The following is a 57,671-nucleotide window of genomic DNA, read 5'->3' on the forward strand; positions in this document are numbered from 1 at the left end:
CCCCAGCAAGGTACTGGAAAGTCCCTCGTTCATCTGTCCGAAATGCGTCAGGTTCTGCTCTTCGGGGCGGTTCATCAGCAAACCGTTGAACGGGCGCAGGTATTGCAGCGTTTTCAGCAGCAGATCGGGATGCGTCAGCGGATGTTCGCCATCCGAAAACGCCACCGCCCCGGCGTGGTGCAGGTCGATCATGTCCGTAAAGTCCTGACCTTCCGCCCGTTTCGTAACGGCGGCAATCGGATGCACACTGACGGCGTGCCCCTGGGTGGCCTGCCGGACATACCCGAGCGTGTCTTTTGAATCGAGAACCGGTTTGGTATTAGGCAACACGGCAATGTCCGTAAAACCGCCCAGCATGGCGGCCCGGCAAACCGTGGTCAGGTCTTCTTTGTGTTCATAGCCCGGATCTTTGGCCGAAACCCGGAGGTCGACCCAACCCGGAGACAGGCACAAACCGGCCGGTTCGATGCATTGAATCGAGGAGTCGTCCTCATCGACCGGGAGGGCTTCGCCGATCTGGCGGATGAGACCATTTTCAAGGAGCACGTCACGAACCAGTCCATTGAAGGGTGACTGCGGGTCTATGATTCGGACGGCACGAATGAGTAGTTTCATGGAAATGCAAAAAAAAAGCCCCGGCTGGAGCTTCCTGATTCAATTGGGGACTTAGGCCCCCACCAACTCTTTATAGGCTTCGGCCGACATCAAATCGTCGGTTTCGGCACCGTCGGTCAATTTCACTTTCACAATCCAACCCCGGCCATATGGATCGTCGTTGACCAGCTCGGGTGATTTTTCAACTTCCGGATTAATTTCAAGTACTTCACCGGCAACGGGCAGAAACAGGTCCGAAACCGTCTTAACGGCTTCAATGGAACCAAATATGTCACCCTTCGCCAAACTCTGTCCGACACCCGTGATGTCCACAAAGACAATATCACCTAATTCACTCTGGGCAAAATCCGTGATACCGACGATGGCCGTATCACCTTCGATGCGAATCCACTCGTGATCTTGCGTATACTTTAGTTCTCCGGGAAAATTCATACGTGACGTTTCGTTTAGCGCTGCAATTTACACAGGTAAAACGGTTTTACAAACCTTCGCCCCGGCGTTGTTGCTGCTCATTTGAGCGCAAAGGCCACGTAACGATCCCCGGAGCGGGTTTTCAGTTTGCCGCCACCACAGGCAATCACCACATATTGTTTCCCCTGCACCGAATAGGTGGCGGGGGTGGCGTACCCAGCCGCCGGGAGTTGTGTTTCCCACAGCAGTTTCCCCGTCTGGCGATCGAACACCCGGAGTTTTTCGTCGAGCGTGGCGGCAATGAAAATCAGTCCGCCTGCCGTGACGACCGGCCCACCGTAATTGTCGGTTCCCGTTGGCGGAATGCCTTGTTTGGTCAGGGCCGGAAATTCACCCAACGGAATCTGCCAGCGGTGGTCGCCGGTGTTGAGGTCGATAGCCGTCAGCGTTCCCCAGGGCGGGCGGCTCACCGGGTAGCCCTTGCTGTCGTACCAGCGGTTGTAGCCCGTGTGTATATAGGGCACCCAGGTCCGGGCCTGGGAAGTAGCCACCGGATTTTGAGCGGTTTTCTTCCCGGAAATAAAATCGACAATGGCGTTTCGTTCTGCTGATGACAAATGAGAAAACGCCGGCATCATACCCCGGCCTTTTTGCAGAAGCTCCTGAATCGCAGCCGGTTTCATCCGGTCGGCAATGGCCAGCAGCGATGGATACGCCCCGCTGTGATCGCCCCGCCGGTCGGCACCGTGGCAGGCTCCGCAGTGGGTGGCATACAGCTTTTCGGCACTGCTCACCGCCATCGGTTTTGGCGCATCGGTCAACGAAGAATATACTGGAATTTCTTTGGCCGGAATGTAGATCACGCCGTTGGGATCGACCGCAGCCCCACCCCATTGTGCCCCGCCGTCGGTTCCGGGAAAAAAGAGGGTACGCTCCCGGCCCAGCGGGTTGTAGGGCGTTCCGGTGCGGCTGGCCCGTAGTTGGCTCAACACCTCTTCGCGATTGGCAACGGTTTCGTTCACGTCTTTTTCCGTAAAAATCTGCCGGGTAAACGGTGCCGGTTTGAGCGGGATTGGTTGCGTCGGGTAGGCTTTCTCGCCCGGAATATCGGAGGCCGGAAACGGTTTTTCTTCAATTGGAAAGAGCGGTTTTCCCGTCACCCGGTCGAACACAAAAACCTGACCCTGTTTGGTAATCTGGGCAACGGCGTCGATTTTCCGGCCCTCTTGCACCACTGTCAGCAGGTTGGGCGGAGCGGGCGGGTCGCGGTCCCAGATGTCGTGATGAACAAGCTGGTAATGCCAGATTCGCCGACCGGTTCGGGCATTCAACGCCAGCAAACAGTTGGCAAACAGGTTGGCCCCTAGTCGGTTACCGCCGTAGAAATCAAAAGCCGCCGAACCGGTTGGTGCATAGACGATGCCCCGTTTCCGGTCGATGGCCATGCCCATCCAGTTGTTGGCGCCCCCGACGTTCAAATGCCCGTCTTTGGGCCAGGTGTCGTAGCCCGCTTCACCCGGTGCCGGAACCGTTCGGAACGTCCACGCCAGACGCCCCGTCCGAACGTCGTAGGCCCGGATGTCGCCTTTCAGGGCGGTTGGTCCTTCCGAGACCCGGGTGCCAACAATAATCAGGTTTTCAAAAATGATTCCGGGCGTATTGGAAATCACATAATCATCAGCACCAGTGCGAGCCAGGCCGTCGCGGAGGTTGATTTTCCCGGCTTGCCCAAAGGTGGTCACCGGTTTTCCGGAAACCGCATCAAGCGCGTACAACAGGTGTCCGTAGGCGAAGAAAATCCGTTTGGTTGTTCCCTCCGCCCAGTAGGTGACGCCCCGGCTGGTCATTTTGAAAGTCTCATCTGCCAGGGCGGTTTTCCAGCGTTCGCGTCCCGTAGCCGCATCCAGCGCAAACGCCTGTGAACCCGCCGACACGCCGTACAAGACGCCATCGATGATGATTGGATTGCACTGCATCTGCGTCTGGTTGCCGACGGAATCGGCCCCACCGGAAGCGTATTCCCACACTTTCGTCAATTGGCTGACGTTTTCGGTAGTAATCTGGTTGAGTGAGGAGTAATGATTTTTTTCAGCATTCCCGTTGTATTCCTCCCAATCCGCATCAGACACCTCCTCCACCGGAAGCGGAATAAAAGAAACGACCAGTACAACGAGTAAGCTGAGGGATAGCCAGAGAGCAAGGAGTCGGAGCATCTTGAAGGGCAGCAGGTGGTTCTATCGGTTTGTGGTAAAGACGATTGGAGACCATTGCTACTCATGAAGTGCCGGGAAGTATTCAGCGGATTTCGCTGGCAATTGCTGATCAATTCCCCTCCATTGCCGTACAAAAACCGGGTGTTTCCATACGGCAATGGAGGGATAGACTCAATGCTGCAGGAGTAATTTGGCGGTTTGGTTCATGGTGTCATTCGATAAGCGGATCAAATACAAACCATCGGCTTGCTTGCTTAGGTCGATACTTACCGCCTGTTCGTCCCCCGTTCCGGCAACCGGTTTTGCATAAACCGTTCTGCCATCGACTGCCACGACGGAAAGCGTCGCTTCTTTGCCTTTATCCAACGTGAAACGAACGCGTGTCGATCCATTGGTCGGATTGGGGTTGACCCGCAAACGCTCCGCAGGTTCTGAACTGGAAATGGCCGATAGCCGTCCACCACTACAGGCCGTCAGGAATGAATAAGGAGAAGCTTCGGTGCCCGACTGCCGTACTTGCAGCGTAAAGGTTGTACCCGTACGCTGCCAGGAAGGTACAGTAAACGTGGGGTTTGTCGTCCACGCAGCCAAACCCGGAACCTGGTATTCAAGGGTAGTCCCGTTCCCTCCCGAAGTAGCAATCGTTAGATTGCCCGTATTACAGTTGTAAGTTGGGGTTACGATTGTTAAGGTACCACCACCCGTCGGTGGGTTCGTGGGAGGATTCGTCGTCCCTCCATCACAGGTCGTCAGGAAGGCATACGAATTGGCTTGCACACCCGATTGCCGCACCTGCAGCGTAAAGGTTGTACCGGTCCGTTGCCAGGAGGGGATCGCAAACGTGGAATTCGTAGTCCAGGCAGCCACGCCCGGAATCTGATATTCAATTGTACTTCCATTGCCTCCCGACGTATTGATTGTCAAATTGCCCGTATTACAGTTGTAGATTGGGGTTACGATCGTTAAAGAGCCTCCGCTTGGTGGGTTCGTCGGCGGATTCGGGGTACCACCCGGACAACCCGTCGACTCGAAACGGAACAAACGTTGATTCTGGAAGCCTTCACTGGTCGATCCCCAGAGTTGCAATTGGGGGTCGTTGCCGTAATTTTTCATGTCCCAGGTCACGCCATTGCTCCCGTTGATGCGGTAGGCTCCGCTGCCATTGTCCTGAATCGTCCACAGTTGCCGGGTATCCCCGGAAGACGCACTCAGGCGCAGGAGTTCGCCATTGTTTAGATCGTTGACACTCATGGCCAGCCCACTGCCATTTTGCGTTACAAAGCGATACTGATTGGCGGATGTCGTTTCAGCTTTCCAAATCTGATTGTTCGCTCCGTTGGCTCCCCGTTGCTCGACGGTGTTGCCCGAAAGGGCTTCCATGAGCTGATTGGTCTGGACGGAACGGATCACATAACAGCCACTTAAGGAACCGGTAGGCGGATTGGTGGGCGGAGGGGTCGTTCCGCCGGAACAGCCGGAGGTCTGCACGTAAAACCGCTGGCTATCCCCGCCGTGTGGGCTCCACAAATGCAGGCCCGCGCCGTTGTCCTGACTGGGTCCCTCCACATCGGCGGCCAGGGCATTGGAATACGAGGGCACGAGTTTGTAGGTGCCGTCACCGTAGGCTTCCAGCCGCCACTTTTGTTGGGCAACATTATTCCAATCGTATTGATTGACAAGCGTGCCAGAACCTGTACCGGCTCCGGCAGCATCCATGACTTTGTTGCTGAATTGGGAGATCATGCGGTAGAGGGAGCCATCGACCACTTCGAGTTTGAAAATCTGATTGGTAGAACCGTTGCCATCCTGCTGACGGATGCGGGTGCCAGCATTTCCATCGGCCACCTGCAGGAACTTGTTGGAATGCTTGGCTTTGAGCGTGTAGCAGCCGGTGGCGAGGGGGGCTGAACCAGTGGAGCCATCGTTAGTGTCGTCAACGATAACATAAGGATAATCAACACTCTGGGTGATCACGTAATTTCCCCGATCATTCTGCATAATAGCCCGGTGAGTCCCCACGCACTGCCCTGGCAAAGTTTGGACATTACACACCGGCGCATCGGCATTAGTAGAAGAGCCATTGTCCGTACTCCAGATATAATTTGAGTATCCGCCCGGCGCGGATACCGTACGGCCATCATCACTGATGTCTACGCCTTGTGGCTCGGTGCCTAAATCCTGCACGGTAACCGGAAATGTGTTCTCACAGACCGTTTTTAGTTTGTCGAACCAACGGTCGGCAACAACATTCAATCCGTCGTTATTGAAGTGAACCGGCTCATCAGCACCTGAACCGGCAGGGCGTCGAAAATTCGTTCCTAAATCATCGGTATACGGTCCGGCGTACACATTGCCGGGTGCTCCGACACTGGCCAACCGTGCATTTAAATCATTGGCATTCTGACCATCCCGAACGACCGATGATGAATGGTAATTGCGGTTGGGCGTATAATCATAAATGTAGGAGGTTTGGGCAACGACCCAGGGAACCGCCGGGCCACTATAAAATTCACGGGATTTTTTAATTACCTCAGCGAGTTTCTGACGATAATCACCAGCATCCCGCACCCAACGTTTCTCAATTTTGTCTTCGGCAAATGGGGCGGAAATAGGATTAAAAGATTTGTCACGTAGTTCTCTATCGCTCCAACTTTCACGTTCCTGTGGTTCACCAGACGTAGCATCTCGATACGCCTTGGTATCGGTTTCACCCTGCATCCACAAAACCGCCCGAACGCCATATGCATTGGCGTAGAACTTGAGCATGTTGGCAAAAAAGTAAAATGGCGAGCCAGCAGCATAGCGATTTACGGTGATATTTGAAGAATTGGTCTGGCTTGAAGCCCGGGCATTGGGATTGGTGGAACTGATCCACTGCGTAACAGTGGTTCCGCCATACCCTGCATTAAAAAAAGCCACTGGTGCCTGACACTCATTCGCCAGTTTTGCCCCCAGCGATGCCCAATACCAAAGGGAACCGCCGGTAGGACCTATGCCGCCAAAGTGATCTTTAGTGCCGACCAGACGCTGGATTTCCCGATAAGATGAAGGCAATTTCGGGTCATTCGGATCATAACTTCCAAGATTAGCTTCCGGAATGACATCTGGCGAAACCCGCACGGCATCCATTCGCTGGGTGTTGGAAGCCGTTAATCCGAAACCGCCCTGGGCATTGGATTGCCCGGCGATGACAAATACCTCTCCCACGCCCACCTTGCGTTTGGTTTCGTAATTTCGTTTGATCAACGGGAAGGTAGTGATCTGTGTGGCCTTCACTGTTAACTCATACCATCCCTTCTCAACCATAACCGATCCGCTAAATACGGTCTTGCTGCGGGAAATAGGGATGGAAATAGGCGCAGCACCCGTCGGATTGCCGTTGACCAAATCCAGCTTCTGGAGCGATGCCGAAACGACATACCCTCCAATCAACATATATTTGGTATTCAAATCACCCCGGACAATGATCTTACCCTGATGGTTCGAATTTTGCTGATAGACAGCTCCATCGATGGGAATACTGACGGTGAGTTTTTGGGCGATGCTACAAGTAAATAACCCCAGACTAAGTAAAAAAGTAAGTAAGGTTTTAGTCATGACAATATCAATTAATTGTTTGTACATTCACTATTTTGATTACAAATTATTAGGGGCACTCATATTCATAATCGGTGACACCGACGCCGGACAGATCATCCTCAATTAACCAGCCACCAATCAGCGGTTTGCCATGCACAATCCGACGTCTGACCTGACCTTGCTGGTCGTACCAATAGTTGTAGGTTTTCTGATATACTTTCTGGGTACCAAAGTCAGGAGAGGACTCCAATTGCCAGACTTCTTTCAGTGGCAGATTGCGGCTTTCGTTACCCCGAAACTGGTGGATGACCGGCAGATTAGGACGTGTCATATTGAAGCTGAAGTGGCGTAAAAACCGATCGTAGGCAAACCACTCTCCATTGCGCATTCCCCAAGATTGGTATTCCACTTGTTCAATCATATTTCCATCGACATAAATATGCGTATATCCCGGACGATTAGGACTGTCATCAGCCAGTTGGTAATCCTGATTATAAATCAGATAAGATTCTCCTAAGCCCCGGTATCGGTTGATTAAACCTTGGCCATTTAATGATGTTGTATCAATCCGAATAGTAGGTTCTGTCTCCCCTTTATAGAGTACCTCATAATAATCAATTAGATAATGTGATTCGTACGTGTAGCGATGCCTGGTATACAGATTGTTTAATAATTTTTCGTACACTTCTACAAGCCTATTTTGAGCGTCATAGGTGTATGTCATTTTGGCAACACAACTGATGGGCATTTTCCGGCCATCGTCCAGCGTAATGGTTTCGGGTTCCCAGAGCAGATCGCCCGTCCGGCCATCTGATGGGTCTTTGTACGTAGTTTTGACAATCTTACATCCCTTTGGTGGTTGCGGCAAGTTGGTCGGGTCGGTCACCCAACCGTTGGGATGCAGATCCCGGTCTTTTTTGCAGCTTATGGCCATCGCCAGCAGACTAAGCAAAAACAGGATGGATAAGAAAGAAGTCTTCATGGGTGATCTAAAAGGGACGGGACAAACCTATAATTTACAAGACAAACAATCAAAGATTTTATGCGCTTTTTTACGTAAGTTTCCAATATAAAAACCCTGTAAATCAAGCGGTTATTAGAACCAAATCGGTAACATGATTCTAAATCGCTAAAAATGAGGGTTGTAAATTTCAACTACACTCATATTCAAAATCGGTTACTACAAAGAGTGGCCTGTAGTGAGATGGAGAACCATTTAAATTTAGGAACGTCTGGAGGTAGTTTGGCTGGCAAGGTGCTTAGAATTGCTCAGCGTTTTTGGGCGGGAGTTTAAAATGAAGGCTGGAAGAAGAACAATCATACTCATAGTCAAACACGACAGTATGTACTTTAGCATCATAGGGCCAGCCCATCCGTTTTTCACTGTGAGCAATTTTTCTCTTTACACGGCCCTCTTCGTCAAATTCATATGAGTAGTCGGTTGAATAAACCGGTAGCCGGTTGAAGTCGGCTAGCTCAATCGATTCATGCATAAGCAGATTACGACTTTCAAAACCCCAAAAAGTGTAAATTGGAGACAGACCAGAACGGGTTAAATCATATTCGTATTTATAGACATACAACCCATCCAGGTATTTATACTCTTTTACCAAATTACCATTCACTACCTGACCTACGAATTGAATCGAACCACTTAACATCTGTTCGGTCAAATATCCTTCCGAATCATATTTGACTTTTTGCTGATAAAATTTGGATTCAGCCAACCCTTGTGTGTTTAAGACTATACTATCAATGAATACATGCGTACCCCATTGGCGGGAATATGAAGTAGTCTGCTTAAGCATCAATCCCGGCGAATAATCATACTCGACGACCGTAGAGTCCCCGGTTACTACCCGGTCTTTTTCCCGAATCAGTCGCCCCTGTGGATCATAGGTGTAAAAGCTTTCTTTGTAGAAACTCACGTTTACGTCTTTGCCGCCTACCCGTATTGTTTCCTCATCACGAATTAGACGATCACTAGTTGAGGTAGACTTCAATAGGACGCTAACAATCCGGCATGAGGGAATGGGGGCGGTTTCTTCGTTTCGCGGTTTGCAACCAAAAATTGCTACACATAGTGTGAGTATCAGCCCATAATTGGTTACTGTGTTTTTCATACCCTATAAATTATTTTACCGTTGTACAGTGAAACCTTATGTGGATTAAGGCATATTGTTTAAATGTTTGTGCAATAAAACACCTATTTCATACTGGTTAAACTATTCCCGTACTATTTTTTTGTGACCGACAAATTCAGTTTACGGATCATTTAAAAAGGCAACAACATGTTTTTACAATTACCTGAGCGGTAACGAATTTTGGCTGTTCCTGTGGAGTAGCTGGGGGTGATGATGTAGCACTTTTAAAACTAAATTTTTACAACACAAAAAAACCGCCCGTCGAATGTCGACGGGCGGCCCCTTTATTATTCTGCATCGGCAACTTACGCCTTCTTGAATTCAATCGTCATGGTATAGGTGTCCACCTTTCCGTCGCCGTCCAGGTCGTCTTTTTCCGTGATGCTCCATTTCATCGTGCTGCCCGACGTTTCCAGATCATAAACCTGGGCACCGTCGCTATCAGTAATCGTCAGTTTATTACCATCTACCGACCATTTGGCGTTGTTAGTCGCCGGGTTGAAATCATCCAGATCATCCGATTTGCAATTGGGTGAGGGCGTACCAGTAATAGTTCCGTTGCTGTTGAACGTCATTTTGGTGTCCGTCAAACACGCAACGGCTTCCTCTCCACCATATTCCTTAAAGAACGCCAGCAAATCGGTAACTTTTTGGCCGGTTCCGAAATCAAAACCCGGATTCACTTTCATTCCCGAAATTTTCCAGCTTCCGCTCACCGCCGATGGTTTTACATCCGGTTCGCCATTGCCATCCTTATCTTTGCTACAGCTTGCAAACCAGAGCGGTAGGGCCAGCAACATAACCATAGTCCATCCATAACGGAAATTCACGCGGTTCAAAAGTACGGTTGTCTTTTTCATTTGTTGTTTGATTTGATTGTTAGAAAAGTTTGATTTGTGATTCAAAATTGGGCAAAATTGGTGCGGCCAGCCAGTGCATTACGCCTGAATTGCCTATATTGAGGTTTAAACAGGTACTTCCGTCTGCTGAAGTGCATTCACCGGTTTTTTTGGCTTTTCGGAGATCGTTTTTGAAGGTCGATACCCGTTCTGTTTCCGAATTTGGATCATACCGACTACCGCCTGTAAGGCAAAACAAATACCCCATCCATTAAAAATAATCTTCTGTGTAACTCTGTCATTTAGCATGTTCCCGGTATTTAATTTTGAGGAACAAGTCATCATTCAAACCAGGAACCGCCCGACGGTTACACCGAGATCAAGTCTATGCTGATAACAACTACTTCGAATATCGAAGGCAAACGGATCACAAAATACCTGGGCCTGGCCAACGGTGAAGCCATCATTGGCTCCAACCTGATTAAAGATTTCTTTGCTACCGTGCGCGACGTAGCGGGCGGACGTTCAGGCGCTTATGAACAGGCCCTGCGCGAAGCCAAAAGCATTGCCATGAAAGAGATGATCGAACAGGCCCAGCGGCTGGGTGCCAATGCGATTATTGGCGTCGATCTGGATTATCAAACCATCGGCGGCAACGGCGGCTTGCTCATGGTGAGTGCCAACGGCACGGCGGTGGTGATCGAGTAGTCGGGAGGCCTAGCGTCTTCCCAGCGGGAAAACATAGCCCAGCGAAAATGTTGCTACCTGCTGGCTGACGTATTCCGCCGGTTGGGGATCGGCGTCGGTTCCGAGGCTGTAATTGTACCGTCCTTCGATCAGCAACCGGCCCGGCCCGGCCGGAATCGATACGCCCAGGCCGCCGGTTACGCCGTATTCGAGCCGCGCATCGTCGCTGGTTAGCTTCTGTTTTTCGTCGGCCAGCGTTTCGCCATCCACGACAAACTTATACCGGGCATCCAGGCCGTAAGCCACATACGGCCCCGCATTCACGAAAAACCGGGTTTTGCGCCCGAAGGAAAGTTTCAGCAGCAGCGGAACTTCAATGGCGTTGGCAGAAGCCTGGAGCGAGAATTTCTGGCCTTCTACCTCCCCCGCAAATTTCGCCGACCGGCGCGTATACAGGATCTCCGGTTGAATCGAGAAGACGTTGCCAATCCCGTAATTGATGACCAGACCACCCGTAAAACCCGGAGCGGTTTCGGACGCACCACCAACGCCGTCCAGATCACCGCCCGGCGCATATTCGTTCAACAGCGCATTGACGCCCCCCCGAATACCGATCGACAAGCCCCGGCCCGAATACGCCGATTCGGTTCTGACGCGGGCCGGTTTCTCCGGTTTGGCCACTTTCTCGGCCTTTGGCGCCTTCGCCGGTTTTTCGGCTTTCGCTTTTTTCGAGCGTTTCGTCGCTTCTTTCGAAGGCGTCTCCGCTTGCGGCTTGGTCTCCACAACGGTTTGCTGGGCCAGCATCGGTTCGGCTTCGGCCGTCGCCGTTACGGATTCCACCGCCGTGGTCGTGGCTTTGGGAGCCGTCGCAACTGCGGGCTTCGTGGCGGGTTTCTTCGCTGCCGTGGCCGTGGTTTTCGGCTTGGCAGTGGTGGTTTTCTTCGGGGCCGCTGCCACCGGTTTCTTTTGTACGGCGACAACCGGCTTGGCGGCCGTCGTCGGTTTGGGTTTGGTGGTCTGCGCTTCCGCCAGCAGGCCAACCGCCACCAGGCACATGGTGAATAGTGATGCTTTCATCGGGTGTTCAATCTGTGTGTATATCTGTTGTTACTGATGCTGCAAAATTAGATCCTTGAACAACGCCCCGAAAGAGAAGAACTACGCGATTTTCATCGCGTAGTTTCCCTGTAGCATTTCACGACACAAAAAAAGGCAACCCGTTAGCCAGGTTGCCTTTTATGGGTATAAGGTTTACGGTTTTCAGTTTACGGTGATTGACACGCTCTTAAGCATGCGTCAGCCACCGTAAACTGAAAACCGTAAACCCTAAACTATTTTAAAACCGGTCTTCGTCGTCATCATCGTCGTCTTCGCCGAAGGCTGTTCCGGGGCTGAACATGCTGCCCAACAGGTCTTTAAACTGCTGACCCGTATCCATCGCCTTCTTGCCCACGAGCGAATATTCCGCTAAACCGTGCAAGGCGAACTCCATCATGAACAGTTTCTCCTGTTTGCCCAAACGCGAATGCAACGAATCGACCACATCGTCCAGACCGTCGATGGCTTTCAGGCGGTTTTCGTAATCGCGGGTGGGCAGGTCGTTCAGGAAATCCATCACGTTGCCGTCGCCGAACCAGTCGGTTATTTTTTTGTAGGGATTGCCGCCCTTCTGTTTTTTGGCTTTTTCGGGATTCGGGAAATAATTCAGGAACTGCGTCCGAATGGCTTTACCGATCAGGTTCTGGGCCACGATCACCGGACCTTCCACTTCGCCTTCGTACACCAGCTCCACTTTTCCGCAAATCGCCGGAATGACGCCGTAAAGATCCGTAATCCGAACGTAGGTTTCCTTCTCGCTATTCAACAACGCCCGGCGTTCGGCGGCCGACAACAGGTTTTCAAAAGCCGCAATGGTCAACCGCGCCGAAACCCCACTTTTCGAGTCAACATACTCACTATCACGCGCTTCCAGGGCAATTTGCTCAATCAGATCGGCTACGAGGTCATTGGTTTTCACCATGCCTTTCTGCTCGGTTTTAACGATGGCTTCCTGCTGCGTAATCTTCTTCCCGATCTCCAGCGACTTCGGATAGTGGGTCACAATCTGGCTGTCGATCCGGTCTTTCAGGGGCGTCACGATGCTGCCCCGGTTGGTATAATCTTCCGGATTAGCCGTAAACACAAACTGAATGTCAAGCGGCAAGCGCAGTTTAAAACCGCGAATCTGAATATCGCCTTCCTGCAAAATATTGAAGAGCGACACCTGAATCCGGGCCTGCAAATCCGGCAATTCATTGATCACAAAAATACACCGGTGCGAGCGCGGAATCAGTCCGAAGTGAATGGTCCGTTCGTCCGAATACGGTAACTTCAACGTCGCAGCCTTGATCGGATCAACATCGCCGATCAGGTCGGCCACCGACACATCGGGCGTCGCCAGTTTTTCGGTGTAACGATCATTCCGATGCAACCAGCTAACCGGCGTCGCATCGCCCTTTTCCGCCACCAGATCGTGCGCAAACCGGGAGAGTGGCACCAGCGGATCGTCGTTCAGTTCCGACCCTTCCACAACCGGGATGTATTCGTCCAGCAGATTGATCATCAGTCGGGCAATCCGGGTTTTGGCCTGCCCGCGCAACCCCAGCAAATTGATGTGGTGCATCGACAGAATCGCCCGTTCGACATCCGGAATGACGGTATCTTCATACCCCCAGATTCCCGGAAAAACGGTCTCTTTCGCCTTAATCTTCTCAATTAAGTTGTCACGAAGTTCTTGTTTGATGGACTTGGATTGGTAACCGGCAGCTTTCAGTTCGCCGAGGGTTTTTATTTTTACTAACTCTTTACTCTTCAGGGATGAATAGCTCATGAAATCGTTGTGAATATTAGATATAGTTATTGTCTTAACCGGATTTCTGTTCGTTTAAGGCTTTAAAAAACAATAAATGGAGACTCCGTGTGCTTCTTAATCCAATCCACAATGCCATCATACTTCATATCGCCTGTTGCTATTTAAATAACAAAATCGTAACGCTCTTGAAGACTGGCATTAATGAATAAATTATTTGTACGGAGGATAATCTCCATGAGCACATAACCAGTGCGCTTATTCCCATCGACAAAAGGATGGTTTGTTACAATGCTTTCAACAATGGCAGCCGCTTTCTCTACGGGTGTCTGGTAAAATTCCGTATCACCGAAGCCCGAGTACGGCCTTGCAATAGCCGAAAGCATGATACCTTCATCACGAACTCCGTCACTTCCTCCAAATTCCTCAATTAATCGGCGATGAATCAGCAAAACTTCATCCGCAGTAATCATTGAGCTAACCGTTGGAGTAATTCCCGATTTTCGTTTATAATGTTGTCAAGCAACGCACTGCGTTCGGGTGATAGTGCCGTTTCTTTTCGGAAAGAATCATCCGAGTCAATCACTTGTTCAATGATCTGCTTAGCCAATTCACTAACCGAAGGCAGATTCATCGCTTGGGCTTTTTCCTGCAATTTGGTTAAATGGCTGTCATCCAGCGAAATTTGAATCGTCGTCATACGTTCCGGTTATTTCATGTTTTTCCGGCGGTTGCGCTGGAAGTCTTCAAACATCATGTTCCCCAATCCCTGCAAACCGCTGTAATAGGCGCGGCCGTTGTTCACTTTCGTAAATTCGTGAACAAACTGCTTCAAATAAGGGTCGGAGGCAATCATAAAGGTCGTAATCGGAATGTCGAGCCGACGGCATTGGGCGGCCAGCGTCAGGGTTTTCGAAACGATCTTGCGGTCCAGCCCGAAACTGTTTTTGTAATATTTGATGCCTTCTTTCAAGCAGGTCGGTTTTCCGTCGGTAATCATGAAAATCTGCTTGTTCTTGTTCTTGCGTCGACGCAGCAAATCCATCGCCAGTTCAAGCCCGGCCACGGTATTGGTGTGGTACGGCCCCACCTCCAGATACGGCAAATCCTTCACCTGAATCTGCCAGGCGTCGTTGCCAAACACAATGATATCGAGCGTGTCTTTGGGGTATTTCTGCTTCACCAGTTCCACCAACGCCATACCAACTTTTTTGGCGGGCGTAATACGGTCTTCGCCGTAAAGAATCATCGAGTGGCTCACGTCGATCATCAAAACCGTCGAGGTCTGGGTTTTCTGCTCCTTCTGAACCACCTCCAGATCGCGCTCCATCAGCGTAAACTCATTGACGCCACTGTTGATCTGGGCGTTGCGGATGGATTCGGTCATGGAAATCTGTTCGAGCGAATCGCCAAACTGAAAATCGCGCAGGTCGCTGCTCAGTTCGTCGCCCACGCCCGTGAACGGGGTGTGGTGGTTGCCGCCGGATTTCGAGCGTTTCAGTTTCCCGAAAATTTCTTCCAGCGCCGACTTCCGGATGGATTGTTCACTCTTGGCCGTCATCGCGAGCGTGCCTTCTTCGTTCTGCTCGGTCAGATACCCTTTTTCTTTCATTTCCTCGACAAAATTACCAATCCCGTATTTGTCGTCGGTCAGGCTATACCGCCGGTCGAGGTCGTTCAGATAAGCCAGCGCCTGTTCAACATTGCCCGACGTCATCAGCAACAATTGCTGGAAAATGTTGAGCAACTGGTCGAATTTACTGCCTTCTTTTTTTTCGGGCGGAATATAATTGGAGAATTGGAATCCTTTCATGAAATACGGTCGTTAGGTCAGCAGTTATCCCTGATGAAAGAACAGCGTGTTCGGCGGATTTGTTCGCTTCCTGAAAATACGAAATTTTCGGCAATTCCACCACGACAAACAACCGCCAGTGGCCTCCATGACCGGTTTTGGGGCCTTTACGACCGCAATCCTATGTTTTTCGTTTCGATTTCTTTGCTGTACACAACCTGCTTTTTCCCTATATTTGCGCTCCTTTTCTCTTCATCACCAATACAGCATCCGAATTGTTGATCCACTACGACCAACAATTCAATAATTCAATAATTTCCCACTGTATGAACGTATTGAAATTTGGCGGAACGTCGGTAAAGTCCGTTGAGAATATTAAAAAAGTCATTGCCATCATTCTTAACCACCGCCAGAACGGGGATACCATCGGAGCCGTCGTGTTGTCGGCCATGAGCGGGGTCACCAACCAGTTGATTGAAATCGGCCGGATGGCTGCCACCAACAACCCCGATTACCTGGAACTGATTCGGGGCATTGAAGACCGCCATTTCAACGTCATCAAGGGATTAATTCCGATTAAAGAACAAAGTAAGGTGTTCGGCAAGGTTCGCGGCACGGTCAACGAACTGGAGGATCTGCTGCGGGGCGTGTCGCTCATCCGCGAATTGTCGGATCGGACGATGGACCTGGTCATGAGCTTCGGCGAACGGCTTTCGTGCCTGGTCATCAGCGAATGCCTGAAAAGCAAGGGCGTTCCGGCCCGGTTTTGCGACGCCCGCGAACTCATCAAGACCAACGCCCAGTTCAGCATGGCGGACGTCGATGAAACAACGACCAACCAGTTGATTCGGGAGTATTTTTCAACCATTGGATCGGATTTGCCGATTGTCACCGGTTTTATCGGCTCCACCGCCCACAACGAAACCACCACGCTGGGCCGGGGCGGTTCCGATTACACGGCATCCATTCTGGGTGCCGCCCTGAACGCCGATTTCATCGACATCTGGACCGACGTTGACGGCATGATGACCGCCGACCCGCGCAAGGTGCCAAATGCCTTCAACATTCCGACCATTACGTACGCGGAAGCGATGGAACTGAGCCACTTCGGGGCTAAAGTGATCTATCCGCCCACACTGCAACCGGCTTTTTCCAAAAACATCCCGATCCGGATTCTGAATACCTTCAACGCCAGTCACGAAGGCACGGTGATCAGCCGTACCGCCGACCGGCGCGACTTTACAATTACCGGGATCTCATCCATCGACGACATTGTACTGGTCAACATCCAGGGCAGCGGGATGATCGGCGTCGCCGGGGTTTCGGCCAAGCTGTTCAGCACGCTGGCGCATTACAAAATCAGTGTCATTCTGATTTCGCAGGCGTCGTCGGAACATTCCATCTGTTTTGCCATCGAACCCCGCAATGCCGAGCGCGTCCGCGACATTCTGGAAGCGGAATTTGCGACCGAAATTGCCCACGGTCACGTCGACTATATCGGCATTGAAAAAGACCTGTCGATCATTGCCACGGTGGGCGAAGGCATGAAAAAGAGTTCGGGGATTGCCGGGAAGCTCTTTTCGGTTTTGGGCAAAAACGGGGTCAACATCATCGCCATTGCGCAGGGGTCGTCGGAAATCAACATTTCGGTGGTGATCAACAAGAACAACCTCTCGAAAGCGCTCAATGCAATGCACAACGTCTTTTTCCAGTCCGAAGCCCGGATTCTCAACCTCTATCTGGTTGGGGCGGGATTGATTGGCCGAACGTTGCTGCAACAGATTGAATCCCAATACGCGTTTCTGCGGAACGAAAAGCTGCTCCGGATTTGCCTCGTTGGCGTGTCGAATACGAAGAAAATGCTGCTCGATCCCAAAGGCATCGACCTGACCACCTGGCAGGACCGGCTGGCCAACGAGGGCGTAACGACTTCATTACCAGCCTTTGTTGAGAAACTGAAAGATTATAACCTGCCCAACAGTGTGTTCATCGACTGTACGGCGGATAAAGACATTCCGTTGTTTTACGAACCGTTGCTCAACGCCAACGTGTCGATTGTAACCCCGAACAAAGTGGCCAATTCCGGGCCGTATGCCGAATACAAGCGGTTGCAGCGGGCGGCTGTTCGGCGGGGCGTCAAATTCCTGTATGAAACCAATGTAGGCGCGGGGTTGCCGATCATCAACACCTTGCAGGGCCTGATGACGTCCGGTGATCGGTTTCTGAAAATCGAAGCCATTTTATCCGGGACTTTGTCCTATATTTTCAACAATTTCAGACCCGGCGTCTCCTTTGCCACCATCGTGAAGGAAGCCAAGGAAAAAGGATTTACCGAACCCGATCCGCGCGAAGACCTGAGTGGCATGGACGTGGGCCGGAAAATCCTGATTCTGGCCCGTGAAGCCGGTTTTGAACTGGAACCGTCCGACGTGACGATCAACAACCTGTTGCCCGAAAGCTGCATCACGGCCCCGAGTATTCCGGCGTTTTTCGAGGAGTTGGAGCACAATCATGCGTATTTTGATAACCTGCTGCTGGGAGCGGAAGGCCGCAACGAAAAACTGCGGTATGTCGCCACGTTCGAGAACGGAAAAGTGACCATTGAACTGCGGTCGGTCGGTTTCGACCATCCGTTTTATTCGCTTTCGGGTGCCGACAACATCATCTCGTTTACAACGGAGCGGTACAAAGAACGTCCACTCGTGATCAAAGGCCCCGGTGCGGGCGCGGAAGTGACGGCCACGGGCGTGTTTGCGGATGTGGTCAGCATTGGAAGTTACCTGGCGTGAACCACACGCCCATAGAATTTGTATAGATAGACAAAAGATTGGGATTGCCACGGTAATCCCTTACAGACTGTGGATTCAATAAAAGTATTTGCCCCTGCGACCGTCGCGAATGTTGCCTGCGGTTTTGACATTTTCGGTTTTGCCGTCGATAGTCCCGGCGACGAAATCATTGTCCGGAAAAGCAACTTGCCGGGCGTTCGAATTAAAGCCATCGTTGGCGATGAAGGCCGGTTGCCAAAGGAAGCCGAGCGCAACACCGCCGGTATTGCCATTCAGACGTACCTGAAACACATCGAATCGGACCAGGGCCTGGAACTGATTCTCCATAAGAAAATGCCGCTTGGCAGCGGTTTGGGTTCCAGCGCGGCCAGTGCCGTTGCGGGTGTGTTTGCCATCAATGAGTTGCTGGGTCGCCCGCTCAAGCAAATCGACCTCCTACCCTTTGCCATGGAGGGCGAACGTCTGGCCTGTGGTTCGGCCCACGCCGACAATGTAGCGCCGTCGCTGATGGGCGGTTTTGTGGTCATCCGGAGCTATAATCCGCTGGATATCATCACCATCAACACCCCGGCGCAACTCTTCGCCACCATCGTTCACCCGGAAATTGAAGTCAACACAAAAGACGCCCGGCACATTCTGAAAAATGAGGTGTCGATGAAAAACACCATCATTCAAATGGGCAATGTCGCCGGGCTGATTGCCGGACTGATGAAACCCGACTACGATCTGATTGGCCGTTCGATGGTCGATGTCATTATTGAACCGATTCGCGCCATCCTCATCCCCGAATTCAGCGAAGTAAAGCAAGCCGCCCTCGATGCCGGCGCCCTCGGTTGCAGCATTTCCGGCTCCGGCCCATCCATGTTTGCCCTCAGCCGTGACCAACCCACGGCGTTGCGGGTTGGCAACAACATGCAGGCCGCCTTTCATTCGGTCGGCATCGGCAGTGAACTGTATGTTTCCGGAATCAATCAGGAAGGTCCAAAGGTGCTTGGATAATTGCAAAATTGGAATAATATTTGCACATACAACCTTATCACTCCAGGTCAAACCGTCCGGGCCAGTCATCGTTGATTGTATGAATCCGTGATCCGGCTAAATCCGCAAGGGTTAACGGGTCAGTCGTCGCTATCCCAGACCGGGAATAGAGGCTTTCCTGTCGCCTGTAGTGCTCAATGAAACGTGGAATCTTTTTTCAATGAGACATGATAAGAGCGCTACTCCTGATTCTTTTCCTTCCGCTTTTTGCCTTTAGTCAGCCCGTTATTGAAACCCGGCCCAGCCATTTCTTTGCAGAAATAGGCGGTTTTTATTCCTCCTCCCGGCAAACCCCATTCTGGCTGCGAACCAATCAATACGGCATCGTTCCCACGACTCTACCGTATGCAACCGTTCGGGCGGGCGTTCGGCAGGATTACCGGTACTACCCCCTGACCGACATTACCTCGGCCCTCCGTCGGGATCGTTTTGGCATTGGCTATGGTTTTGAAGCCGTTTCAAATTTGGATGCTCAAGCAAAAAATACATTGTTAATTCCTGAAGCGTACGTTAAAATTCGCGCCGGCGCCTTTGAAATCATGGCAGGACGCCGACGCGAAGTGGTCGGTCTGGTCGATTCAACCCTCAGTTCGGGATCGTATAGCTGGTCGGGCAACGCCTTGCCCCTGCCCAAAATCCAGATCAGCCTGCCCAATTATACGCCCATCGGTTTTACGAAAGGTTTGCTCTCCTTCCGGGGATCTTTTGCCCACGGCTGGTTTGGCAGTCAGCGCAAGGTTCAGCATTACTTTCTGCATCAGAAATCATTCTACGGAAGGCTGGGAAAACCCCGCTGGCCCGTCAAATTCTACGCCGGTTTCAATCACCAGGCCCAATGGGGGGGCGTCACCGATCAGTTGCCGGAATCCATTGTCAAAAATGGTCATTTTCCCGCCAGCCTGCAGGACTACCTTTTCGTGACGGTGGGCAACAGCCTCGGGCGTCTTTCGGATGTCGACACGACCCACTACAGCAAATTCGACCGGGAAAATCGGGTGGGCAACCACTTGGGCACCATTGATTTAGGGATTGAATTCAGTTCGCGCCGGACCTCAGTTTTGCTCTACCACCAAAGCGTTTACGAAGACGGCACCCTGTATTATATGACCAATATTGAAGATGGCTTGACGGGAATCCGGTTTCGGAATCTGAAACCGGCGTCATTCGGCCTACGAATCACCGGCGCGGTCGTGGAACTTTTGTATACCAAAAGCCAGGGGGGCGGGGTTTTCGACGACGGGAATAAATTCCGGGGAAAGGACAATTACTTCAATCACACGCAGTACCAGGACGGCTGGTCGTATTTTGGTCGCGGCATCGGCACGCCTTTCATCACGCCGGTGACCGACACCCGACCCAACCTGTCTCCCTACGGTTTTTTCAGTAACAACCGCGTTCGGGTGTATCACACTGGTATTCAGGGAAATTTCGCCCGAAACTGCCAGTTTCAGTTCAAATTTTCTTACAGTGAAAATTACGGCACCTACGATTTTCCGTTCGCTGAAACCCTCCGGCAGTTTTCGTCCGTCATGTCACTCGATCTGCCGGTGAATCAGCGGGGACTGCTGGTCACGTTTTCCGCAGCCGCCGATCAGGGCGATTTGTTTGAAAACCGCAGTGGCGTCTATGCCGGTATTCGCAAAACGTGGGATTATTACAAATACCGGGTTCGGAAGTAGTGTAAGGTTTTGCCCCTAAATCCCCTAAAGGGGACCTTTAGCTCCGGAGGGTTTCGTGTCCAAGTCCCCTTTAGGGGATTTAGGGGCAAAACCGACTAATCCTCCGGAAAAGGAATGAAGATAAAACCGGCAAAGTCGCCGTCGACGACGAAGAGGCAGCAATATTCATCGGGATTTTTGTAACTCTCCTTGAACACATCGACCGACTCCTCCGCGACCAGTTTCCGCTGCACAAACTCATCGAGCAGCGACGCCCGGTAGCTCCACGCATTGGCCGCCAGTTCATTCGGCCCAAGCAGCAACTGACCAATATCGACCGGCCGACGGGAGACGACAAAAATGGGATTTTCGGTAAAGCCGCGTTTCCGAATGACGTACGACGCTTCACGCAGGGTTTCCGACACTTTCACAAAATCCGTTGAAACCGCACTCATCAGCTTCCGGTTGACATCCGGCGAATTGGCGTCGTCGAGCAGAAAGTTTTCGTTGCTATTATTGATCATGTTTTTACGGTTTACGGTTTTCAGTTTTTGGTATACGGTGGCTGACGCGAAAGAGTGGATGCATCAGTCACCGTATACCGAAAACTGTGAACCGTAAACAATTTAAATTCTAGCAGCCAGCAACAGACTCAGGTCTTTGTAGCGCATGTTGAATTTTTTAGCGATGTAGGCATTGGTTAACAGCCCGTTATGACTGTAAACGCCCTTCATGAACCAGCGATTGGCGAACATCATTTCTTCGATTCCGCCGATGGTCCCGGTTTTCAGGAGGAACGGCAGAAAAATGTTGCTCAGGGCCAGACTGGCCGTATGAGCCACCCGCGAGGCAATGTTCGGCACACAATAATGAATGACGTTCTGGTATTTATACGTCGGCTCTTTGTGCGTCGTCATTTTGGACGTTTCAAAATTGCCGCCCTGATCGATGGAGACGTCGATAATTACCGCGTCGAGTTTCATGCGCGAAACCATCTCCTGCGTCACCACAATCGGACTCAAACCGTCTTCCGCCCGCATGGCCCCAATCACCACGTCGGCCCGCTGAATGGCTTCCGACAGTGTATCGGTTTCAATGATCGAGGTATAGATATGCTGTCCAATGGCGTATTTCAGCCGCTGGAGTTTGTAGATGTGTTTGTCGAAAATCTTGATTTCGGCGCCCAGCCCCAGCGCCGTCCGGGCTGCGTATTCGGCCACGGTTCCGGCTCCGAGAATCACCACTTTGGTTGGCGGAACTCCCGTAATACCACCCAGAATTACCCCCCGGCCGTTGTTGGCACTGCTCAGGTATTCACCCGCAATCAGCATGACAGTGCTGCCTGCAATTTCGCTCATCGCCCGGATGATCGGCATGCCGCCCACTTTATCCTCGATGTATTCGTAGCCCAGCGCGGTGATTTTTTTGCTGTTCAGCCGCTCGAAGTATTTCTTCTCGTGATTGGGCAGGTTAACCGCCGAGATGAGGGTACTGCCGGTTTTGATGTAGTCAAATTCCTGATCGACCAGCGGTTCCACCTTCAGAATCAGGTTCGCGTCGTAGACCTCTTTGGCCGACGGCATAATTTGTGCCCCGGCTTCGCTGTAGTCGTTATCGGAGAATTTTGCGCCCGCGCCCGCCCCCTTTTCGATGAGAACGTCGTGGCCGTGGCGCACCAGAATGGTGACCGCTTCGGGCGTCAGGGCAATGCGGTTTTCCTGTAGGGAGACCTCTTTGGGCATCCCAATCATGAGGCTGCCATTGTGCTTCTTAACAGCGGCAGGAGCTTCCTGCGGATAAAGTGCCGTTTGTTTTGCTAATTGTTCAAACCCAGTCACTATAAACGGGATTTATGAATTTCGAACTGCGAATGACGCATTCCCCGGTGGAGATGGTTTCACCGAAAACCGCCCGAAAGCGTTGCGCCCCGTTGTTCTTAATCCGTCATTTTTGTCAATTGGTTTCCAGTATTCGTTCGCCTTCTTCCACCCGAAGGTGAAGGGTCCAGGCGTCGGGGGGTAACAAACCGGCAATTCGTTCCGGCCACTCAATAAAACAGCGTTTTCCCGAGTCGATGTACTCTTCAAGACCACTGCCCAGGGCTTCTTCTTCATTGCGAAGCCGGTAACAATCAAAATGATAGACCGGTTCACCTGAATTTGTAACGTACTCATTCACAATTGAAAAGGTTGGACTTTGGACTGTGGTCTCAACGCCCAGACGCCGACAGATCGCTTTAATCAAGGTCGTCTTGCCCGCTCCCATCTCACCGTCGAACAGCCAGACCGAATGCGATCGCCCGGCGTCGATCAATTGTCCGGCAACGGCATCCAGTTCAGCAAGGCTTTGAAAGCGGAGGATCATTCTTTTTACTTAATTCCAATTTCAAAGATAATACTTTTCTTGGTCTCCTACAGACCGTTATCGACCCGGTAGGTGTGACAAATTTGACCATTGGCTCAATTTATCCAGTTGACCTTCTGGACAAAATTAGTCATCTTCGGCCCTCAACTCTTGATTTGTCATTCGTATGTCCCGTACTATTCAGGTTGGATTAATCGGTTTCGGACTGTCGGGCCGGTATTTTCACGCACCTTTCCTAACCGTTAACCCGCATTTCAAACTGGTCAAAGTGGTGGAACGTCACCGCAATGAAGCCGAAGCTTTCGACTCAAGCATTCAAACCGTCCGCAGCCACGCGGAGTTGCTGGCCGATCCGGCCATTGACCTCATCATTGTCGGCTCGCCCAACGACACCCACTTTTCGTACGCCAAAGCCGCTCTTGAAGCCGGGAAACACGTGTTGATTGAAAAACCATTTGCCAACAGCCTCGAACAAGCCCGCGAATTGCTGGAACTGGCGAAACAGAAAGGGCTCGTGGCCATTCCGTACCAGAACCGGCGATACGATGCCGATTTCCTGACCATTCAGCAGGTGCTGCGGGAAAATCAGTTGGGCGAAGTCGTGGAATACGAATGCCGCTACGACCGGTATCGGCCGGATATTCTGGATAGCTGGAAAGAAAAAGATCCCGAAGGCGGTGGAAACCTCTTTAACTTAGGCCCTCACCTGATCGACCAGGCCGTGGCGCTGTTTGGTGTGCCACAAGCGGTTTCGGGCGATGTTCGCATCATTCGGAAAGGCGGTATTCTGGATGATTATTTCGACGTGAAATTATTCTATGCCGACAAACGCGTCATTCTGAAATCGTCGATGCTGGCGGTCGATAACAGCCTGCGTTACATCATTCACGGCACCAAAGGCTCCTTTATCAAACACGGACTGGACATTCAGGAAGAAACCCAGCGCAAAAATATTCTGCCCGACACCCCGGATTGGGGCGCCGAACCCGAAAGCCAGTACGGTACGCTCACCACGCCCAATGGCCGGTTTACGTTCCCGAGCCAGCCGGGCAATTACCACCATTTCTACGACAATCTGTACCGCGCCATTGTCGGCGAAATTCCGCAGGAAGTAACCCCGGAACAAGCCCTGGCGGTCATGCGGATTATTGAGCTGGCTGGGGAAAGCAGCCGGACGAAGGCGGTTTTGGCATTTTAACGTACAGACCGACGAACTGCCTGACGTTCAGAAGCTGTTTGAATGAAGGCCGGAGGCCTGTCCTGTCAATAGACAATAGCACCCATCCGCACGTGGTAGCTCCGGAGGAACGGTCTGAAGATGTTTTTAGACCGCTCCTCCGGAGCTACCACGTGCGGATGGGTGCTATTGTCTATTGACAGACTGCCCTTCCAGGGCTCTCCCCGGTTAATTAGAACAACCGATCACTCCAGATTCAAATCCGTCATCACCGACTGGACTTTCTTCTTCAACTGGTCGTACACCGCATCGAACTCTTCCTTGTTTTTCAGGGGTTCGTTGACGCTCACGTAAAATTTAATTTTCGGCTCGGTTCCCGATGGGCGGGCCGATACTTTCGTTCCGTCGGCGGTGAAAAACTGCAACACGTTCGACGACTCGATGCCCATTTTCCCGGCTTCAATGGCGGTTTTTTCGCCGGTGGTCAGATCGGTTCGCTCCAGACTCGCGTAGTCATCGACCCGCAAAACCGGTGACCCGGCAATCTGTTTTGGCGGATTGGCACGGAAGTCGGCCATCATCTGCTGGATTTCTTCGGCCCCGGTTTTTCCTTTTTTGGTCAGTGATATCAGGCCTTCATAATAGAAGCCGAATTTCTGATACATCTCCATCAGCAAGTCGAACAGGCTCAGCCCTTTGTCTTTGGCATAAGCCGTCAACTCGGCAATCATGGCGCAGGAAGCGATGGCGTCTTTATCCCGGACAAAATCCCCGATCAGGTAGCCGTAGCTTTCTTCGCCCCCGCCGATGAACTGCTGCTGACCTTCCAGTTCGCGGATAATCTGCGCGATGTATTTAAAACCGGTCAGGGTGTTGTAGCAGTAAACGCCGTATTGATCGCACATCTTGTCGATGAGGTCGGTCGTCACGATGGTTTTGGCAACAAACTCTTTGCCGGTCAGTTTGCCGTTGTCTTTCCAAGCCTGGAGCAAATAATAGATGATCAGGCTAGCCATCTGATTGCCGTTCAGCAACTCAAATTCGCCGTGGTGGTTGCGGGCACCCGACCCCACGCGGTCTGCATCGGGGTCGGTGGCCATAATCAGATCCGCGTTAATGGCTTCGGCTTTTTCCAGCGCCAGCCGCATGGCATCGCGTTCTTCAGGATTCGGCGATTTCACCGTCGGGAAGTTGCCATCCGGTTCGGCCTGCTCCTCCACGATGGTCACGTTGGTAAAACCCAGGGCTTTCAGCACGCGCGGAACCAACGTAATACCCGTCCCGTGGATGGGCGTAAAAACGATGTTCAGGTCTTTCTGCCGCGCAATCACATCCGGATTGATGGAGTTCGACTTGATCCGTTCGACATATACGCTGTCGATTTCTTCGTCGATCAGGTGAATTTTCTCTGGAACGCCGTCAAATTTCACGTCATCGATCGACGTGATTTTATTGACTTCGGTGATGATGTTTTTATCGTGGGGCGCCACCACCTGCCCGCCGTCGTTCCAGTAGGCTTTGTAGCCGTTGTATTCCGGCGGGTTGTGCGACGCCGTTACAACGATCCCGCTCTGACAACCCAACTGGCGAATGGCAAACGACAACTCCGGCGTGGGGCGCAGCGCGCTGAACAAAAATACTTCGATGCCATTGGCCGAGAAAATATCCGCCACAATCCGGGCAAACTCCGGACTCATCCGGCGGCTGTCGTGGGCAATCGCTACTTTAATATCAATGTCGGGGAAAGCCGCGTTCAGGTAATTCGCCAGCCCCTGCGTAGCCGCGCCGACCGTGTAGCGGTTCATGCGGTTGGAACCCACGCCGATGACGCCCCGCAAACCGCCGGTACCAAATTCCAGGTTTTTATAGAACGAATCGGTCAGTTCGGTCGATTCGTCGTTGTCCAGCAAATTGCGAATTGCTGCTTTGGTTTCGGAGTCATAATTGCCGTTGAGCCAATGGTCGATGGTAGCCTGGGTTGCAGAATCAATTGCAGTTGTCATAAAAAATGAGAGTTTGAATCGGTTGCCAATTTACAGTTCTAAATGACGTAGTCAAATCCTTTTGGTAAAAGGTTTTAAAACCGTAAAATATTGGACAAAACAGGCCCGAAACAGACCTCCTTTATTTCCAGCCGCCCCCCAACGCCCGGTATGCATTGACCATGGCGTTCATTTGCCGCATCCGCGTTTCAATCAGCTCCATTCTGGATTCCAGCACATCCCGCTGCGTCAGCAACACTTCCATATAATCGGCTCGGGCTGAGGTAAATAACCGAAGGGAAATGTTGGTTGACTGGGTCAATGCCTGCACCTGGTTGTTTTTGGTACTGTAACTTTTTTCCAGGTTGTCGATGGCCGACAACTGATTGGCCACTTCGATGTAGGCATTCAGAACCGTTTTTTCGTACTGGTAAACCGCCTGAATTTGCTTCGCATTCGCATTTTTGTACATCGCCGTAATGGCATTCTTATTGATAACCGGACCCACCAGATCCCCAATCAACGAGGCAATCAATGATTCCGGTGTATTCACCAGATAGATCGGATTGAAGGCCATCAAACCCAGCGAAGCGGAAAGGTGCAGCGAGGGATAGAAGTTGGCCCGGGCCACACTGACATCGAGTTTGGCAGCCTCCAGTTGGTGTTCGGCCTGTCTGATATCGGGCCGGTTTTCCAGCAATTGCGAGGGGGCACCCGCATACATTTTGGTTGGACTTAACTCGTTAAAATTCACAGAACTTCGCTGAATCCGCTGCGGAAACCGGCCCACGAGGAAATTAATCCGGTTTTCCGTTTCAACAATCTTTTGCTGAACGTCATACTGAAGATTCTGCGTTTTATACACCTCGGCTTCAAACCGCCGAACCGCCAGTTCGGTCACTTTGGCCGCTTCTTTTTCCTGCTTGATAATCGACAGCGCGTTGGTCAGAATATCGATGTTCCGCTTGATGATTTCCAACTGATTATCATAGGCCATCAGCTCATAATAGGAGTTGGCGATCTCGGCCACCAGATTCGTCACCTGGAAATTCCGGCCTTCAATGGACGCCAGATAGTTGAAAACCGCTACTTTCCGGGCATTCCGCAGCTTATGCCAGATATCGACTTCCCAACTGGCAAAGGCACCAACGTAGGTGTTTGGTAACACATCGGGCGTGTGCCGCCCCGGTTTTATATCGGTGACGGCATCAGCAGCCCCCTGGCTCGTGAAGCGGGAAACCTTTTCGACGCCGGAACCCCCACCCACCGTAACGAATGGCAGGTACTCCCCTTTGCGAGCCATGATTTCGTTGTTGGACACCGCAATTTCCTGAAGCGTAATATTTAATTCCTGGTTGTTATACAGGGCCGTATCGATCAGGGCCGCCAGATTGGGGTCGGTAAAATACGCCTTCCAGCCTGTCTTTGCCGTGTTGGTCGAGTCCGACGCGTTAGTAAAACGCGTCGGTACAGTTTTATTTTCGGCTTTCGGCACCAGGTGTGGAACGCTACAGCCGCTCGTGAGCAGGGTAAGAACCGTTATCCCTACGCAGGCTACTCGTTGTCTATTTCTCATTGATTTCACTTTCTTCAGGTTGTGGAAACTGGTCTACGGAATGGACGAATACGTCGGTCAGTGAATCTTCTTCTTCCCCTTTGATCAACTTCCGGCCGTCGGCCAGATTGCCAAAAATAAAGTACAGTCCGGGGATGATGATGACCCCGAAAATGGTTCCGAACAACATCCCACCCATCGCCGAGGCACCAATCGTCCGGTTCCCAATCGCTCCGGCACCGGTCGCGCTGATCAGCGGAATCAGACCGGCCACAAAGGCGAAAGAGGTCATCAGGATCGGGCGGAAACGAACTTTGGCGCCTTCAATAGCTGCGTTCAGAATGGTTTCGCCCTGCTGCCGCTTCTGAACGGCAAATTCGACGATCAGTACGGCGTTTTTACCCAACAGACCGACCAGCATGATGAGCCCGATCTGGGCGTAGATGTTGTTTTCCAGCCCCATCAGCTTGAGCAGCAAAAACGACCCGAAGACCCCCACCGGCAGCGAGAACACGACAGCCAGCGGGATGATGAAACTTTCGTACTGCGCAGCCAGCACAAAGTAGACGAAGGCCAACACAATCAGGAACACGTACAACGACTCATTGCCCCGGCTCGCTTCATCGTAGGAAAGACCCTCAAAAGCAATGTCATACCCCCTGGGCAAGGTCTTGGCGGCCACTTCCCGGATGGCCTGGATAGCATCGGCGGTGGTGTAGCCGTTGGCCGGAAGACCCTGAATGGCGGCTGAATTATAAAGATTGAACCGGGTAATTTCATTCGGTCCCTGACCCTTTTTAAGCTTCATGAAGGCCGAGTAAGGCACCATTTCGCCCGCGTCGTTTTTGACAAAAAGCTTCAAAAGATCGGTTGGAAGCCGTCGGTACAACGGATCAGACTGCACATACACCTTGAAGAACTGGTTAAACTTGATAAACCCCTGCTCGTAGGTACTGCCGATCATGATGTTGAGGTTGTCCATCGCTTTGCCGATCGACACGCCTTTTTGCATGGCCAGCTTGTTGTCGATCTCCAGTTCGTATTGCGGATAGTTCGCGGCAAAGAAGGTGAACAAGCCGGTCAGCTCTTTCCGCTTGCCGAGGTTATCCATGAATTCCTTGTTGATTTTATCAAACTCGCGGTAATCCGTATCGGTGGTTTTATCCAGTAAGCGCATGGAAAAACCGCCGGACGTACCGAAGCCGGGGATGGCCGGTGGTTCAAAGAACTCGACCACGGCTCCAAGCCCCCGCGTCTTGCCTTCCAGTTCTTCCATGATTTCCTTCACGTTTTTGTCGCGGTCCGACCACGGTTTGAGGTTAATCAGACAGGTCCCGGCATTGGAGCCGCGTCCTTCGGTCATGATCTCATAACCGGCCAGTGAAGAGACCGATTCGATGCCTGGAACTTCTTCGCAAATTTTCTGAAGCCGCCGGGAAACTTCGTTGGTTTTTTCCAGCGTCGAACCGGGAGGAGTCTGGATAATTGCGTAAATCGTACTCTGGTCTTCGTTCGGAATAAAACCGGCGGGCAGAATTTTATTCACGTAGAATATTCCAAAACAGAAAGCCAATAACACACCCCAGGTAACCACTCTCCGGCTGACGATTGATTTTAACAGGCCCACATATCGCCCGGTCACTTTATCAAAGCCCCGGTTGAAACCGTCGAGGGCCTTGGTGAGCAGGTTTTTCTTCCGGGCGGGCTGTCCGTGGTGGTTTTTCAACAACATGGCGCACAAAACCGGGGTGAGCGTCAGCGCGATCAGGGCCGAAATCACAATGGAACTGGCCATCGTAATGGAGAATTGGCGGTAAAAAGTCCCCACCGGACCCGACATGAAGGAAATGGGCAGGAATACCGATACCATGACCGCCGTGATGGCGATAATTGCTCCGCTAATCTCGCCAAGCACTTTTTTGACGGCGGCAAATGGGGAGAGATGCGGTTCTTCTTCCATTTTGGCGTGAACCGCTTCCACCACCACGATGGCGTCATCCACCACAATACCGATGGCCAGCACCAGGGCGAAGAGCGTTATCAGGTTAATGGAAAGCCCAAATGCCTGAATCACAAAGAACGCCCCGATCAGGGAAACCGGAACGGCCAGAATCGGGATCAGGGTCGAGCGCCAGTCGCCCAGGAATACGAAAACTACCAGTGCAACCAGAATAAACGCGTCCCGCAGCGTATCGATAACCTGCTCGATGGACGCGTCCAGAAAGTTTGACACATCATAGCTGATTTTGTAATCCACACCCGGAGGAAAAGATTCTTTCATGACGTCGAGCTTCTCTTTTACCTCCTCAATCACCTCACTGGCATTGCTCCCGTAGTTTTGCCGCAACACAATGGCAGCCGAAGCCTTGCCATCCAGGTTGGAGTAGATGTCGAAGAACTCACTTCCCAACTCCACTTTGGCAATGTCCTTCAGGTGAATGCTCTCACCGGCGGAATTGGCCCGGATGATGATGTCTTCGTACTCCTTGGGGTCGCTATACCGTCCTTTATACGTGAGCACGTATTCCAGCGACTGGGCCGCAATACCGGAGCTTTGCCCAATCCGGCCCGGTCGGCCAATGATGCTTTGCTCCCCAATGGCTTCCATCACTTCCTCGGTGGAAATCTTGTAGGCCCGCATGCGGTCCGGATTAAGCCAGATGCGCATCGCATACCGCCGACTCCCCAGGATTTGCGCCCGGGCAACCCCCTTGGTCCGCTGAATTTCGGGGATCATCTTAACGGTCGCGTAGTTGAACAGGAATTTTTCGTCGATGCTTTTATCCTTGGAATAGAGGTTGACGTACATCAACATACTGGGCTGAACCGGCGAAATAATAACCCCTTCCCGTTGAACCAGTTCGGGCAGAAGTGGCATTACCTGATCCACCCGGGTTTTCACCCGGATAACGGCGACGTTCGGATCTGTACCTGGTTCAAAAATAATCCGGAGCGTGGCCTCTCCTGCACTGGTAGCATCGGTCGCGATATACCGCATATCCTGGACACCGTTGATGGCCTGTTCCAGCGTAATCAGCGTGGATTTTACCAACACATCGGCACTCGATCCGGGATAGGCAATGAAGATATTGACGGTGGTAGGGGCAATATCCGGGAATTGAGAAATTGGTAATTTCTCAATCGCCAGGATACCGACGAAGACGATCATGATCGAAATCACGATCGCAAATACGGGTCTGCGTATGAATTGATTAAACATATCTTTGCAGGTTGGGAGACCGGGTTATTCGGCGTAGAGGCTTAACTTGGACAAAACCGAATCCGGCTGTACGAAGGTGTAGTGAATTTTTTCGTTTTCTTTGACCTGACGCAAGCCTTCCAGCAGGATTTTATCGTCTTTCGTCAGACCGGATCTAACCACAAAAATGTGGGGCATTTCCGCAGCTATGGTAATTTCCCGGGACCGAATCTTACCTTCCTTATCCACCACATACACATATTTCTTGTCCAGGACTTCGAAAGTCGCTTTCTGCGGGATAATCAGGGCATTTTTGAGCGGCAGGGTCATCTGGATGTTCCCGGTTTCGCCGTGCCGGAGCAACCCTTTTGGGTTCGGGAAAGTGGCCCGGAAAGCGATATTGCCCGTTTCGTTGTTAAAATCCGCTTCGATGGTTTGAACCACGCCGGGATAATCGAACACTTGTTGATTGGCCATTAGCAGGTTGACATTCTTCAGGTTCTCCTGCTGGGCGTGGGTTTTGTAATTCAGGTATTCCGCTTCCGGGACATTGAAATACACCCACATTTTGCTGTTGTCGGAAAGCGTAGTCAGCAAATCGCCCTCGTTAACCAGGCTTCCCAGCCGCACCTGGAAGTGGTCCATGATGCCATCGAAAGGGGCTCTCACTTCCGTAAAGCCGAGGTGAATCTGCGCGACAGTAACTTCTGCTTTGGCCTTGTCTAACTTGGCTTTGGCCAGGGCCAGTTCGTTTTTTGAAACGATGTTGCTGTCGGCCAGCGATTTGGTATTTTTGTATTCGACTTCCACGAAATTGGCTTCAGCCTGGGCTTTCTGGAGTTCAGCCTGGTACTGGATTGGCAGAATCTGAAACATGAGCTGCCCTTTTTTGACCGACTGTCCTTCATCTACAAAGATTTTTTGCAGGTAGCCCCGTTCCAGGGCTCTCAACTCGATGTGCTGGATGGAATGAATCTGGGAGACGAATTCATTCGTGACGGTCGTATCGGTTTTTAAAGGACTGGTCACCAAATACTTGGTTTCTTCCTCCTTTTCTTCTTTTTTCTCGGAACAGCCTGCCACACCCACCAGGGCACACAAACTCACGAGCATCAATAATTTATTCATAAGGATCTATTTTTTCACGTTACTGGTTTGAAGGGGATGCTGAGGGGGGACGATCTGACCCGGCGGTGCGTTGGGGCCTTGTGCCAATTGCCGAATCAGGCTGTCTTTCTGCTGGTTGGTCCGTTTGCAGTCCAGAAGCTGCTGTTGCCAAACCACCAGATCGACCGGAGGAATCGAGTTGCCTAATTCATATTCATAAATCATTCGCTGGCGACTTTGCTCATACAGCAGAAATCCATTGAACACCAGGGAGAGTGCCAGGGCCAGTCCAAAGCCGTAAAGCAAAATCGAGGGAAAAGTCCGGCGCTGCATCGCTTGTGTCGGTCGTAGATTGACACAAAGCACGCTCCGTAACATTAGAACGGTGTGAGAAGGAAATTAAAAGATCGTAGAAAAGTTTAATATGGGCAATTAGGGAGTTTGAGGAATCGCCCGAACTAATGTCAAAAATTAGAATAATCAGGGGAATTATACGGTTATTTCCAGAAACCAAATCCTCTCGCACACTTGTGGAGCATTAAAAAAGTACTATTCGGCGAAAGAAGAAGGTGTCTTTCTTAACCCTTTTCCGCGACTTACCCCAAGCCGGGCAACTGAATCGTCACCGAGGTTCCCCGGTTTACGTTGGAAGTGATCTGGAGAATTCCCTGGTGCAAATCAATGATTTTCTGCGTGACAGCCAGGCCAATGCCGTAGCCCGGCACGTCATCGACATTCCCGCCCCGGTACAGCGGATTAAGGATGTGAGCAGCATCGGTTTCAGAAATGCCGCGCCCCTGATCGGCTACGGTCACGGTGATTTGGTCTTTCGTGATTTGCAAATGCACCGAAACCGCTTCGCTGGAATATTTGCAAGCGTTATCAAGCACATTTAGAAAAGCGGTTGTCAGCAGCGTAGCGTTGCCTTTCACCGCAAACGATTCTTCCTCACCCGTCCTGAATTGCAGATTCAGTTTCCGGCCCGGATACTTGGCCTGCACGTACCCAATAGCATTGAGCAGGCAATCGTCCACCTGAACGGCGGTTAGGGCAACGGGGCCATCGGTCACTTTGGCCAGGCCCAGCAACCCGTTGGTCAGGGCAATCACTTTTTTCAGTTCTTCGACCGCCACTTCCATACTCTCGCGCCAGTCGGCGGGGTTCTGGTCATACCGCAGGGAGGTTTCCAGCGTACCCAGCGTGTTGGTGAGCGGAGTGCGTAGTTCGTGGGAAGCGTGGGACACAAAACTGCGTTGGGACACAAACGCATCTTCGAGCCGAAACAGCATCTGGTTGAACGTCATGGCAAGCTGGGCGATTTCATCCCGGCGGTTTCCTTCATGTACCCGCTTGTGCAGGTGCGTGGCGGTAATCTGCTCCACCTCATCCACAATCTGGGCAATCGGTTTCAGCACACCACCGGAAAAATACCACCCGGCCAGCACGATCAGCGCAAACCCCAGCAGATTGGCCAGCAGCAGGATTTGTTGCAGCGTACCCAGTTTGGCCAGGCCGATCCGGTCATAGCCCGACGTAAAAATGTAAAAGAGCTGCCCGCCGTCCCGGTACGGAATCACAATCGACTCGAGGTGACCACTTTTGAATTCAAACAGCGATTCGGTGGTCAGGAGCGGTATTTTTTCTTTGTAGTACTCCGATTCTTTCAGGGTCCGGTTGGTAAAGACCAGATTGTGCCGCTGATCGTAGATGCTGATTTGCTCTTCCACGATGGTAAGCAAGTCGGTCCGTACCATGTTTTTAAAAAAGTCATCGTGGAGATGCCGTCGGGAAATCAGCAGCCGTCCGGCCACGCGGGCTTTCGACTCCAACCGGCTGTAAAACTCCTCCCGCCGGTACAGCGAATAGAAATACCACACCAGCAGCGACAGCGTGAGCTGGATGGCCGTTGCCAGCACCGTAAAAATGATCGTCAGGCGGTTTCGTATCAGCATTTCTATCGGATTAATCTTCCCGGAGAACGTACCCCATTCCAACGATGGTATGCAGCAACCGGGGCGAAAAATCTTTGTCGATCTTTTTGCGCAGGTAGCTGATATACACATCAATCACGTTGCTGTTCGTATCAAAATTCAGACTCCAGACCCGCTCGCTGATGTCTACCCGCGAGATAATTTTCCCTTTGTTGAGCATGAGGTATTCAATGAGGGCGTATTCGCGGGTGGTCAGGTCGATGCGTTTGCCCGCCCGGGTCACGGTTTTGGTATCCAGGTTCAGTTCGAGATCGGCCAGCCGAAGGATTTGCTTGGGTCGGGAGCCACTCCGGCGCGTCAATGCCCGAATCCGCAGCAGCAGTTCCTGAAACTCAAACGGTTTGGCCAGGTAATCGTCGGCCCCGGCGTTAAAACCGTCCGACTTATCGGCCAGACTGTCGAGCGCGGTGAGCATCAACACGGGGATAGCCTCATTTTCTGAGCGGATCAGGCGGCACAATTCAAACCCGTTGATTTGCGGAAGGTTGACATCCAAAATGATGAGGTCATAAATCTCCCGGCGAAACAGGGACAGCCCGGTTCGACCATCGTAGGCGACTTCCACTTCGTAACCTTCGGCCGATATGCCTTTGCGGATAAAAGAAGCCAGCCGCTCTTCATCTTCAACGAGAAGGATTTTCATCAGCGTTTATCAGTTGAGTACGATACAAGCGACCGGGCTTTCAAAGAATCAAACCCGGTAGCCAAAACACGCCGTCGCCGATCCAGCGGTAGCGTTCGTTGAGCAAAAACCGGTTTGGATACCGCTGAATGGTGTATAGCACGGCGCTCATCATTCCCTGAATAATGGCCGCCCGCTGGGCAAACCGGTCGTCGGCCATGAAAAAAATCACAAGCGCCAACACCGTAATCACCACCGTCAGCGTCCGCAGCACCACATCGCTCCGGTCGAAGCCCCAGAAGGTCGCCAGCGAGTAGGACGTGTCCGGCAATTCGTAGGCTTCCATCACCGAAAACAGCAACAGATTTTGGAAAACGATCAACAGAAACAAAATTCCCAGCCCGATTTCGGACCAGCCGATGGTCGGTTTTTGCGCCCACGAACTGCCCCAGACACCGATGGTATACACGAGCGTCACCGCCGGTTCTTTCCACGCCAGCCGGGCATTGGAACCCGACAACCGCGAGACACCCCAGACATACGCCCCCGAAACCAGCGCCAGCCCGGCCCCAAACCACAACACAGACCGGGGTAACCAAAACAACAAGACAACGGAAATCACAGCCAGCCCCACCAAAACCCGAAGCAAAACCTGCTGGTTTTCAGCATGAAACCGGTGACGGCGGGTTAGCGGTGCGTTAACCGCCAAACCCTTCCGGACATCGTACAGGCGGTCGGCGGCATAAATAACAAACACACAAATCGCCAGTAAAACCGTTGTTGCCCAACCAACCGGCTGGTGGCCGTCGGGCAAACGCGCCACCATGATATGGGAAATCACGGCTCCGGCCACCACATCAAGACTGAGGTAGTGAAAGTTACGCAGATACTGCCTGATCGAATCAAAAAACTTCATACAAGGATTTCTATTCCATTTTCCTGGACGGAACAGAAAATGAATGGTAAAATGGAACAGGGCCCACTTTCAAAAGCCAGGCAATTCCGGTGCAAAGCTACCTTTTACCGGGTAAAGTCGGCTTTGCATGCCCTAAAAAATGGTGTAATTTTGAAAGAAGCTTTTTCGGAGTGTATGCTTTTCAAGAACCACACGCTACCGAAAACGCATTCGGCACACCGTAAAATTTATGTTAACTTTCTGTTATGATGCACGCCAAAAGTGCGTGATTCCTTAATGAACAAAAGGTCGATTAAACTAAAAAATGCCCGAATTTTGTAAAAAGCCTTTTAGTTCACCCCAAATGGACTGAGGAAATTCAGGATATGAACCGAACCTACAGCACCTGTTCCGACGAAACCCTCCTGAAGTCAATGGGCGACAACGACGACGAACGTGCGTTTGCCGAACTTTACAACCGGTATTTCCGGTCGTTGTTTAATTATGCATACAGCAAGGTAAACGATCAGTTTATTGCCCAGGAAATTATTCAGGAATTGTTTGTTAGCGTGTGGCAACAACGCGATCGCCCCCCGGTTCAATGCACCCGGTCGTTTTTATTTTCCTGTGTCAAAAACCGCGTCATATCCTATTACCGGAAAGAACTGACCCGCCGGTATCATTACAATCGGTGGGAAACCCAAACGGACGACTCCAATGCGCTGACGGATCAGCAAATCCTGACATCCGATTTGCAACACCAGTATGAAAAAGGCCTTCATCAGCTCCCCCCGAAATGCCGGGAAGTATTTCTGCTGAGCCGCAAAGGGCTTTCAAACCGGGAAATTGCTCTTCAATTAACGATTTCGGAAAAAACCGTCGAACAACACATCACCAAAGCCCTGCGTGTTTTGAAAGCGTATCTGAAAGAGCATTTTGTATACCTGTTCCTGTTGTTCCCGATTTTCTAAACTTTTTTTCAAACCGACTAAGGGTTATCCTTCCGGCAGGCGACTTTGGCATTGAACCATTTCCCACGCTATGCCGCCACCGAATATATCCCCTCTTTTGCTGGATAAATACCTGCGAAATCAATGTACCGAACAGGAAAAAGAATGGGTAGAGGCCTGGTATGCTTCGTTGCGCGGAAACCCTGACTACATGGACTCACTGCCCGAACCCGAGCAGCGAAATTTGCAGCAGGAAACCTTTCTAACTATTCAAAACCAACTGAATCAGACCGAAAAACCGGTAGCCCGAACCTTCTCCACGGGCTGGCTCACCGGATTGGCCGCATCGATCGTTCTGGTTATTGGGTTCTATTTCATTTACCACTATTCCGGCCGTCAGCAGCAATCCGTTTCAGAACCGGCAACCCTTGCCCATCAAGCGACAAAAAAAAACCGGCCACACACGATTCATTTTGTCAATCATGAAGCCCGGCCGGTGAAACACCAGCTTCCCGATCACAGTTCGGTCTGGATGCACCCGGGGGCGTCAATTTCCTACCCGGAAACGTTCAATGCCGACCAGCGGCTGGTCACGTTCGCCGGTGAAGGCTTTTTCGACGTGCACAAAGACCCGGCGCGCCCATTCCGGATTCAGAGTGGGGAAATGCAGATTAAGGTGTTGGGCACCAGCTTCAACGTGAAAGCCCCGGCGACTCACCCGGTTTTTCAAATTTCGGTCGTAACGGGTCGGGTTCAGGTCAGCGCCCCCGACCGCCAGCAGAATGAGCAGCAGGTGATTCTGAAACCGCAGCAACAGGCCATCTTCGAAACGGCCTCGAAGCGGCTGGTGTCTTCGGCCATTCCGGTGAAGGCCAGAAAACCCATTTACGAACCCGTTACGATCACCTTTGCCGATACTCCGCTGGATCAGGTCGTGAAGAAGCTCGAGAAGCGATTTGCTGTTCAGATCCGGCTGGTCAAGCCCAAAGCCGCTTCCTGTCTGTTCAGCGCCGATTTTGAAAACCAGCCGCTGCCGCTAATTCTGGAAATGCTCTGCACGGCGCTGGAAGCAACGTACACCATGACCGGGAATGTAATCCTGCTCGATAGTCCACCCTGTACGGAATAAACCCAATCCCAACATCTATAAACTGACTGCTATGAAAAACCGCTACCCGCTTCCCCCCTAATGCAAAAAAACCGGGAGTGTACCACCACCCCCGGCTCAGGTAACCCCTTCGGCTTCGTACCACCGAACGAAGGGGCAGTATCCAACAGTCCTCAACTATCAGACAACCAAAAGTATGCAAATTTTCATCCCTAACAAGTCCGTCGACTGGCGAAAAATCATGCGTATCGGATTACTGCACTGGATTCTTGCCGTATTGCTGACGGGTATCGCCAATGCCCGGGAAATCGCGGCACAGTCGATCCTGAGCAAGGATATGACGCTCCAGCTTACGAATGTTACGCTCAAGGAAGCACTGGACCGCATCCAGGAAAAAGCCAATACGAAGTTTGTGTACAGCAGCCGGGTCTCGCTGCGGGAACAAGTGTCGATCAACGTGAAAAACCAGAAGCTGGCCCGGATTCTCGACCAGTTGCTGATGCCGCGGGGCATTACCTACAAGGTGATCAACGAACAGATTGTACTGGCCCGCGAACGGGGTTTTAAACCGGAAACGGTGTTGCCGAACCTCGACGAAAAAATGGAAACCTACCTGAGCCAACAGGAAATCCGGCTGAAAGGAACCGTGCGGGCGTCCGACGGGCAGGGCGAAGCGCTGGCCGGGGTAACGGTTGTCCTGAAAGGCACCACGCGCGGTACGACCACCGATGGCAGCGGCAATTACGAACTGGTGGTGCCCAATTCGTCGGCCGTCCTGATCTTTAGTTTTGTCGGCTACACGTCGCAGGAAATTACGGCTGGCAACCGCTCGGTCATCAATGTAACGCTGAATCCAGACAGCAAGAGTCTGGAAGAGCTGGTGGTAGTGGGCTACGGGACCCAGAAAAAAGTAAACCTGACGGGTGCCGTGTCGCAGGTACAGGCCAAAGACCTGGAAAACCGCCCCCTGAACAACATGTCGCAGATTTTGCAGGGGATGATTCCAAACCTGAACATCACCTTCGGCACCGGCCAGCCGGGGCAGGGCGGCAGCCTGAACGTGCGCGGAGAAACCTCCATCAACGGCGGTGGGCCGCTGGTGCTCATCGACGGGGTGCCGGGCGATATCAACCGCATCAACCCGAACGATGTGGAATCGGTGTCGGTGCTGAAAGATGCCGCAGCGTCGGCGATCTACGGCGCGCGGGGGGCGTTCGGGGTGGTGCTGGTGACAACCAAGACCGCCAAAAATGGCAAAACGAGCATTTCGTACAGCAACAACTTTGGCTGGTCGAAACCCACGGTGAGCACCGACTTCCTGACGAACGGATACGAACACACCCGGCTGAACGACGAAGCGTTTATCCGGGCAACGGGCAACAGCTATACCCGGTATTCGGAAGAAGATTATAAGGAACTGGAAGCGCGCCGGTACGACAAAAACGAAAATCCGGCCCGGCCCTGGACCGTCGTCAAAAACGTCAACGGAAAAGACATTTACAATTACTACGGCAACTACGACTGGTGGAACACGGTGTTTAACATGTCGCAGCCGTCTGCCCAGCATAATCTGAACCTGTCGGGCGGTACCGACAAAATCAATTATTACCTGTCGGGCTCGATTTTTCAGAAAGACGGGATCATGCGGACCAATACCGACAAGTTCACGTCGTATACGTTGCGCAGCAAGATCAACGCCCAACTGACGCCCTGGTTGCGGGTGAGCAACAATACGCAGTATTTCGATTCAAAATACACCTACCCGGGGCTGGAAGGGGGCGCCAACGCCAACTTCGTCGCCATCACGGTACACGCCTTACCGGCCTATGCGCCCCGCAACCCGGACGGTACGGCGACCTACAACACACTGAAAAACAACTACTCCATTGGCGACGGTTTGTTTGCCAACCTGCTGAAAGGGGTTGCGGGCGGCAAAAAAGGGGTTCACGAACTGACGACCATCAACTCGGTCACGATTGATTTTACCAAAACCTGGAACCTGGTTGCCAACCACTCCTACTCGTTCTATATCGCCGATGACTGGTACCGTTCGGCCGTGGCCCAATACTCGATCCAGCCCGGTATTCTGACCACGGTGCCGAACTACAACACCGATCAATACCGGCAAACCATGTGGTTCGATCCGATGAATGTTACAAACCTCTATTCGTCTTTCAACCACACCATTGGCAAGCATTACGTGGCGGCAACGGCCGGGATCAACTATGAATCGAAAAAACACCAGCGGTTGTTCGGTGCCAGGAAAAACCTGCTCTCCGAAAGCCTGAACGACCTGAATCTCGGAACCGGCGAGCAATTGTCGGCGGGTGATTCGTACCGGTATTCGCTGTTCGGCGCTTTTTTCCGGCTGAATTATGATTACGTGGGGAAGTATCTGCTGGAAGTCAACGGGCGCTACGACGGAACCTCCCGGTTTGGCGAAGGTCGCCGGTACGGTTTTTTCCCGTCGGTGTCGGCGGGCTGGCGGATCAGCGAGGAATCCTTCTTTGAACCGCTGCGGAACGTGGTGAACAGTCTCAAAATCCGGGCTTCGTACGGAACCCTGGGGAACCAGTTGCCGTCCAATACCGCGTCAGCCAGTTTTTACCCGTATGTGTCGATCATGCCAACGGCGCAGTCGAGCTGGATCAACAACGGCCAGAAACTGTATTACGTCGATAGCCCGAACCCGATTTCGGCCGATCTGACCTGGGAAAAAGCAACCACCTCGAACCTCGGCCTGGACGCCGATCTGTTGAAAAACCGCCTGAATCTGACGTTCGATGCCTACATCCGGAACACCACGGACATGCTGGTGCCGGGTCAGGTGCTGCCGGCGGTGTATGGCGCAACCGTGCCGACCCAGAACGCCGGAGATTTGCAGACCAGAGGCTTTGAGCTGTCGCTGGGCTGGCGGGATCAGTTTAAAGTGGGCGGCAAGACGCTGTCATACAATGCTTCCTTTATTGTGTCCGATTCAAAATCGACGATTACGAAATACGACAACCCGAACAAGATCCTGTCGAGCCGTTACGTAGGCCAGGTGATTGGTGAAATCTGGGGGTATTCCATCGACGGTTTCTTTAAAACCAATGACGAAGCCCAGGCGCATACGGTCGATCAGACGCTCGTAAACCGCCAGCGACTGAGTGCCCCCGGTGAATGGAGCAAACTGCGGGCTGGCGACATTAAATTCATCGATCTGGACGGCAACGGGAAGATTGACCAGGGGGCCAATACACTGGCCGATCACGGCGATCTGAAAATCATCGGAAACAGCCGGGCGCGGTACCGCTACGGAATGAACCTCGGCGCATCCTGGAACGGTTTCGATCTGTCGATGCTGGCGCAGGGCATTCTGCGGAAACACTGGTATCCGGGGAACAACGCCGACAAGTTCTGGGGACCGTATTCCCGTCCGTATTACTCCTTCATTCCGAAGGACTTCGAGCAGGATGTCTGGACGCCGGAGAATCCGGATGCCTACTTCCCGGTGCTGCGCGGCTATACGGCGCTGAACGCGGGGGGTGATCTGCAGGCGGCCAACGACCGCTACATTCAGAACGTCGGCTACCTGCGGCTGAAAAACGTGGTCATCGGCTACACCATTCCGGAACTGCTGACGCGTAAAATCCGGATTCCCCGGGCGCGGGTTTACGTCAGTGGCGAAAACCTGCTGACCTATACGCCCCTGCGGACCAAGTACATCGACCCGGAACAATTTGACGGTGACGCAACGAATGGCCGGACGTATCCGCTGTCCAAAACCGTATCCGCGGGTCTGAACATTACTTTCTAACCACGACATTCGATGAAAAAAATAATCAGTCTGATCACGCTGGCCGTGGGCCTGAGTTCCTGCGATCTGGACCTGCTGCCGCAGGATGCCATCTCGCCCGAGACATTTTTCAATACCGAAAACGACTTGCTGCTGTATACCAATTCGTTTTACAACGCCCTGCCGTCGGCCGAGGACGTGTACAACGAGGACGTGGATAATGTGGTAAAAAACAGCCTGCGCGACGAGTTGCAGGGGACGCGCGTGGTGCCCACGAGCGGGGGCGGCTGGTCGTGGGGAACCTTGCGGAACATCAATTATTTTCTGGCTAATTCCAACAAGTGTCCCGACAAACGGGCCGTGGCCAGATACAACGGGCTGGCGCGGTTTTTCCGGGCGTACTTTTACTTTGGTATGGTGAAGCGGTTTGGTGATGTGCCCTGGTATTCGCACACCATCGAAACCACGGATCAGGACCTGCTGACCAAAGCCCGCGACCCGCGTACGATGGTGATGGACTCCGTGCTGGCCGACCTCAACTATGCCATCGCCAACCTGGACGCGTCCCGCCAACTGAACACCGTGACCAAGTGGACGGCCCTGGCCCTGAAATCACGTATGGCGCTGCACGAAGGTACGTTCCGAAAATACCACCCGGAATTTAACCTGCCCAATTCGGACAAATGGCTCGATGAGTGCATCACAGCTTCGGAGGAATTGATGAAAAGCAGCGGCTACACCATCTACAAAGCCACGCCCACGACGGCTTACCTCCGGTTGTTTTCGTCGGACAATGCCATCCCCGAGGAGGTGATTCTGGCCCGGGATTTCAGCGACGAACTCCAGGTATATCACAACCTGAACTACTACACAATGACCGCATCGTATGGTCGACCAGGCTTGGAAAAGCGACTGGTAAACAGCTATTTGATGGCCGATGGAACGCCATTTACGGATGTCAAGGGGTATGAAACCAAGCAGTTTGCGGAGGAAGTACAAAACCGCGATCCGCGTTTGGCCCAGACCATCCGGACGCCGGGCTACACCCGCATCGGTGAAAACAACCCGCTGGTGCCCGAATTCGGCGCCACCGTGACGGGCTACCAGTTGATCAAGTTTGTTTCGGCCCCGAAATGGGATACGTTCAACAAGGACATTACCGACATGCCGATTTTCCGCTACGCCGAAGTGTTGCTGAACTATGCCGAAGCCAAAGCCGAGCGCGGCACGCTGACCCAAGCCGATCTGGATGCGTCCATCAAGTTGATCCGCGACCGGGTGGGTATGCCAAGCATCAACCTCGCGGCCGCCAACGCCAAACCGGACCCGTACCAGGCGCAGCAGTACACCCAGCTGAAAGGTGCCAATACGGGCGTGATCCTGGAAATCCGGCGCGAACGGCGCATCGAGCTGGTGATGGAAAACTTTTTCCGCTGGGACGACCTCATTCGCTGGAAGGAAGGGCAAGCCCTCACGAAGCAATACAAAGGAATGTATTTTCCAGGACCGGGCAGCTATGATCTCGACAAAAACGGAAAAGTCGATCTGGTCATTTATGAAGGCACCAAACCGACCGTTTCGGGAGCGCAGTTGTTGAAGTTGGGCAGCGAAATCCTGCTTGAAAACGGCAACAAGGGCGGCAACATCGTGATCAACGGCCACATCAACAAGAAGTTCAACGAAGCCCGGGATTACCTCTACCCCATCCCCAAACAGGAGCGACTGTTGAACACCAATCTGACGCAAAACCCAAATTGGGAGTAAGTCCTGATTGAATGTAAAATTTTAAATGCTGAATGTAAAAGGAGAACGGCTGATTTGGTCGGACACCTCACTTTTACATTCGACATTTAAAATTTTACATTCGACATTAAAAACCTTGTCTATTCCTAACTTTTGACACAAAAATGCTGTCAGACCGACGTTCGTTTCTGGAAAAAATGTCGCAGATCGGGGTGCTGGGCCTGTTGCCCGGCATCTCGGCGGCCGCTCCAACCGGAGAGAAAAACCACTTTGTGGTTGGCCCATACCTGCAAAACCTGGGCAACCACGAGGTAACCATCATGTGGATTACCCACAAAAACTGTTTTAGCTGGGTGGAATACGGTGCCGGGACCTACACCAGCAAACGGGAGTTCGGGTATACCAACGGCTTGATTGAAGCCAATAATCGCATCAATAAAATTACGCTGACCAGCCTCAAACCGGGAACGGAACATAAATACAAGATCGTTTCCACTGAAATTCTGGGGTACAAAGGCTCAAAGGTGGAGTTTGGCGAAACCATCAGCAGTCCACTTTACGGATTTAAAACCCCGCCGGAAAATGAAGAGGAGTTCAAGATGGTGGTGTTTAACGACATTCACGACCGTCCGCAGATTATTCCGCAACTCCTCTACCGGCACGGCTATACGGGTAATAAACGCGATTACGATTTTGTGGTTTTCAACGGTGACTGCTTCGATTGGGTAACGGACGAACAGCAAATGGTCGATCACCTGATCAAACCGGCAGTCGATATTTTTGCGGCCGAAATCCCCTTCATTCTGACGCAGGGAAATCACGAGTGCCGGGGCAGTTTTTCCCGCCATATTCCCCAGTATTACGCCTATCCCGACGGAAAGTATTATTATGCCTTCACCCGCGGCCCGGTGCGGTTTGTCGTGCTGGATTCGGGCGAGGACAAAACCGACGACAGCGTTGAATACGGCGGATTGTCGGCTTTCGATCGCTACCGGGATACGCAGAAAAAGTGGCTGGAAAAAGAAATTGAGAGCCCTGATTTTAAAAAAGCGCCTTTCCGAATCGTGCTGATTCATATTTCGCCCTATCATTCGGGCGACTGGCACGGCCCCATGCATGGGCAACAGGTTTTTGGGCCGCTATTGAATAAAGCCAAAATCGATCTTCAACTTTCGGGACACACGCACCGCTACGGTACCCACGACGCCGATGCCAACCACAATTACCCCATCGTTATTGGGGGTGGACCGCTGGAAGGAAACCGCACGCTGATCAAATTACACGCGACGTCGAAAGAGCTGAACCTGAAAATGATCCGTGACGATGGTGAAGTGGTGGGCAAATACACCATTCCGAAAAAGGCCCGGACCTAAAACCGTAACACGCATCCATTCGTAAAACCACTGGCATGAAAAACCTTCTGTTTTTAGTTTTCATTTCCCTCACCGCTTACGCCAACGAAGGTGCCGTGAAACCGGCAGACCGACCGGCGAAGAAGATCAAAAACCTCACGGTGATGACGTACAACATTCACCACTGCAATCCCCCCTCTGCCGGGACAAAAATCGATGTGGAGGCCATCGCCAACGTGATCAAAAAGGAAAAACCGGATTTCGTTGCCCTGCAGGAAGTCGATGTCAATACCGAACGTTCCGGCAAAGGCCTGAACCAGGCCCGGGAGTTAGCCCGGCTGACCGGAATGAATTTCTTTTTTTCCAAGGCCATCGACCACCAGGGCGGGGATTATGGTGTCGCGGTTCTTTCCCGGTTTCCGATTCTGGACTCCACCCGGTTTGCCTTACCGGTTGATGCCACCGTTGGCGGGGAACCCCGAACCCTGGCGGCTGTCACGGTAGAAATCGCGAAAGGGAAGAAAATCATCTTTGCCAGTACGCACCTGGATTTGAAGGAAGCCAACCGCCTTTCTCAATCGGAGCTGATTGTCAGGCATTTTGCAAAATCCAGCCTTCCGTTGATTCTGGGCGGGGATTTTAATGCTTTGGCCGACAGCAAAGTGATCCGGTTTCTGGACGAGAACTTCGTTCGGAGCTGTCAGGATTGCGCACCGACCATTCCGGTAAAAAATCCAAACCGGGCCATCGACTTTATTCTGTTTAAACCGGAAAGCGCTTTCAAAACCGTATCGACAACGGTAATCGATGAACAGTATGCCTCCGACCACTTACCGGTTATTGTGAAGTTGCAGGTAAAATGAGCCTGAATTTGGGCAGTTGTTACCGGGAAAATGGCAGTCGGGCCGGTCGTTGTTCGAGGATCGTCACCGGATCGCCAACGCGCAGGAGCCCCGTCGTTTCAGCCAGCACATTCTGGCCGAACAGGATTTTGCTGTCTAGCCTGCGATAGGTCGCCAGCGTTTTGAGCGGTTCTTTCCCTTTTTCGCCCGATTCCGGGTCGATGGTTGTCAGTACGCAGCGGGCGCATGGTTTCACGCCAAAGAAGGTCAACTCGCCAATTTTGAAGTGATACCAGGTATCTTCGTCGTGCGGCAAAACGCCCTCTACCACCAGATTGGGCCGAAAACGAATCATCTCCAGCGGCTGTTCCACCCGGCGATTCAGTTCGTTCAGCGAATCCGTGCTGATGACCAGGTACGGAAAACCGTCGGCAAAACTGACCACATCGTCGGGCTGGGCGTATTTCGGATCGACCGGCCGCAGCGAGTCATCGGGCATATACACCAGGCGGCACGGAAAACCGAGCAGTCGGCTAAACCACTCGTCCGCTTCCGGGCTAACGACCAGGGAATCAACCGCCTGACGATCCCACACATACGCCGTCAGGGACTCTTCCGTTGTTTTTTCCAGGGGAATTTCCAGTACGTCATCCGGGCGATGGCGGTGGTAAACGCGCAGATGCCGGTCGGTCAGTTCGACCTCGACCAGCGCCATGACGGTATTTTCCCGTTGCGTCAAAAACGTTCCGTCGGGTTTCACCAGCATCCACCGGCGATCGTAGCGAAAGCCTTTCGGTTCGACCTCGGCTTCGGAAAGCGAAATACCGCCCAGCGATTTGATGGGATAAATCCGGATTTCTTTTAAAACAGGCGTGTCCATGCGTCAAAGGTAAGGCGGTGTTCGATGGGGAGCAAAACCGTTTTACCAACGCGGCAGCGGACTCACTTCCTGCGACGTAAACTCGCCCTTCAAATACTTGAAATGGGCCGCCATTGCAATCATAGCCGCGTTATCGGTACAGTATTCAAACTTCGGAATGTAGACGTTCCAGCCCTCCTGCCGTCCCAGATCAGCCAGCGACGCCCGCAAACCGGAATTGGCCGAAACCCCGCCCGCCAGCGCGATTTCGCGGATGCCGGTTTGCCGGGCAGCTCTCCGCAGTTTGGTCAGCAGAATTTTGATAAGGGTGTGCTGGATGCTGGCGCAAATATCCGGCAGATTCTGCTCAATAAAATCCGGGTTGGCCTTCATGCGGTCGCGCAGGAAATACAGAAAGGCGGTTTTAATACCACTGAACGAAAAATCCAGTCCTGGCATTTCGACCTCCGGAAACGGGTAGGCCAGCGGATTGCCCTGCTGCGCGTATCGGTCGATGAGCGGACCACCCGGATAGGGCAAGTTGAGCAGTTTAGCAGTTTTATCGAAAGCTTCCCCCACGGCATCGTCCTGGGTTTGGCCAATAATTTCCATGTCCAGATGATCCCGGATCAGTACAATTTGCGTATGACCGCCACTGACGGTCAGACACAGGAACGGAAACTGCGGAATGGTCTGTTCGTCAATGAAATGGGCCAGAACATGGGCCTGCATGTGGTGGACTTCGATGAGCGGAATGTCCAGCGCCAGGGCCAGAGCTTTGGCAAACGAGGTGCCGACCAAAAGTGACCCTAATAAACCCGGGCCGCGCGTAAAAGCTACCGCAGTTAGCGCGTTTTTCTGTATATTTGCTTCATGCAGCGCGCGTTCGACCACCGGCACGATCCGTTGCTGGTGTACGCGCGAAGCCAGTTCGGGGACGACTCCACCATACTGTTCGTGGATTAACTGCGTAGCTACAACATTAGATTGTATTTTTCCGTTAACACATACAGCAGCCGACGTCTCGTCGCACGAAGATTCAATTGCCAAAATTGTCATTTTTCAAAATTAATGAATAATGAACAATGAACCGCGTCGGCGGACCGAAATGAAAAACCTTTTGCGGTCCTTCTGATTTCTGTTTGGAACCAACACGCACGAATTGCCATTCATTATTCACCGGTCCTTGTTCATTGCATCTGGATGCGTTCATTTTTCACCATACTTCTTAAAACTCTGCTCTACACCATTCTGGTTGTATTGCTGGTGGTCGGAATCGTGGGAGTCGGTCTGCAAATCCCGGCAGTTCAGACGAAACTGGTGCGTTACGCAGCCCAACGGGTTTCCGAAAAGCTGCTATTCCCGGTCGACATTCAAAAAATCGATATTAATTTCTCGTTCCCCAATGTCTGGGTCAACTCGGTGACGCTGGAGGAAGTGACAATCCGCAACCGCGATCTGAAGCCGATGATCAGTGTTGGCCGTCTCGAAGTTACGCTCGCTCTCGAAACGCTGATCAACAATTCCGCCACCGACATCCACCTGGATGAAGTGCTGTTGTATCAACCGCACGTGGCCCTGGTGAAGGATGCCAAAACCGGCAACCTCAACATCGATGATTTCCTGGAACGGATCAACGAGATGACCCGCGATACGACCAAACCGTCCATCGCCAATCAAAATATCCCGTTTACCATCGGTAAAGCCACCCTCATCGACGGCGAGTTTACATACAATGACATGCGAAAGCCGACCATGAACGGGCGGCTTTTCGATTATAATCACTTTCTGGTCAGTGGTTTAAGCGCCAACCTGAACAGTTTTCTGCTGCTGGGCGATACCATTGCCGTCAACATCGGCCGCATGAAAGGCTTCGAAAAACAGGCCAACCTGCGGATTCACCGGTTGGATACGAAGTTCCTGTATTGCGCGAAGGAAATGCGGCTTGACAGCCTGTTTGCCCGCATCAACGGGTCGACGGTTCGCAACCGCCTGGTTTTTTCCTACGACAGTTTTTCGGCTTTCAACGAGTTTAACGACGAGGTGGTGATGCGGGCCAACCTGCGGAACGCCGTTGTTCGGGCGCAGGATCTGGCTCCGTTTACGTCGTATTTCAACAACAACTTTGACGTCGCCCGTGCAACGGGCGATTACGTGGGTCGGATTCGCAATTTCAAAGTGACCAACGCCGACATCCGGTTTGGCGCCAACTTCCGGAGCCGACTGGTGGGCGATCTGGCCTTCAAGGGTTTACCGGACAGTGATGTCAATACCGTGGTGGATTTTCGGTTTAAACCTTCGCAGGTCACTATGGCCGACATACGCCCGTATTATTCCGACTCGGCGTTCAATACCATTGCCAGAAAGCTCGGAACGGTCGATTTTGCGGCCACCTACGCCGGTCGGTTCATCGATTTCAAAACCGTCGGGACGTTTAAAACCGGCATTGGGATGGTTTCGGGCGACCTCGCGCTGCACCTGAACGGCGATCAGCGGACCACCTACAGCGGCAATCTGAAGCTGTCAGACATCAACGTCGGTTCGCTCATCGACCGGCCGGATCTGCTGCAACGGGTCGACGGTCAGGGCAAGTTCGTGGGTCGCGGATTGACTATCAAAGACGGTTCGCTGGATCTGAATGCGCAATTTTCCCGCGTCGGTTTTCAGAAATACAACTACCGCAACCTGGTCGTTCAGGGAAATTTACAGCAGTCTTTTTTCCGGGGGCTGGTCAGCGTCAAAGACACGAACCTGACCTTCAACCTGAATGGAGCCTTTGACCTGCGGGGACCGAAAAACCTGTTCGATGTGCGCGGCACGGTTCAACAGGCGAATTTTCTGGCCACGAACCTGCTGGACGACAGCCTGATTGTTCGGAGCGATCTGGATGTTCAATTGCAGGGCAACACGCTCAACGAACTGGTCGGCAACGCCCGGCTGCTGAATACGTTCGTCACCTACGGAAAACGCAGTCTGGTGCTGGATACGCTGTTCATGTCGTCGGCCATTACCGGCAATGAACGGTCGATCAGCATCAATTCCGATTACCTCGACGCCGACCTGAAAGGCAATTTTCAGTTGACGCAGGTCGCCGACGATCTGAACCGGATTGCGAAGGAATACCGCCTTAATTTTGCCGGAAATGCCGCCGGACTGGCCGCCTATTACCAGGAAAAACTGCGAAAACCGCTGTCGGTTACGCCCTACAACATTGATTATTCTTTCCTGCTGAAAAATTCGCAGCCCCTGCTCACCCTCGTTTATCCATCGCTTTACGTATCGCCCAACACCAAACTGGAAGGCCGGTTTGGGGTCGATCAGTCCTCGCTGCTAACGCTGAACGGCACGATCGATACGCTGAAATTTGATGAGTATAATTTTTACAAAAGCACCGTCGACCTCAATACCTCCAAATTCGTCAACTCGCCGGATGTGCTGGCGTCGCTGATCATCAATTCGACCCAACAGCAATTTGGTTCGCTGGCGGCCACCGAAAACTTGCAGGCCGAGGCCTCCTGGGACGTGAACCACATTGATTTCACGACCAGCCTGCACCAGCAGAAAAGCACCAACCGGGCCGATCTGAACGGATCGCTGACGTTCAAGGGCGACGCCATCGACATCGAACTGGAACGGTCGAAGTTTCGGTTGCTGGACAGCACCTGGACCATCTCGCCCGAAAACCTGATCCGGATCGTCGGGCCGGAAATTACCGTTCGGAATCTGGCGGTTTCCAACCGAAACCAGTTGATTTCGGTTAGCGGAAAAGCCTCACAAGATTCGTTGCAGACGCTGGATATCGAGACTAAAAACTTCTTACTGGAAACACTGAATCCGGTTCTTAAAACCAAGGTTTCGGGGGTTGCCAATGGAAAAGTGGCCGTGCGGGGGCTCTACGGTTTGCCGCTGCTGGATGGTGCCATCACCATCGACTCGTTGAAATACAATGATTTTCTGATCGGTAACGTCGTCAACCGCAGCACGCTCGACCAGTCGAACCGAATCAATCTGGACACGCGAATCCGGCGGCTCGACCGCGAAGTGCTGGCCATCACCGGTATGTATACGCCGGGCGAATCGGCCGCGAATCCGCTTGATCTAAAGGCGGTTCTGGACGGTACCGACCTGCGGCTGGTGGAACCATTTGTCAAAGACATAGCCTCAAACATCAGTGGAACGGCCACCGGAATCGTCACAATCAAAGGCAAAGCCGGTAGCCCGGTGCTGGGGGGAACCGTCGACATCACCAACGGAAAACTGACCCTCGATTACCTGAAAGCGGATCTCGGCTTTTCGGATAAAATCTATTTTGGTCCCAGCGAAATTGTTGCCAAAAACATGGTTTTGACGGACCTGAACGGCGGGCGGGCTACGTTACAGGGCGGGGTATTTCACGACGGTTTCAAATATTTTACGGTGGATCTGAACGTCGTGGACATGAAGAATTTCAAGATTCTGAACACAACGCTCAAAGACAATGACCAGTTTTATGGCACCGCCGTGGTGAGCGGGCGGGCGGGAATCGAAGGCCCGTTCGACAATCTGGCCATTCGTGCCAACGTCACCAGCAACCGGGGAACGCGGATTTACATTCCGCTCGACCAGGCCGCTTCGGTTTCCAAGGAAGAAGTGATTCGATTTATCAACGTCAGTCCGGCCCAACGTGACAGTGCGCAGAGCAACCAGCCCGAGGTCGACCTGTCGGGCATTCGGATGGATTTCAACCTGTCGATCACGCCCGACGCCTACTGCGAAATTCAGTTGGATCGCCAAACCGGCGACATCATCAAGGCCTACGGCAGCGGGCAGTTGGCGATGCGGATCGACACCAAAGGCGATTTCACGATGACGGGGGCCTACGAAATTCAGCAGGGCGAATACACGTTTACGTTTGAAAACGTGATCAACAAACGGTTTCAGATGCTGCCCAATAGCCGCATCACCTGGACCGGCGACCCGTATGAAGCAATGGTCGATGTCAAAACCGCCTACACGCAATACGCTTCGCTGGCACCGATTCTCCAATATTATTCGTCCAATTCGTCCAATAACCCGGATCGTACCCGCCGGTACCCGGTCGATTTGCTGATCAATTTAAACGGTCGGCTGCTGGCTCCGGATATTTCCTACGACCTGAAAGTCAAAGAATACCCGCAACAACCGGATTTCCGGCAGGCGGTGGCGGCCTTTGAGTCGCGCCTGCAAAGCAACGATCAGGAATTGGGCCGTCAGGTGAGCAGCATTCTGTTGTTCAGTCAGTTGGCTCCCGGCGAAGGCCTGGGCCTGATCGATCCGGCTTCGCCCACGAGCAGCAATGTGGTGGGTTCAGGATTGACCAACAGCCTGAGTGAATTGCTTTCGAACCAGATCAGCCGCCTGGCGTCGACGCTGGACAAGAACCTGGATGTGGGCGTTTCACTGAATGGCCTGGATCAAAATCTGGTCAATAACCTTCAGGTTCGGTTATCCTACCGCTTCAACGACCGGTTCCGCATCAGCCGGGATGGCGGTTTTACGTACGGACAAAACCAGACCAGCGTGGCCAGTCTGCTCGGCGAATGGACGCTGGAATACTGGCTTTCGCCCGACGGCCAGCTTCGGTTGAAAATGTATAACCGGAACCAGAATCAACTCGGCTCGCTGAATGCGACAACCTACGGAACGCTGACGACCGGGGGCGGAATGAGTATTCAGTATACACGTTCGTTCAACCGGCTGTTTGGCCCCGCCCCGGAGCCGCCCCGCCCCGGCGTCCAACCCATCCCCACGCCCGGACAACCCACTACCCCAGCACCTCCCTCCCGGGCTACCTCCGCGCTTCGGGAGCGAGACGATCATCAATTGTAATCAATTCGGCTATAAAAACGTCCTCCCTTCGAACGATCATCTCTACGGGATTCTTTGCATTCCATTCTCCTTCTTACGGCGGGCTTCAACCGGGAAGACCAACGAGACAGGTCTAAAATCCCGAAGGAATGACCGATAAAACACCCAATAACGGTTCGGTATTGAACGTGGCAAAACCCGTTGATACAATAGATTATTTGGCAATACGAAGAACTTACATAAATCTATAGAGTTACCGAAACCTTTTTAAAGTTAATAGCTGTTGTTACAACAAAGCGGTTCCTCGCCATCTCTCCTTCGATTTGTTCAATTTTCAGTCAAAGTAGCCCTCTACTTTTCCCGATTATCTGTCATGTGGATTGTCCGTTTAGCGCTTGAGAAAAAGTACACCATCGCCGTGATGGCCTTGCTGATTCTGATCATGGGCGTTGTGTCCATCGTGCAGATGCCCACCGACATTTTTCCGCGCATCAACATTCCCGTCGTATCGGTCATTTGGGGTTATACGGGCCTGTCGACCAACGAGATGGAGAAGATGATCACCAACTTCAGCGAGACGTCGATCATCAACAACGTGAGCGATGTGCAGCGGCTGGAATCGCAGACGTATAACGGAACCGCCGTGCTGAAGGTCTATTTTCAGCCCACGGTCAAGATTGAGGAGGCCATGTCGCAGGTGACCGCCATCGCCCAGACGATCCGTCTCCGGATGCCGCCCGGCACCCAGCCTCCGCTCATTGTCCGGTATAATGCTACCGACGTCCCGGTCTTGCAATTGGGGCTGTCGAGCGATAGCCTGACCGAATCGCAGATCACCGACTACGGCACCACCCGGATTCGACCACAGATCTCTACGGTGCAGGGAAGCCGGTTGTCCCAACCATTCGGCGGAAAAACGCGCCAGATCATGGTCGATCTTGACCCCGATCTGCTGATTTCGCGGGGCGTCACGCCCGAAGAAGTGGTGAATGCGGTTTCGGCCCAGAACCTGACCTTGCCCAGTGGTCAGTTGCGCCTGGCCGAACGTGAATATGTGGTCCGGCTGAACACCAAACCGGATGTGATCGAGTCCCTGAACGATATTCCGGTGAAAGCCGTTAACGGCGTCACCATCCACATGCGCGACGTCGCCAACGTCCACGATGGTTCCTCTATCCAGACCAACGTCGTGAAACAGGACGGCGGCCGGGGGGTGTTGATGAGCATCGTCAAAATCGGAAATGCCTCCACCACGGCCATTGTCGATAAAATCCAGAACGAAATTATCCCGACCCTGCGCGCAGCCGCACCGAGCAACCTGAAAATTGTCGGTCTTTTCGACCAGTCGGTCTTTGTTCGGGCGTCCATTCACGGCGTGGTGGTCGAAGGCCTGATTGCGGCTTTGCTAACGGCGGCCATGATTCTGCTGTTTCTGGGAAGCTGGCGCAGCACGCTCATTGTGGCGGTTTCAATTCCGCTTTCGATCCTGGCCTCCCTGACGGTTTTGTATTTGATGGGCGAAACGCTGAACATCATGACCCTCGGCGGTCTGGCGCTGGCCATCGGGATTCTGGTCGATGACGCCACGGTTACCATTGAAAATATTCACCGCAACGAAGAACTGGGACTGCCGCTTCGGGAAGCGATTCTGGAAGGTGCCCACCAGATTGCGACGCCAACGCTGGTGGCCACGCTGACGATTTGTATCGTCTTCGTATCGGTTCTGTTTCTGGAAGGCCCCGCCCGGTTCTTGTTTGGTCCCCTGGCCCTGGCCGTCGTTTTCGCCATGATGGCGTCCTACCTCCTGTCGCGGACACTGGTACCGATGATGGCGGATTTGATGCTGCGTGGGGAGTCTCACACCCCCACCCTGTCAGCGGTCGGAGACCCTGACAGCGGTGGAGGTGTTGTCAAAAACTCACCGCTGTCAGGGTCTCCGACCGCTGACAGGGTGAATTTACACACTCGCTTCAACCGGGGGTTTGATCGGCTGCAAAACCGTTACCTGAAAGGGCTGGAATGGGCGTTGAGCCACCGCCGGTCGGTGCTGGCGGTATTCCTCCTGGTGATCCTGTTTACCTCGGCCATGATCCCCTTCATTGGCCGCGACTTTTTCCCCAGTGTCGACGCCGGGCAGTTCCGACTGCACCTGCGGGCACCCGCCGGGAGTCGACTGGAGGAAACCGAGCGAATTGCCAGCCGTACGGAAGCCCTCGTCCGTGAGGTGATTCCGGGTCAGGAAGTAGGTTCGATCATCAGCAACATCGGCTTGACCAGTGAGCGGTATAACTTCATTTTCTCGGACAATTCATCGATTAGTGCCGCCGATGCCGAACTGCTGGTGTCGCTGAACGACGAAAAAAGCCGCCCCACGCAGGACTACATCCGAAAACTCCGGCAGGTTTTTCGGGAAGAATTGCCGGATGTCACCTTCTTTTTCCAACCCGCCGACATCGTCAGCCAGATTCTGAACTTCGGATTAACGGCCCCCATCGACGTGCAGGTGATGGGTTTCGACCGGGGGAATAACCTCAAAATTGCCCGGGAACTCCAGCAGAAAATTGCCCAGGTACCAGGAGCCGTGGATGTTCACCTGCACCAGGTGCTGGATGCGCCGGAACTGTTTGTCAACGTCGACCGGGAACGGGCGGGGCAACTGGGTCTGAATGAGCAGAAAATTGCGACGAACCTCATGATTTCGATGAGCGGAACCGCGCAGGTGACGCCCAACTTCTGGCCTGATCCACAGACCGGTTTTCCGTATCTGATTGCCGTTCAAACGCCCCCCTACCGCCTGAATACGCTCGATAAGATGCTGCAAACGCCAATGGCGGTGAGTCAGGGTCGTTCGACACCCCAGCTCCTGAGCAACGTCACACGCGTGGAGCGAAAACTGTCGCCGGTCATCATCAACCGCGTCAATACCCAACCCACCTATGACATTTATGCCTCCGTGGAACGCACGGACCTCGGTGCGGTTTCCGATGGCATTGAGAAAATTCTGGCCGAATACCGCACCCAGTTAAAACCGGGTAATCAGATTCTGATTCGGGGTCAGGTAGAAAGCATGAACAGTGCATTTTCCCGGCTGGGCATCGGCATCGTCTTTGCCGCCATGCTGGTGTATTTGCTGATGGTGGTCAATTTCCAGTCGTTCCGGTATCCGTTCATCATCATTACGGCGCTTCCGGGGGCACTTTGCGGCATGGTCTGGCTCCTGTTCCTGACGCATACCACGTTCAGCATTCCGTCGCTGATGGGGGCCATCATGAGCGTCGGGGTAGCCACGGCGAATAGTATTTTATTGGTTAGCTTTGCAAAAGATCACCTGCCGGCCGTCAATTTCAATGCCCTTGAAGCCGCGATGGAAGCGGGCCGAACCCGTCTGCGCCCCATTCTGATGACGGCCATTGCCATGGTGATCGGGATGTTACCGATGTCGTTGGGCATTGGCGAAGGCGGGGAGCAAAATGCTCCGCTGGGCCGGGCCGTCATCGGCGGTTTGCTCCTGGCGACGTTTACTACGCTGCTGTTTGTTCCCGTGGTTTTCAGTTATTTAGCAGGCAAAAAACAAAATTAGTTTATACTTCTTTCTATTCCCAACCATGCGACGCATCTGGATTTGGTTCGTACTTTTAGGATTGATCCTGCTGTTTGTCTTTGTCGGGGTTCTGCCGCGCATTCACAACTCGCAAGAGCTTCGGGCGGAAGCCGATGAGCAGAAAAACCGGCAGGAACTGGTCACGGTTACGTCCGTTAGCCATTCCGACGACTCGACCGGTTTGCTGCTGCCGGGGCAGATCATGCCCTTCCGCGAAACGCCGGTCTACGCCCGTACACAGGGTTTTCTGAAACGGCGGTTTGTCGACATCGGTTCGAAAGTCCGCAACGGTCAGATGCTGGCAACGGTGGAAGCGCCTGAACTCGATCAAGAGTTGATCCGCGCCCGCGCCGATGTCCGGCTGGCCCAATCGAACCTGGATCGGCTAAAAAGTGTGAGCCTTCCTGGTGCTATTTCCCAGCAGGATCTGGACAACCGGCAGGCCACTTACGAGATGAATCAGGCCAACCTCCGGCGACTGGAAGCCCTGAAAGCCCTGCAGGAAATCCGGGCACCGTTCAACGGCATCATTACCGCCCGCAATGCCGAAGTTGGCAATCTGGTTTCAACGGGCAGTGGCGGGGCGATCCCGATGTTTACGATTTCGCAACTGGACACGCTCCGGGTGTATGTCGATGTACCCCAAACCTATTATCAGTTGATCAAAATCGGGATGACGGCATCGATCAACGTACCGGAACTGAACAAAACTTTTACCGGAAAAGTAGTTCGCACATCCGGTACCTTACGCACGGAATCGCGAACTTTGCTGGCTGAAGTGGCAATTCCCAACCGGAACCAGGAACTGGTGTCGGGATTATACGGACAGGTGAAATTCAGTCTGAACACGATTCACCCGCCCGTGCTCATTCCGGCGAATACGTTGCTGGTGACGTCGGAAGGGCCACGCATCGTGGTGGTGCAACCCAACCGGGTGCTGCGTTTCCAGCCCATCACGCTAGGCCGTGATTTTGGCACGACCCTCGAAGTATTGGACGGCCTGAAAGGGCAGGAACAGGTAGTGACGAATCCCAACGACCGACTCAAGGACGGGCAGCAGGTTCGGATTAAGGTGCAGGGGCAGACTTCTGCGACAAAACAAAAAGTATGAGAAAATCGGCGCTTTACAGTTTAATGTTTTTAATGCTTGGCAGTTCGGTTGCCCACGCGCAGTCGGCGACTTCTTCAGGAAGCGCTTCGGCCGGTACGGTGGCTTCCGCATCCTATCAAACGAATACGGTTCGCGACGGTTGGGCGGTTTTTCGGGACCGGACGCTGGATTCCCTGATCGATCTGGGCCTGACCAGCAATCCCGACATCCGGGTGGCCGTCAGCCGGGTCGAGGAAGCCCGGATACGGGTTCGGGTGGCCGAGTCATTCCTGTCTCCGTCGGTTCGTAGCAGCCTGAATTTCAATACCCAAAGCCTATCGCAATACCGCCCGATTGCCATTCCGGTTGCCACCGACAAGTTGCCGCGTTTGCAACTCAACTCTTTGCAGGTTTTGCCCATCGACGCCAGCTACGAAGTAGATTTGTTCAAGCGGATTCGCAATACCGTCCGGGTTACCGACTTGCAACGGCAGGTTACGGAATCGGACGTCCAGATTACGCAACTGATCGTGGCTTCGGAAGTAGCCCGGCTTTATTACCTCATTCGCGCCAACGACAGTGAGCAGGCCGTCCTCCGGCGCAACATCGGCCTTCGGGATTCCACAATTTCCATCATCCGCGCCCGTTTTCAGGCCGGGTTGACCAACGAAATCGACGCCAAACGGGCCGAAACCGACATTGCCAACGTGCGGGTTCAGTTGCTGGGTCTGGAACGCAGCCGCACCGAACTCGTCAACGGTTTGTCGGGCCTTTGCGGGCAGGACCCCGCTACCTTTTATGTCCCCGTCGGACGGTTGGGAACCGGTTTTCCGGAACTGCCTTTCACCGCCATTTCGGCCGATCAACTGCGCCGTCGGCCGGATCTTTTTCAGGCCGAACAGCAATCACAGGTAGCCAATGTCCAGATTCTGGTCAACCGGGCGGCCCTTTATCCCCGCATCAACCTCGTGGGGGCCGGGGGAACGCTGACGGGCCGCATCGGTACTCTGTTTTTCC

40 protein-coding genes (2 of these 40 only partly in view) are annotated in these 57,671 nt (G+C 52.6%); 15 read left to right on the top strand and 25 right to left on the bottom strand.

Going from position 1 to position 57,671, the window contains the following annotated elements; all coding sequences use genetic code 11:
• From F0P93_RS23695 to F0P93_RS23725, 7 genes are all read right to left on the bottom strand, one after another.
• Positions 1 to 615, bottom strand: partial view of a dihydroorotase gene (locus F0P93_RS23695; RefSeq protein WP_150880208.1) — the 5' portion only. It extends 681 nt beyond the left edge of the window; only the first 615 of its 1,296 coding nucleotides appear in the window; its start codon is at positions 613 to 615; the stop codon falls past the left edge of the window.
• A gap of 51 nt (positions 616 to 666) precedes the next feature.
• Positions 667 to 1,047: a glycine cleavage system protein GcvH gene (gene gcvH / locus F0P93_RS23700; RefSeq protein ID WP_150880209.1), complete on the bottom strand. Its 381-nt coding sequence runs from the start codon at positions 1,045 to 1,047 to the stop codon at positions 667 to 669.
• Between the two features lie 77 nt (positions 1,048 to 1,124).
• Positions 1,125 to 3,239, bottom strand: a complete 2,115-nt coding sequence (locus tag F0P93_RS23705) for a pyrroloquinoline quinone-dependent dehydrogenase (protein WP_150880210.1) — start codon at positions 3,237 to 3,239, stop codon at positions 1,125 to 1,127.
• Between the two features lie 171 nt (positions 3,240 to 3,410).
• A complete protein-coding gene (locus tag F0P93_RS23710; RefSeq protein WP_191908902.1) occupies positions 3,411 to 6,836 on the bottom strand; it encodes an RICIN domain-containing protein in 3,426 nt (1,141 codons plus the stop codon).
• A gap of 49 nt (positions 6,837 to 6,885) precedes the next feature.
• Complete coding sequence (locus F0P93_RS23715; RefSeq protein ID WP_150880212.1) at positions 6,886 to 7,800, bottom strand: hypothetical protein; 915 nt, start codon at positions 7,798 to 7,800, stop codon at positions 6,886 to 6,888.
• Positions 7,801 to 8,077: 277 nt separating this feature from the next.
• On the bottom strand, positions 8,078 to 8,941 hold the full coding sequence (locus F0P93_RS23720) for a hypothetical protein (protein ID WP_150880213.1): 864 nt from the start codon (positions 8,939 to 8,941) through the stop codon (positions 8,078 to 8,080).
• A 326-nt stretch (positions 8,942 to 9,267) separates the two neighbouring features.
• Complete coding sequence (locus F0P93_RS23725; protein ID WP_225309613.1) at positions 9,268 to 9,822, bottom strand: lipocalin-like domain-containing protein; 555 nt, start codon at positions 9,820 to 9,822, stop codon at positions 9,268 to 9,270.
• A gap of 366 nt (positions 9,823 to 10,188) precedes the next feature.
• On the opposite strand from F0P93_RS23725, the gene F0P93_RS23730 reads away from it, so the two are divergent.
• Positions 10,189 to 10,509: a heavy metal-binding domain-containing protein gene (locus F0P93_RS23730; RefSeq protein ID WP_150880214.1), complete on the top strand. Its 321-nt coding sequence runs from the start codon at positions 10,189 to 10,191 to the stop codon at positions 10,507 to 10,509.
• Positions 10,510 to 10,518: 9 nt separating this feature from the next.
• On the opposite strand, the gene F0P93_RS23735 is transcribed toward F0P93_RS23730, so the two are convergent.
• The 5 genes from F0P93_RS23735 to F0P93_RS23755 all read right to left on the bottom strand — a co-directional run bounded on the left by F0P93_RS23735 (position 10,519) and on the right by F0P93_RS23755 (position 15,149).
• A complete protein-coding gene (locus tag F0P93_RS23735; protein WP_150880215.1) occupies positions 10,519 to 11,565 on the bottom strand; it encodes a porin family protein in 1,047 nt (348 codons plus the stop codon).
• A 259-nt stretch (positions 11,566 to 11,824) separates the two neighbouring features.
• Positions 11,825 to 13,357, bottom strand: a complete 1,533-nt coding sequence (locus tag F0P93_RS23740) for a P-loop NTPase family protein (protein WP_150880216.1) — start codon at positions 13,355 to 13,357, stop codon at positions 11,825 to 11,827.
• 143 nt (positions 13,358 to 13,500) lie between these two features.
• On the bottom strand, positions 13,501 to 13,809 hold the full coding sequence (locus F0P93_RS23745; protein WP_150880217.1) for a type II toxin-antitoxin system death-on-curing family toxin: 309 nt from the start codon (positions 13,807 to 13,809) through the stop codon (positions 13,501 to 13,503).
• Complete coding sequence (locus F0P93_RS23750) at positions 13,806 to 14,036, bottom strand: ribbon-helix-helix protein, CopG family (protein ID WP_150880218.1); 231 nt, start codon at positions 14,034 to 14,036, stop codon at positions 13,806 to 13,808. The genes F0P93_RS23745 and F0P93_RS23750 overlap by 4 nt, the downstream gene beginning before the upstream one ends.
• A 9-nt stretch (positions 14,037 to 14,045) precedes the next feature.
• Complete coding sequence (locus F0P93_RS23755) at positions 14,046 to 15,149, bottom strand: vWA domain-containing protein (RefSeq protein ID WP_114409035.1); 1,104 nt, start codon at positions 15,147 to 15,149, stop codon at positions 14,046 to 14,048.
• Between the two features lie 305 nt (positions 15,150 to 15,454).
• Between F0P93_RS23755 and thrA the strand changes: the two genes are divergently transcribed.
• The 3 genes from thrA to F0P93_RS23770 all read left to right on the top strand — a co-directional run bounded on the left by thrA (position 15,455) and on the right by F0P93_RS23770 (position 20,634).
• Positions 15,455 to 17,917, top strand: coding sequence for a bifunctional aspartate kinase/homoserine dehydrogenase I (gene thrA, locus F0P93_RS23760; protein WP_150880219.1), 2,463 nt, complete (start codon positions 15,455 to 15,457; stop codon positions 17,915 to 17,917).
• Between the two features lie 69 nt (positions 17,918 to 17,986).
• Positions 17,987 to 18,916 (top strand): homoserine kinase, encoded by a 930-nt coding sequence (locus tag F0P93_RS23765; RefSeq protein WP_150880220.1) that lies wholly within the window; start codon positions 17,987 to 17,989, stop codon positions 18,914 to 18,916.
• A 206-nt stretch (positions 18,917 to 19,122) separates the two neighbouring features.
• Complete coding sequence (locus F0P93_RS23770) at positions 19,123 to 20,634, top strand: capsule assembly Wzi family protein (protein WP_150880221.1); 1,512 nt, start codon at positions 19,123 to 19,125, stop codon at positions 20,632 to 20,634.
• Positions 20,635 to 20,729: 95 nt separating this feature from the next.
• Here the strand turns inward: F0P93_RS23770 and F0P93_RS23775 are convergent, their stop codons facing one another.
• The 3 genes from F0P93_RS23775 to tsaE form a co-directional block, all read right to left on the bottom strand.
• Complete coding sequence (locus F0P93_RS23775; RefSeq protein ID WP_114409096.1) at positions 20,730 to 21,137, bottom strand: hypothetical protein; 408 nt, start codon at positions 21,135 to 21,137, stop codon at positions 20,730 to 20,732.
• Between the two features lie 102 nt (positions 21,138 to 21,239).
• Positions 21,240 to 22,451, bottom strand: a complete 1,212-nt coding sequence (locus F0P93_RS23780; RefSeq protein ID WP_150880222.1) for an alanine dehydrogenase — start codon at positions 22,449 to 22,451, stop codon at positions 21,240 to 21,242.
• A 115-nt stretch (positions 22,452 to 22,566) separates the two neighbouring features.
• Positions 22,567 to 22,977: a tRNA (adenosine(37)-N6)-threonylcarbamoyltransferase complex ATPase subunit type 1 TsaE gene (gene tsaE, locus F0P93_RS23785; RefSeq protein WP_150880223.1), complete on the bottom strand. Its 411-nt coding sequence runs from the start codon at positions 22,975 to 22,977 to the stop codon at positions 22,567 to 22,569.
• A 166-nt stretch (positions 22,978 to 23,143) separates the two neighbouring features.
• On the opposite strand from tsaE, the gene F0P93_RS23790 reads away from it, so the two are divergent.
• A complete protein-coding gene (locus F0P93_RS23790) occupies positions 23,144 to 24,175 on the top strand; it encodes an oxidoreductase (protein ID WP_150880224.1) in 1,032 nt (343 codons plus the stop codon).
• 224 nt (positions 24,176 to 24,399) lie between these two features.
• Here the strand turns inward: F0P93_RS23790 and F0P93_RS23795 are convergent, their stop codons facing one another.
• From F0P93_RS23795 to F0P93_RS23830, 8 genes are all read right to left on the bottom strand, one after another.
• Positions 24,400 to 26,157 carry a phospho-sugar mutase gene (locus F0P93_RS23795; protein ID WP_150880225.1) on the bottom strand — a complete coding sequence of 586 codons (1,758 nt, stop codon included), beginning with the start codon at positions 26,155 to 26,157 and terminating at the stop codon, positions 24,400 to 24,402.
• Positions 26,158 to 26,278: 121 nt separating this feature from the next.
• Complete coding sequence (locus tag F0P93_RS23800) at positions 26,279 to 27,712, bottom strand: TolC family protein (protein WP_150880226.1); 1,434 nt, start codon at positions 27,710 to 27,712, stop codon at positions 26,279 to 26,281.
• Complete coding sequence (locus F0P93_RS23805) at positions 27,702 to 30,911, bottom strand: efflux RND transporter permease subunit (RefSeq protein WP_150880227.1); 3,210 nt, start codon at positions 30,909 to 30,911, stop codon at positions 27,702 to 27,704. Before F0P93_RS23805 ends, F0P93_RS23800 begins: the two co-directional genes overlap by 11 nt.
• A 24-nt stretch (positions 30,912 to 30,935) precedes the next feature.
• Entirely contained in the window at positions 30,936 to 32,018 is a 1,083-nt protein-coding gene (locus F0P93_RS23810) for an efflux RND transporter periplasmic adaptor subunit (protein WP_150880228.1), read from the bottom strand.
• 6 nt (positions 32,019 to 32,024) lie between these two features.
• Positions 32,025 to 32,330 (bottom strand): hypothetical protein, encoded by a 306-nt coding sequence (locus F0P93_RS23815; protein ID WP_150880229.1) that lies wholly within the window; start codon positions 32,328 to 32,330, stop codon positions 32,025 to 32,027.
• A gap of 263 nt (positions 32,331 to 32,593) precedes the next feature.
• A complete protein-coding gene (locus F0P93_RS23820; RefSeq protein ID WP_150880230.1) occupies positions 32,594 to 33,949 on the bottom strand; it encodes an ATP-binding protein in 1,356 nt (451 codons plus the stop codon).
• A gap of 10 nt (positions 33,950 to 33,959) precedes the next feature.
• The gene (locus F0P93_RS23825) at positions 33,960 to 34,631 is read right to left on the bottom strand and encodes a response regulator transcription factor (RefSeq protein ID WP_150880231.1); all 672 of its coding nucleotides are present in this window, start codon (positions 34,629 to 34,631) and stop codon (positions 33,960 to 33,962) included.
• Between the two features lie 40 nt (positions 34,632 to 34,671).
• Positions 34,672 to 35,526: a hypothetical protein gene (locus tag F0P93_RS23830; RefSeq protein WP_225309614.1), complete on the bottom strand. Its 855-nt coding sequence runs from the start codon at positions 35,524 to 35,526 to the stop codon at positions 34,672 to 34,674.
• A 365-nt stretch (positions 35,527 to 35,891) separates the two neighbouring features.
• Here F0P93_RS23830 and F0P93_RS23835 point away from each other — a divergent pair, with 365 nt between their 5' ends.
• The 6 genes from F0P93_RS23835 to F0P93_RS23860 all read left to right on the top strand — a co-directional run bounded on the left by F0P93_RS23835 (position 35,892) and on the right by F0P93_RS23860 (position 45,299).
• Positions 35,892 to 36,476: an RNA polymerase sigma-70 factor gene (locus F0P93_RS23835; protein WP_150880232.1), complete on the top strand. Its 585-nt coding sequence runs from the start codon at positions 35,892 to 35,894 to the stop codon at positions 36,474 to 36,476.
• 70 nt (positions 36,477 to 36,546) lie between these two features.
• Positions 36,547 to 37,584, top strand: a complete 1,038-nt coding sequence (locus tag F0P93_RS23840) for a FecR family protein (RefSeq protein WP_150880233.1) — start codon at positions 36,547 to 36,549, stop codon at positions 37,582 to 37,584.
• A 220-nt stretch (positions 37,585 to 37,804) separates the two neighbouring features.
• Positions 37,805 to 41,362, top strand: coding sequence for a TonB-dependent receptor (locus tag F0P93_RS23845; RefSeq protein WP_225309615.1), 3,558 nt, complete (start codon positions 37,805 to 37,807; stop codon positions 41,360 to 41,362).
• Positions 41,363 to 41,374: 12 nt separating this feature from the next.
• Complete coding sequence (locus F0P93_RS23850; RefSeq protein ID WP_150880235.1) at positions 41,375 to 43,105, top strand: RagB/SusD family nutrient uptake outer membrane protein; 1,731 nt, start codon at positions 41,375 to 41,377, stop codon at positions 43,103 to 43,105.
• A 143-nt stretch (positions 43,106 to 43,248) separates the two neighbouring features.
• Entirely contained in the window at positions 43,249 to 44,457 is a 1,209-nt protein-coding gene (locus tag F0P93_RS23855; protein ID WP_191908903.1) for a metallophosphoesterase family protein, read from the top strand.
• A 35-nt stretch (positions 44,458 to 44,492) separates the two neighbouring features.
• A complete protein-coding gene (locus F0P93_RS23860) occupies positions 44,493 to 45,299 on the top strand; it encodes an endonuclease/exonuclease/phosphatase family protein (protein WP_150880236.1) in 807 nt (268 codons plus the stop codon).
• Positions 45,300 to 45,318: 19 nt separating this feature from the next.
• Here F0P93_RS23860 and F0P93_RS23865 read toward each other — a convergent pair whose 3' ends face one another.
• Together F0P93_RS23865 and tsaD are read right to left on the bottom strand one after the other, a co-directional pair.
• Complete coding sequence (locus F0P93_RS23865; RefSeq protein WP_150880237.1) at positions 45,319 to 46,158, bottom strand: MOSC domain-containing protein; 840 nt, start codon at positions 46,156 to 46,158, stop codon at positions 45,319 to 45,321.
• A 42-nt stretch (positions 46,159 to 46,200) separates the two neighbouring features.
• Positions 46,201 to 47,196, bottom strand: coding sequence for a tRNA (adenosine(37)-N6)-threonylcarbamoyltransferase complex transferase subunit TsaD (gene tsaD / locus F0P93_RS23870; protein ID WP_150880238.1), 996 nt, complete (start codon positions 47,194 to 47,196; stop codon positions 46,201 to 46,203).
• 144 nt (positions 47,197 to 47,340) lie between these two features.
• Here tsaD and F0P93_RS23875 point away from each other — a divergent pair, with 144 nt between their 5' ends.
• The 4 genes from F0P93_RS23875 to F0P93_RS23890 form a co-directional block, all read left to right on the top strand.
• Positions 47,341 to 51,984 carry a translocation/assembly module TamB domain-containing protein gene (locus tag F0P93_RS23875; protein WP_150880239.1) on the top strand — a complete coding sequence of 1,548 codons (4,644 nt, stop codon included), beginning with the start codon at positions 47,341 to 47,343 and terminating at the stop codon, positions 51,982 to 51,984.
• Between the two features lie 352 nt (positions 51,985 to 52,336).
• The gene (locus F0P93_RS23880) at positions 52,337 to 55,543 is read left to right on the top strand and encodes an efflux RND transporter permease subunit (RefSeq protein WP_150880240.1); all 3,207 of its coding nucleotides are present in this window, start codon (positions 52,337 to 52,339) and stop codon (positions 55,541 to 55,543) included.
• Between the two features lie 25 nt (positions 55,544 to 55,568).
• Positions 55,569 to 56,675, top strand: a complete 1,107-nt coding sequence (locus F0P93_RS23885; RefSeq protein WP_150880241.1) for an efflux RND transporter periplasmic adaptor subunit — start codon at positions 55,569 to 55,571, stop codon at positions 56,673 to 56,675.
• A gap of 23 nt (positions 56,676 to 56,698) precedes the next feature.
• Positions 56,699 to 57,671: the 5' portion of an efflux transporter outer membrane subunit gene (locus F0P93_RS23890; RefSeq protein ID WP_225309616.1), read on the top strand. Its footprint extends 398 nt past the window's final position; 973 of the gene's 1,371 nt are visible here — the first part of the coding sequence; it begins with the start codon at positions 56,699 to 56,701; its stop codon lies beyond the right edge, outside the window.

Source organism: Larkinella humicola, from assembly GCF_008727875.1.
Classification (GTDB): Bacteria; Bacteroidota; Bacteroidia; order Cytophagales; family Spirosomataceae; genus Larkinella; species Larkinella humicola.

Bases quoted from the DNA above. Each gene is read 5' to 3' on its own strand.
- F0P93_RS23865 (WP_150880237.1), bottom strand. From the start codon at position 46,158: ATGGACACGCCTGTTTTAAAAGAAATCCGGATTTATCCCATCAAATCG.
- F0P93_RS23720 (WP_150880213.1), bottom strand. From the start codon at position 8,941: ATGAAAAACACAGTAACCAATTATGGGCTGATACTCACACTATGTGTA.
- thrA (WP_150880219.1), top strand. From the start codon at position 15,455: ATGAACGTATTGAAATTTGGCGGAACGTCGGTAAAGTCCGTTGAGAAT.
- gcvH (WP_150880209.1), bottom strand. From the start codon at position 1,047: ATGAATTTTCCCGGAGAACTAAAGTATACGCAAGATCACGAGTGGATT.
- F0P93_RS23815 (WP_150880229.1), bottom strand. From the start codon at position 32,330: ATGCAGCGCCGGACTTTTCCCTCGATTTTGCTTTACGGCTTTGGACTG.
- F0P93_RS23730 (WP_150880214.1), top strand. From the start codon at position 10,189: ATGCTGATAACAACTACTTCGAATATCGAAGGCAAACGGATCACAAAA.
- F0P93_RS23795 (WP_150880225.1), bottom strand. From the start codon at position 26,157: ATGACAACTGCAATTGATTCTGCAACCCAGGCTACCATCGACCATTGG.
- F0P93_RS23790 (WP_150880224.1), top strand. From the start codon at position 23,144: ATGTCCCGTACTATTCAGGTTGGATTAATCGGTTTCGGACTGTCGGGC.
- F0P93_RS23825 (WP_150880231.1), bottom strand. From the start codon at position 34,631: ATGAAAATCCTTCTCGTTGAAGATGAAGAGCGGCTGGCTTCTTTTATC.
- F0P93_RS23850 (WP_150880235.1), top strand. From the start codon at position 41,375: ATGAAAAAAATAATCAGTCTGATCACGCTGGCCGTGGGCCTGAGTTCC.
- F0P93_RS23725 (WP_225309613.1), bottom strand. From the start codon at position 9,822: ATGAAAAAGACAACCGTACTTTTGAACCGCGTGAATTTCCGTTATGGA.
- F0P93_RS23740 (WP_150880216.1), bottom strand. From the start codon at position 13,357: ATGAGCTATTCATCCCTGAAGAGTAAAGAGTTAGTAAAAATAAAAACC.
- F0P93_RS23885 (WP_150880241.1), top strand. From the start codon at position 55,569: ATGCGACGCATCTGGATTTGGTTCGTACTTTTAGGATTGATCCTGCTG.
- F0P93_RS23715 (WP_150880212.1), bottom strand. From the start codon at position 7,800: ATGAAGACTTCTTTCTTATCCATCCTGTTTTTGCTTAGTCTGCTGGCG.
- F0P93_RS23875 (WP_150880239.1), top strand. From the start codon at position 47,341: ATGCGTTCATTTTTCACCATACTTCTTAAAACTCTGCTCTACACCATT.
- F0P93_RS23805 (WP_150880227.1), bottom strand. From the start codon at position 30,911: ATGTTTAATCAATTCATACGCAGACCCGTATTTGCGATCGTGATTTCG.
- F0P93_RS23855 (WP_191908903.1), top strand. From the start codon at position 43,249: ATGCTGTCAGACCGACGTTCGTTTCTGGAAAAAATGTCGCAGATCGGG.
- F0P93_RS23755 (WP_114409035.1), bottom strand. From the start codon at position 15,149: ATGAAAGGATTCCAATTCTCCAATTATATTCCGCCCGAAAAAAAAGAA.
- F0P93_RS23705 (WP_150880210.1), bottom strand. From the start codon at position 3,239: ATGCTCCGACTCCTTGCTCTCTGGCTATCCCTCAGCTTACTCGTTGTA.
- tsaD (WP_150880238.1), bottom strand. From the start codon at position 47,196: ATGACAATTTTGGCAATTGAATCTTCGTGCGACGAGACGTCGGCTGCT.
- F0P93_RS23745 (WP_150880217.1), bottom strand. From the start codon at position 13,809: ATGATTACTGCGGATGAAGTTTTGCTGATTCATCGCCGATTAATTGAG.
- F0P93_RS23750 (WP_150880218.1), bottom strand. From the start codon at position 14,036: ATGACGACGATTCAAATTTCGCTGGATGACAGCCATTTAACCAAATTG.
- F0P93_RS23845 (WP_225309615.1), top strand. From the start codon at position 37,805: ATGCGTATCGGATTACTGCACTGGATTCTTGCCGTATTGCTGACGGGT.
- F0P93_RS23860 (WP_150880236.1), top strand. From the start codon at position 44,493: ATGAAAAACCTTCTGTTTTTAGTTTTCATTTCCCTCACCGCTTACGCC.
- F0P93_RS23810 (WP_150880228.1), bottom strand. From the start codon at position 32,018: ATGAATAAATTATTGATGCTCGTGAGTTTGTGTGCCCTGGTGGGTGTG.
- F0P93_RS23710 (WP_191908902.1), bottom strand. From the start codon at position 6,836: ATGACTAAAACCTTACTTACTTTTTTACTTAGTCTGGGGTTATTTACT.
- F0P93_RS23840 (WP_150880233.1), top strand. From the start codon at position 36,547: ATGCCGCCACCGAATATATCCCCTCTTTTGCTGGATAAATACCTGCGA.
- F0P93_RS23775 (WP_114409096.1), bottom strand. From the start codon at position 21,137: ATGATCAATAATAGCAACGAAAACTTTCTGCTCGACGACGCCAATTCG.
- F0P93_RS23770 (WP_150880221.1), top strand. From the start codon at position 19,123: ATGATAAGAGCGCTACTCCTGATTCTTTTCCTTCCGCTTTTTGCCTTT.
- F0P93_RS23820 (WP_150880230.1), bottom strand. From the start codon at position 33,949: ATGCTGATACGAAACCGCCTGACGATCATTTTTACGGTGCTGGCAACG.
- F0P93_RS23735 (WP_150880215.1), bottom strand. From the start codon at position 11,565: ATGAAAGCATCACTATTCACCATGTGCCTGGTGGCGGTTGGCCTGCTG.
- F0P93_RS23800 (WP_150880226.1), bottom strand. From the start codon at position 27,712: ATGAGAAATAGACAACGAGTAGCCTGCGTAGGGATAACGGTTCTTACC.
- F0P93_RS23880 (WP_150880240.1), top strand. From the start codon at position 52,337: ATGTGGATTGTCCGTTTAGCGCTTGAGAAAAAGTACACCATCGCCGTG.
- F0P93_RS23835 (WP_150880232.1), top strand. From the start codon at position 35,892: ATGAACCGAACCTACAGCACCTGTTCCGACGAAACCCTCCTGAAGTCA.
- F0P93_RS23830 (WP_225309614.1), bottom strand. From the start codon at position 35,526: ATGAAGTTTTTTGATTCGATCAGGCAGTATCTGCGTAACTTTCACTAC.
- tsaE (WP_150880223.1), bottom strand. From the start codon at position 22,977: ATGATCCTCCGCTTTCAAAGCCTTGCTGAACTGGATGCCGTTGCCGGA.